At 44.3% G+C, this 55,018-nt stretch carries 46 protein-coding genes, 1 tRNA gene and 1 riboswitch (1 of these 48 running past the window's edge); of the genes, 37 read left to right on the top strand and 10 right to left on the bottom strand.

Annotated elements, in window-relative coordinates:
- Positions 1-74 precede the first annotated feature (74 nt).
- Positions 75-149, top strand: a tRNA-Gly gene (locus AB4Z45_RS22800).
- 81 nt (positions 150-230) lie between these two features.
- Positions 231-827 carry an AAA family ATPase gene (locus AB4Z45_RS22795; protein ID WP_441911770.1) on the top strand — a complete coding sequence of 199 codons (597 nt, stop codon included), beginning with the start codon at positions 231-233 and terminating at the stop codon, positions 825-827.
- A gap of 38 nt (positions 828-865) precedes the next feature.
- Here AB4Z45_RS22795 and AB4Z45_RS22790 read toward each other — a convergent pair whose 3' ends face one another.
- Complete coding sequence (locus AB4Z45_RS22790) at positions 866-2,248, bottom strand: DUF5808 domain-containing protein (protein WP_441911769.1); 1,383 nt, start codon at positions 2,246-2,248, stop codon at positions 866-868.
- Positions 2,249-2,258: 10 nt separating this feature from the next.
- On the bottom strand, positions 2,259-2,654 hold the full coding sequence (locus AB4Z45_RS22785; RefSeq protein WP_441911767.1) for a GntR family transcriptional regulator: 396 nt from the start codon (positions 2,652-2,654) through the stop codon (positions 2,259-2,261).
- 196 nt (positions 2,655-2,850) lie between these two features.
- Between AB4Z45_RS22785 and AB4Z45_RS22780 the strand changes: the two genes are divergently transcribed.
- From AB4Z45_RS22780 to AB4Z45_RS22730, 11 genes are all read left to right on the top strand, one after another.
- Complete coding sequence (locus AB4Z45_RS22780) at positions 2,851-3,846, top strand: Gfo/Idh/MocA family protein (RefSeq protein WP_441911765.1); 996 nt, start codon at positions 2,851-2,853, stop codon at positions 3,844-3,846.
- 153 nt (positions 3,847-3,999) lie between these two features.
- Positions 4,000-4,764 (top strand): NUDIX domain-containing protein, encoded by a 765-nt coding sequence (locus tag AB4Z45_RS22775; RefSeq protein WP_339207124.1) that lies wholly within the window; start codon positions 4,000-4,002, stop codon positions 4,762-4,764.
- Between the two features lie 23 nt (positions 4,765-4,787).
- Positions 4,788-5,597: a ribose-phosphate pyrophosphokinase gene (locus AB4Z45_RS22770; RefSeq protein ID WP_441911763.1), complete on the top strand. Its 810-nt coding sequence runs from the start codon at positions 4,788-4,790 to the stop codon at positions 5,595-5,597.
- 1 nt (position 5,598) lies between these two features.
- Positions 5,599-7,083, top strand: a complete 1,485-nt coding sequence (locus tag AB4Z45_RS22765; RefSeq protein WP_441911761.1) for a nicotinate phosphoribosyltransferase — start codon at positions 5,599-5,601, stop codon at positions 7,081-7,083.
- Positions 7,084-7,416: 333 nt separating this feature from the next.
- A complete protein-coding gene (locus AB4Z45_RS22760; RefSeq protein ID WP_441911759.1) occupies positions 7,417-8,835 on the top strand; it encodes an RtcB family protein in 1,419 nt (472 codons plus the stop codon).
- 263 nt (positions 8,836-9,098) lie between these two features.
- Complete coding sequence (locus AB4Z45_RS22755; RefSeq protein ID WP_441911758.1) at positions 9,099-9,881, top strand: nucleotidyltransferase domain-containing protein; 783 nt, start codon at positions 9,099-9,101, stop codon at positions 9,879-9,881.
- 40 nt (positions 9,882-9,921) lie between these two features.
- Complete coding sequence (locus AB4Z45_RS22750) at positions 9,922-11,187, top strand: methyltransferase domain-containing protein (RefSeq protein ID WP_441911756.1); 1,266 nt, start codon at positions 9,922-9,924, stop codon at positions 11,185-11,187.
- A 5-nt stretch (positions 11,188-11,192) separates the two neighbouring features.
- Positions 11,193-13,778 carry a metallophosphoesterase gene (locus AB4Z45_RS22745; RefSeq protein WP_441911754.1) on the top strand — a complete coding sequence of 862 codons (2,586 nt, stop codon included), beginning with the start codon at positions 11,193-11,195 and terminating at the stop codon, positions 13,776-13,778.
- A 116-nt stretch (positions 13,779-13,894) separates the two neighbouring features.
- Positions 13,895-13,980: riboswitch (cyclic di-GMP riboswitch) on the top strand.
- Between the two features lie 84 nt (positions 13,981-14,064).
- Entirely contained in the window at positions 14,065-16,977 is a 2,913-nt protein-coding gene (locus AB4Z45_RS22740; protein ID WP_441911753.1) for an EAL domain-containing protein, read from the top strand.
- A 134-nt stretch (positions 16,978-17,111) separates the two neighbouring features.
- A complete protein-coding gene (speD, locus tag AB4Z45_RS22735) occupies positions 17,112-17,921 on the top strand; it encodes an adenosylmethionine decarboxylase (protein ID WP_441911751.1) in 810 nt (269 codons plus the stop codon).
- 7 nt (positions 17,922-17,928) lie between these two features.
- A complete protein-coding gene (locus tag AB4Z45_RS22730; RefSeq protein ID WP_441911750.1) occupies positions 17,929-18,798 on the top strand; it encodes an SDR family oxidoreductase in 870 nt (289 codons plus the stop codon).
- Positions 18,799-18,806: 8 nt separating this feature from the next.
- On the opposite strand, the gene AB4Z45_RS22725 is transcribed toward AB4Z45_RS22730, so the two are convergent.
- The gene (locus tag AB4Z45_RS22725; protein WP_441911748.1) at positions 18,807-19,691 is read right to left on the bottom strand and encodes an SDR family oxidoreductase; all 885 of its coding nucleotides are present in this window, start codon (positions 19,689-19,691) and stop codon (positions 18,807-18,809) included.
- A 128-nt stretch (positions 19,692-19,819) separates the two neighbouring features.
- Here AB4Z45_RS22725 and AB4Z45_RS22720 point away from each other — a divergent pair, with 128 nt between their 5' ends.
- On the top strand, positions 19,820-20,776 hold the full coding sequence (locus AB4Z45_RS22720; RefSeq protein WP_441911746.1) for a helix-turn-helix transcriptional regulator: 957 nt from the start codon (positions 19,820-19,822) through the stop codon (positions 20,774-20,776).
- Between the two features lie 63 nt (positions 20,777-20,839).
- On the opposite strand, the gene AB4Z45_RS22715 is transcribed toward AB4Z45_RS22720, so the two are convergent.
- Positions 20,840-21,652 carry an ABC transporter permease subunit gene (locus AB4Z45_RS22715; protein WP_441911744.1) on the bottom strand — a complete coding sequence of 271 codons (813 nt, stop codon included), beginning with the start codon at positions 21,650-21,652 and terminating at the stop codon, positions 20,840-20,842.
- Positions 21,652-22,539 (bottom strand): ABC transporter ATP-binding protein, encoded by an 888-nt coding sequence (locus tag AB4Z45_RS22710; protein ID WP_441911742.1) that lies wholly within the window; start codon positions 22,537-22,539, stop codon positions 21,652-21,654. The genes AB4Z45_RS22715 and AB4Z45_RS22710 overlap by 1 nt, the downstream gene beginning before the upstream one ends.
- A gap of 156 nt (positions 22,540-22,695) precedes the next feature.
- Here AB4Z45_RS22710 and AB4Z45_RS22705 point away from each other — a divergent pair, with 156 nt between their 5' ends.
- The 7 genes from AB4Z45_RS22705 to AB4Z45_RS22675 all read left to right on the top strand — a co-directional run bounded on the left by AB4Z45_RS22705 (position 22,696) and on the right by AB4Z45_RS22675 (position 30,604).
- Complete coding sequence (locus AB4Z45_RS22705) at positions 22,696-23,301, top strand: TetR/AcrR family transcriptional regulator (protein WP_441911741.1); 606 nt, start codon at positions 22,696-22,698, stop codon at positions 23,299-23,301.
- A gap of 96 nt (positions 23,302-23,397) precedes the next feature.
- Positions 23,398-24,630 carry an aminopeptidase gene (locus AB4Z45_RS22700; RefSeq protein ID WP_441911740.1) on the top strand — a complete coding sequence of 411 codons (1,233 nt, stop codon included), beginning with the start codon at positions 23,398-23,400 and terminating at the stop codon, positions 24,628-24,630.
- A 244-nt stretch (positions 24,631-24,874) separates the two neighbouring features.
- Entirely contained in the window at positions 24,875-25,930 is a 1,056-nt protein-coding gene (locus AB4Z45_RS22695; protein WP_441877510.1) for a fatty acid desaturase, read from the top strand.
- A gap of 155 nt (positions 25,931-26,085) precedes the next feature.
- Positions 26,086-27,204, top strand: coding sequence for a sensor histidine kinase (locus tag AB4Z45_RS22690; protein WP_441911738.1), 1,119 nt, complete (start codon positions 26,086-26,088; stop codon positions 27,202-27,204).
- A 31-nt stretch (positions 27,205-27,235) separates the two neighbouring features.
- Positions 27,236-27,835, top strand: coding sequence for a response regulator (locus AB4Z45_RS22685; RefSeq protein WP_441877504.1), 600 nt, complete (start codon positions 27,236-27,238; stop codon positions 27,833-27,835).
- 138 nt (positions 27,836-27,973) lie between these two features.
- Positions 27,974-29,416: a nicotinate phosphoribosyltransferase gene (locus AB4Z45_RS22680; RefSeq protein ID WP_076271691.1), complete on the top strand. Its 1,443-nt coding sequence runs from the start codon at positions 27,974-27,976 to the stop codon at positions 29,414-29,416.
- 165 nt (positions 29,417-29,581) lie between these two features.
- Positions 29,582-30,604, top strand: a complete 1,023-nt coding sequence (locus tag AB4Z45_RS22675) for an S-layer homology domain-containing protein (protein WP_441911736.1) — start codon at positions 29,582-29,584, stop codon at positions 30,602-30,604.
- Between the two features lie 49 nt (positions 30,605-30,653).
- On the opposite strand, the gene AB4Z45_RS22670 is transcribed toward AB4Z45_RS22675, so the two are convergent.
- From AB4Z45_RS22670 to AB4Z45_RS22660, 3 genes are all read right to left on the bottom strand, one after another.
- Positions 30,654-31,532 (bottom strand): tetratricopeptide repeat protein, encoded by an 879-nt coding sequence (locus tag AB4Z45_RS22670; RefSeq protein WP_441911734.1) that lies wholly within the window; start codon positions 31,530-31,532, stop codon positions 30,654-30,656.
- Positions 31,533-31,559: 27 nt separating this feature from the next.
- The gene (locus tag AB4Z45_RS22665; protein ID WP_441911732.1) at positions 31,560-32,525 is read right to left on the bottom strand and encodes an ATP-binding protein; all 966 of its coding nucleotides are present in this window, start codon (positions 32,523-32,525) and stop codon (positions 31,560-31,562) included.
- A 1,068-nt stretch (positions 32,526-33,593) separates the two neighbouring features.
- Positions 33,594-34,334 carry a DNA-binding response regulator gene (locus tag AB4Z45_RS22660; protein WP_441911731.1) on the bottom strand — a complete coding sequence of 247 codons (741 nt, stop codon included), beginning with the start codon at positions 34,332-34,334 and terminating at the stop codon, positions 33,594-33,596.
- A 303-nt stretch (positions 34,335-34,637) separates the two neighbouring features.
- Between AB4Z45_RS22660 and AB4Z45_RS22655 the strand changes: the two genes are divergently transcribed.
- The 6 genes from AB4Z45_RS22655 to AB4Z45_RS22630 all read left to right on the top strand — a co-directional run bounded on the left by AB4Z45_RS22655 (position 34,638) and on the right by AB4Z45_RS22630 (position 40,621).
- Positions 34,638-35,549 (top strand): Gfo/Idh/MocA family protein, encoded by a 912-nt coding sequence (locus AB4Z45_RS22655; RefSeq protein WP_441911729.1) that lies wholly within the window; start codon positions 34,638-34,640, stop codon positions 35,547-35,549.
- Between the two features lie 14 nt (positions 35,550-35,563).
- A complete protein-coding gene (locus AB4Z45_RS22650) occupies positions 35,564-36,358 on the top strand; it encodes an alpha/beta hydrolase (protein WP_076271902.1) in 795 nt (264 codons plus the stop codon).
- A 216-nt stretch (positions 36,359-36,574) separates the two neighbouring features.
- Positions 36,575-36,943, top strand: coding sequence for a GntR family transcriptional regulator (locus AB4Z45_RS22645; protein WP_076271901.1), 369 nt, complete (start codon positions 36,575-36,577; stop codon positions 36,941-36,943).
- Positions 36,940-37,818 (top strand): ATP-binding cassette domain-containing protein, encoded by an 879-nt coding sequence (locus tag AB4Z45_RS22640; protein WP_441911728.1) that lies wholly within the window; start codon positions 36,940-36,942, stop codon positions 37,816-37,818. The genes AB4Z45_RS22645 and AB4Z45_RS22640 overlap by 4 nt, the downstream gene beginning before the upstream one ends.
- Entirely contained in the window at positions 37,818-38,564 is a 747-nt protein-coding gene (locus tag AB4Z45_RS22635) for a hypothetical protein (protein WP_441911726.1), read from the top strand. The genes AB4Z45_RS22640 and AB4Z45_RS22635 overlap by 1 nt, the downstream gene beginning before the upstream one ends.
- Before the next feature lie 152 nt (positions 38,565-38,716).
- Complete coding sequence (locus AB4Z45_RS22630; protein WP_441911724.1) at positions 38,717-40,621, top strand: ATP-binding protein; 1,905 nt, start codon at positions 38,717-38,719, stop codon at positions 40,619-40,621.
- Positions 40,622-40,662: 41 nt separating this feature from the next.
- Here the strand turns inward: AB4Z45_RS22630 and AB4Z45_RS22625 are convergent, their stop codons facing one another.
- Complete coding sequence (locus tag AB4Z45_RS22625; RefSeq protein WP_441911723.1) at positions 40,663-40,905, bottom strand: NHLP leader peptide family RiPP precursor; 243 nt, start codon at positions 40,903-40,905, stop codon at positions 40,663-40,665.
- Positions 40,906-41,020: 115 nt separating this feature from the next.
- Positions 41,021-41,953, bottom strand: coding sequence for a hypothetical protein (locus tag AB4Z45_RS22620; protein ID WP_441911722.1), 933 nt, complete (start codon positions 41,951-41,953; stop codon positions 41,021-41,023).
- 374 nt (positions 41,954-42,327) lie between these two features.
- Here AB4Z45_RS22620 and AB4Z45_RS22615 point away from each other — a divergent pair, with 374 nt between their 5' ends.
- The 10 genes from AB4Z45_RS22615 to AB4Z45_RS22570 form a co-directional block, all read left to right on the top strand.
- Entirely contained in the window at positions 42,328-42,897 is a 570-nt protein-coding gene (locus tag AB4Z45_RS22615; RefSeq protein WP_076269627.1) for a hypothetical protein, read from the top strand.
- An 85-nt stretch (positions 42,898-42,982) separates the two neighbouring features.
- On the top strand, positions 42,983-44,065 hold the full coding sequence (locus AB4Z45_RS22610) for a Gfo/Idh/MocA family protein (RefSeq protein ID WP_441911721.1): 1,083 nt from the start codon (positions 42,983-42,985) through the stop codon (positions 44,063-44,065).
- 239 nt (positions 44,066-44,304) lie between these two features.
- Entirely contained in the window at positions 44,305-45,756 is a 1,452-nt protein-coding gene (locus AB4Z45_RS22605; protein WP_441911719.1) for a polysaccharide deacetylase family protein, read from the top strand.
- A 27-nt stretch (positions 45,757-45,783) separates the two neighbouring features.
- Positions 45,784-47,097: a nucleotide sugar dehydrogenase gene (locus AB4Z45_RS22600; RefSeq protein ID WP_441911717.1), complete on the top strand. Its 1,314-nt coding sequence runs from the start codon at positions 45,784-45,786 to the stop codon at positions 47,095-47,097.
- Between the two features lie 21 nt (positions 47,098-47,118).
- Entirely contained in the window at positions 47,119-48,990 is a 1,872-nt protein-coding gene (locus AB4Z45_RS22595; protein WP_441911715.1) for a glycosyltransferase family 2 protein, read from the top strand.
- A 38-nt stretch (positions 48,991-49,028) separates the two neighbouring features.
- On the top strand, positions 49,029-50,690 hold the full coding sequence (locus AB4Z45_RS22590) for a polysaccharide deacetylase family protein (RefSeq protein WP_441911713.1): 1,662 nt from the start codon (positions 49,029-49,031) through the stop codon (positions 50,688-50,690).
- 37 nt (positions 50,691-50,727) lie between these two features.
- Positions 50,728-51,822, top strand: a complete 1,095-nt coding sequence (locus AB4Z45_RS22585; RefSeq protein ID WP_441911712.1) for a glycosyl hydrolase family 18 protein — start codon at positions 50,728-50,730, stop codon at positions 51,820-51,822.
- A 153-nt stretch (positions 51,823-51,975) separates the two neighbouring features.
- A complete protein-coding gene (gene efeO / locus AB4Z45_RS22580; RefSeq protein ID WP_441911775.1) occupies positions 51,976-52,839 on the top strand; it encodes an iron uptake system protein EfeO in 864 nt (287 codons plus the stop codon).
- Positions 52,840-52,843: 4 nt separating this feature from the next.
- Complete coding sequence (gene efeB, locus AB4Z45_RS22575; protein WP_441911711.1) at positions 52,844-54,151, top strand: iron uptake transporter deferrochelatase/peroxidase subunit; 1,308 nt, start codon at positions 52,844-52,846, stop codon at positions 54,149-54,151.
- A gap of 66 nt (positions 54,152-54,217) precedes the next feature.
- Positions 54,218-55,018: the 5' portion of an FTR1 family iron permease gene (locus AB4Z45_RS22570; protein ID WP_441911710.1), read on the top strand. It continues 1,011 nt past the right edge of the window; the window shows 801 of its 1,812 coding nt (coding positions 1-801); it begins with the start codon at positions 54,218-54,220; its stop codon lies off the right edge, out of view.

Here is a 55,018-nt window from a genome sequence, read left to right as displayed (position 1 = left end):
AGCCAAGCGGTAAGGCAACGGACTTTGACTCCGTCATTCTCAGGTTCGATCCCTGAATCCCCAGCCATTTATATGCGGAAGTGGCTCAGCGGTAGAGCATCGCCTTGCCAAGGCGAGGGTCGCGGGTTCGATTCCCGTCTTCCGCTCCAATTTTACACATCCAAAACACCTTGCAATGCAGGGTGTTTTTTTGTTATGAATAAGACATTAATAATGATGAGGGGTTCGCGATGCGCAAATTAGTATTTTTTGTAGGCGGTGCAGGAGCAGGCAAGACGACATTGGCAAAAGTGCTGGCAAAGAGGCGCAGTGTGGCCATTATTGATATGGATACGGTGCTTAGGCCGGCAGCTGTTGCGCTTATGACGCAGGCAGGACTTGATCCGAATGACCGAGATTCAAGTCTCTATAAGAAACTGTGCCGCGATTTAGGCTATCGCATTACGATGGATGCTGCACTTGAGAATATTGCTAATGACGGCGATATATTTGTAATCGGGCCCTTCACGAAAGAAACAGAGACCCCGGACTGGATTGAGCAGGAGCTCTTCGCAATCGGGGCCTCTTTATCAGACGTTGAGGTAAAGGTCGTATTCGTTTATCTCCGTGACGACAAGGTGCATTATGAACGAATTGTGCAAAGGGGATCTATACTCGATCAGTATAAGCTGGACAACTGGAGCGAGTTTAGTCCGTCTTTAGTGAGGAGAGAGCTGAAATGGAATATTCCAGCATCCTCAGTGCTTTATTTTGACAACTCCACGCCTCTAAACGAGCAGTCTTTAGCATCTCTGGATCAATTCGTGTATGGTGGAGACGCGTTCTAATAGCACGAACATAACAGTAGTTGAGTACCGTATGAGCATTAAAGCTTATTAGCCGTTAGTTGTTCGAAAAGCTCCTTCGTTCTGGCGGCGTCTTTCTCATTAAAAATAACGGTTAAGCCGTCAAGCTGCATGGTAATGTACGGCGGTGAGTTTTTAAATACATATAGCTTGGCAGCACCCAGCTTCTCTAAGGAAAAGTTGCCACGGGCATATTCGGCTGTCGCTGTGCCATTTGTTCTAAATCCGCTTGGGAGCGTTTCTTCAAGCGCAATTCCCTTAACATCGCTTAAATTAAAGCTGTAATCGTATAAAGGATAATCGATGGACACAATACCGTCCTCTTTAATAGTTAGAGTAGGAGCTGTATTGTCAGATTGCACAATAAAAGCAGTCAAAGGAATGACGATTACAAGGACAAGCACGATGCCGCCGTATTGAATCCATTTTCCGGCCCGGGTTGCCATATTGACCGTTGTACCAATTCCAACACGCTTAGGAACCATGATCGTCTGATCATCCGGGTTGTAGTAAGTAGAGCCATTAATCCAGTAGTGGTCGTCATCGGCTACAATACTTTGGCCGTCTGTTTCGGCAAGGCTTTCTTCAACTGCCTGTATCTTGTTATGTACAAAAAAGATGCTGCATAGCGGCAAGAGGGATACCATGACAATACCAATCATCCACTGCGTAAAGCTCAGCGAGCTCCCCTGTGTTAAAATCATATAAGCAACAAAAGCATTAATGCTCTCAAAAACAGCAAGGCTAGGCCAAAGCATGGACCAATAACGACGTGCTGTACGGTTAATAGCGGCGTTGATGTCGTGGTTTTTGCTGTACACCTTCGTCTTCATTTTGCCAAAGGCAATGTAAATGATGTATAAGATCGCAGTCATCGCGAGTGAGGCAATGCCGGTCATTTTTAAGAGAACGTCGCTGTTAAACAAGGAAACGATAATAGGGACGACAGATAAAAGTGTGGGAATTAGGAACCAATAAGGAGAAACAAGCACCGATTTTTTGAGCTGCGTTACTTTGGTATCGATACGGATCACTCGTTTTTCTCCGACAAACCATTGTTTATCCCGTTTGAGAGCAGCGGCTTTATGATGGATTTTGTTGAAAGGAAGTTTGGATGTATACAAAAAAATTGCAAACCAAAGCAGCATGTAAGTAAAGGCTAATGAAAAGTATTTATCGAGCAGGAAAAAAGGGACTAAGGTTATTAACGTAATGCCAGCATACGAAAAATATGATTTTTTATATTTTTCTTGAAGCTGCTTCATTTCTGCATCCTCGAAGGCATGTGCAGGAAACGTAACGCCAAACAATATATGATTGCTTGGTACGGCTTGCTTCAAAAACATAACAAGAATAGTGATGTAGGCAATAGCTGCTGGAACGATTAAAATAATATTGTTCATGAAAGGTCTCCTATTCTGGCAGGGGATGATTTTTGCTCATTGCGGCTTTAAAGATGTTCGAGCAAATGTGCATAAATTGTTCTTGCTCGATACCTTTGAGACTAGCCTCAGAAATAACAAGCTTTAATTCATGCTCCAGCTTTTGGCTAAAATCGGCTTGCTTGCTCCATTCGGTGCGTACCTTGGCCCCATGACGGCGATCAATAGATATGTATCCCTCGTTTTTGAGAAGGGCATAGGCTTTGTTCACGGTCATGGCATTTACCCCTAAATCATCAGCGAGCTGTCTTACCGTTGGCAATTTCTCCCCATAATTGAGTCCGCCTACGCCAATTCCGATGACAATTTGGTTGCGGAGCTGGACGTAGATCGGTATATCACTGTTGTAGTCGAGCGTCATAATCATCGGATCACCCCTAGCAATAAAGTATCATTTGTATTAGAGATGTTAATACAGATTATACAAAATGTCAAAATGCGGCTGAATCATTTGGACAGGCAGTCCCTGGCATGGCTATAATAAACAGAAGAAGACTTTCCTCATTTCATAAAAATATAATAAGCGATTAGCCAATAAATCTATTTTTCAAGGAGAGACGATTATGATCAGATTCGGCGTTATCGGTACAAACTGGATTACGGAGTCATTTATTTCTGCGGCGAGCGAGGTTGAAGATTTCAAACTAGCTGCTGTCTATTCGCGTTCGATAGAAACAGCGAGTACATTTGCGGAGAAACATAGTATTGCTGCTACATTTACGGATATCGAAGAGATGGCGGCAAGTGGACAAATTGATGCGGTATACATTGCTAGTCCAAACTCATTTCATGCCGCTCATGCGATTGCTTGCATGAAGCATGGCATTCATGTGCTCTGCGAGAAGCCGATCGCTTCAAATGCGCATGAACTGCGCCAGATGATTGCGGCTGCGAAGGAAAACGGCGTGCTGCTCATGGAGGCGTTAAAGTCGACGATGCTGCCAGGGTTTAAGGCTGTACAAGACAACATCGACAAGCTTGGAACGATACGGCGTTATTTTGCGAGCTATTGCCAGTATTCGTCTAGGTACGATGCCTATAAGGCGGGTACGGTGCTTAACGCTTTTAATCCTGTATTCTCAAACGGGGCGCTTATGGATCTTGGCATTTATTGCGTCTACCCGCTTGTAGCCTTATTTGGCAAGCCGGATGTGATTAAAGCGACTGGTGTCATGCTGGATTCTGGCGTGGATGGGGAAGGAAGCATCGTTCTTCAGTATGAGAGTATGGATGCGGTCATCATGTATTCCAAAATTACACATTCATCGCTGCCATCGGAGATTCAAGGGGAGAACGGCAGTATCGTAATCGACAAGATTAGTGAAATAGGGAAGGTTGAAATCCAATACCGCAACGGAACAAGCGAAGATATTTCGCAGCCTTCAAATAGCAAGTCGATGTACTATGAAGCGAAGGAATTTATCGAGCTGATTAGAGCTGGACGTACGGAGTCATCCATTAACACGTTTGCAAATTCACTCGTGACGCTGGAGATTATGGATGAGGCAAGAAAGCAGATTGGACTCGTCTACCCTGCCGATGCTATAGAAACGAAATAATATAACAGGAGCGGCGTGCAGCCGCTTCTTTTTTTATATCCTTATTCGTGACTAATTGCCTATTTTTCACAGCAGCCGTTGACAAAGGGATTTAATAATGTCATTATGATAATATCAAATTGAATAAATGACATGGATCGGAGTGCAGCAGCAATGGTCGAAAATGAATCCAATTACGCAGCAGATCATTACCGATCACCTGATGGCGCACCAGCAGATATCGTCATCTTTACGATCGTAACGACAGAAAGGCAAACGCCTAAGAAGGCGCTGCCTACGAGGGAGCTGCAGGTGCTGCTGATCAAGCGGAACATATGGCCCTTCGAAGGGCAATGGGCGCTGCCAGGCGGCTTTACGATGGAAAATGAGACGGTATATGACTGTGCTATACGCGAGCTGCAAGAAGAGACAGCGGTTGAGGACGTGCATATCGAATATTTTAACGTGTATAGCACGCCTGGCCGTGATCCAAGGGGCTGGATTATCTCGCATGCTTTTCTAGCGCTCGTTAACGAATGTACACTTGAACAAAGGGCTGCGGCTGTAGATGCATCGGATGTGCAATTGTTTACAGTCGAAGAAGCGCTTCAAATGGATTTGGCGTTTGACCATAAGCAAATCTTGACCGACGCGCTGCAAGAGATTCGCAAGAAAATGCTGACTACGAAGATAGCGAAGGAGTTTCTGCCAGAGGAGTTTACGCTTAGTGAGCTGTATCAGGTAATAAAAACGGTTGTTCCTGACTTTGAGGAGAAAAATTTTATTCGCAAATTGACGTCAACGAAAAGCCGCAGCACGATTATTGAGGAGGCGACGGATACGAATGGAAATCCGAAGCAATCCAATCAATATTCGCAGCGAGCAGCGCAATTGTACCTTTTTACAAAGGAAGAGCCAAGATTGTCTATTTATAGCTGAACGCTTACGAGGAGAGTGATGTCATGCTGAAGTTTAATGGAGTAGAGCTTGGGTTAAAACAGTTTCCGAATGGGGAGACGCTCATAAATGGCGATGAAATCCTTACGCATATGGCGGAATTCAATACGATCGTATGGAAATATGAGAATGATGGCGATCTGGTTAAGCTGATGTTCATCAAGAGCTATCTCGATGATCGGCGCGTTAAATGTACGTTGACCATTTATTATTTGCCGTACAGCCGAATGGATCGAGTCGAAGGTGCTTCTGCCTTTACGTTAAAATATACAGCTGCCTTTATCAATAACATGAACTTTGAATCGGTTACGATTATCGAGCCGCATTCCGATGTATCGCTTGCGCTGATCGATCGAAGTATCGGCAAATATCCAACGATTCAGCTGCTTGAGCAGGTCGCGAACGAAGTAGGTTTTGATTTGGAGAAGGACTATCTTTTTTTCCCAGATGCAGGGGCGCAGAAACGGTACAGCAAGGTTCAAGGTTACCAGCAGCTGGTAGGCTACAAAGCGAGAGATTTTCAGACCGGCCAAATCAAGAGTCTGGATGTCGTAGGACATATTCCGCGTGAGGGCTTTAAGGCCATCATTGTTGATGATCTTTGTTCGTATGGCGGCACGTTTATGCTTAGCGCAGAGAAGCTGACGGCACTTGGAGCCACGCATATTTATTTGCTGGTAGGACACTGCGAGCATTCGATCTATAAAGGGAAAATATTAGAGACTGATCTTATTGATAAGGTGTATACGACCGATACCATACTTCATCAAGCAGAGCATGACAAAATTCACGTATTCGCAATGGGAGGCCTATAAGATGACGCAAACATTCGTTTATCCAGCTACGCTGCTATGTGACTTTTACAAGGTGAGCCATAAAAATCAGTATCCAAAAGGAACGGAGCTCGTTTATTCGACGTGGACCGCTCGCACAAGCCGACTAGATGATATTAACGAGGTTGTCGCTTTTGGCTTCCAATCGTTTATCAAACAATATCTCATCGATTATTTTAATGAGCACTTCTTTGCAAGAACAAAGGCAGAGGTAGCGCATGAGTACAAGAGGCTCATTCAATATGCGCTTGGAGAAGCGAATCCCGATGCATCGCATATTGAGGAGCTGCACGATCTTGGATATTTGCCGATCAAGATTAAGGCGATTAAAGAAGGTGCATTAGTACCGATAAGAGTACCAATGCTGACTATTGAGAACACGAAGCCTGAATTTTTCTGGCTGACGAACTATTTGGAGACGTTGATGTCGTGCCAGCTGTGGATGCCGGCTACGAGCGCTACGCTAGCTTTCGAATATCGCAAAATTTTAGAAGCCTATGCTCTGCAGACAAACGGCGATACAGCAGGCGTACCGTTCCAAGGCCACGACTTCTCGATGCGCGGCATGGGTGCGCTTGAATCGGCGCTCGGCAGCAGCGCAGGCCATCTCCTATCGTTCACGGGAACAGATACGATACCAGCGATATTGTATTTGGAAAACTATTATAATGCGAATATAGAAAAAGAATTGGTGGGTACGTCGATTCCGGCAACCGAGCACAGCGTTATGTGCGCGCACGGACGTGACGAGATGGCATCGTACCGCTATTTGATCAAAGAGGTATACCCAAATGGCTTTGTCTCGATCGTATCGGATACTTGGGATTTATGGAGTGTGCTGGACGTGGTCATTCGCGGCTTGAAGGATGATATTATGAGCAGGGACGGCAAGGTGGTCATTCGTCCCGACAGCGGAGATCCGGTCAAAATCATTTGCGGCGACCCGGATGGAGAGAGTGAATTCGAGCGTAAAGGCGTTATTGAAATACTCTGGGATATTTTTGGCGGCACGGTTACAGAGAAGGGGTATAAGCAGCTAGATAGCCACATCGGGGCGATCTATGGGGATGCGATTACAATTTCGCGCTGCAAGGAAATTTGCGAGAAGCTGGCAGCCAAAGGTTTTGCATCGACGAATATGGTGTATGGAATCGGATCGTTCACTTACCAGTACAATACGCGGGATACATTCGGCTTCGCATTAAAATCGACGTTTACGATTGTGAATGGCGAGGAGCGCAAAATCTATAAGGATCCCAAAACAGATAATGGCGTGAAGAAGTCGCAGACAGGTCTTGTCCTCGTTACGGAGCAGGACGGGAAACTTGCTTATACTGACAATCTTAGCGCAGCGGAGTACGAAGTTAGTAAAGCAGAGGATCAGCTCGAAGTAGTGTTTGAGGATGGGAAGCTAGTTCGCGATTTGACGCTGACTGAGGTGCGCGCGAACTTATTGGCTCATTTATAAGTTATTTATCCGTAAAAATAAGATGCTCCCTCGAGCATCTTATTTTTGGTTTATTATAAATGTGTTGACAGAAGTTGGGTGATCAGATTATTATGATGTAAATCAAATGAAAGGAGGTCGATGACAATGTTCGGACTAAATTTAGAACGTAATCATGCAACTAAATATAGCAAGTCCATTTCATCGGCCTCTTCGGGGCCTGTGACTATTTTCTAAAATCTTGTATGCTGCAGGCTGCAACGATTGGGAAATAAAGGCGCAAGATTAAGCCATGGACTTTTTGGGGTCCATGGCTTTTTTGTGTTCATTTGAATTTTGAGGAGATTATCGGATATGAAAGAAACGTATTATCAGCAAGTAAAGCTGCCTTCGGGGCAGGTGCATGTTTATGCAGGACCAGAGCTATTCGCGTCCTTGGATTATAAAGTGTTTGAAATGGCGAACAACAACTTACAAATACCGAATCAAGTATATATGAGCTATACGCCTGATGTGCATGTTGGCGTGGGAACCTGTATCGGTACAACAGCGGTATGGAATGCGAGTGATGGGTACGTATCTCCTTCCATCGTAGGCAGCGATATCGGATGCGGGATGCGCGTACAGCTTACAAATCTGCATAAGGATGATTTGAAGGAAGTAAAGCTGCGGCGCAAGCTGGTTAAGGCTATTGAGAAATATATGCCAGTCGAGGAGCATGCAAGAGGTTACTTCTCAGATATTAGACTTGAGAATATCGTGAAGAAGGGCTTGCACGGCTTGCCGAAAAAATATATTCCTGATGCCTACACGCCGCGCAAAGCTACCTCCTTAACCCATGTGGAGAGCAGCCGTTTTGATTTTGACGAAGAGGTGCTGGAGAAGTTTCCGGAAGTTGTTTGGCATCGCGCGCATCGCCAGCTCGGCACACTTGGCGGCGGCAATCATTTTGTAGAAATTCAGGCGATTGAAATTGCCGAGGAAAACAGAGAAATTGCCGAAGCATGGGGGCTGTTCGACGGCCAAGTGGTCATTATGATTCATTCCGGCTCGCGGGCTTGGGGCGGTGCGGTCAGTCAATATTGCAGCACGGACATTGCCAAAATGATGCGTCAGGAAGGCATAGGCACCGCTGATCCTAAGCTGCTATATGCGCCGTTATCCCATCCGCTCGGCCAAACGTATGTCAACCTCATGTACTCGGCCTTAAATTATGCGGTCGTGAATCGCCACTTGATTGCATACGCTGCCTTGGAGGCGGGCAAGGATGTGTTCGGCTCAAAATTCGAGCTGCGCACATTGTATGATCTCATGCATAACTACGCATGGGAGGAAGATCAAGATGAGCAGTCCTATTTCGTTCATCGCAAGGGTGCAACAAGAGCGCTGCCGGCAGGACATCCAGATAACCCTGAGCCGTACCTTTGCACGGGGCATCCGGCGCTTATACCAGGATCGATGGGCACTGCCTCGTATATTATGGTCGGAAGCGCTGAAGGGAAAGCGAATCATTATTCCATCTGTCATGGCGCAGGACGAATCAGGTCACGGAACGCAACGAAGCAGCTTGTATCGGTAGAAGAGGTTGCTATTGCAATGCGTGTAGGTACGGATGATGAAATCGTCGTAAACCAGCGATCTATGGAGTCTCTGGTCGATGAATCACCGCAGGCATACAAGGATGTAGATCAAATCATTGAGAGTGTAGTCGGAGCCGGGCTTGCGCAGGTCGTAGCAAAATGCAAACCGTTAGCTGCCGTCAAAGGAACGTAAATAAAGGAAAAGAAGGGGGACGAGGAGAATGTTTAACCAATATCTAGAAGTACAGTTAGTTAACGTAAATGATGAGCAATCCAATTCTTTTAATTTGAGCAAAGAGAATAGCTCCACTCCTCGGACCCGTTGTTTGGTATTTGAAGGGAAGCGTGTACTGACCTCGTGTTAGCTGCATTGCTGACTATTCTTTTTCCTAGACTATGGACGATTGTCCATGGTCTTTTTTTTTCAAGAAGAAGCTGAGTAAAGGAGTGTCTAGAATGACCAACATACATGAAAATATTTTGCTGGAGCTGGGTAAAATCGAGCGGGAGGAACAGGTTCGCATCGTTTATGCGTGCGAATCGGGAAGCAGGGCGTGGGGGTTTCCTTCTAAGGATAGCGATTACGACGTTCGATTTATTTATGTCAGGCCGGTGGAGTGGTATTTATCGATATTTGACAAAAGAGATGTAATCGAACGGCCTATAAGCGATCTGCTAGATATAAACGGCTGGGATTTGCGCAAAGCGCTTAATCTGTTTCGCAAGTCGAATCCGCCGCTGCTCGAATGGCTGCAATCACCGATTCCATACTTTACGAAATACTCAGTAGCCAAACAAATCCGCAGCGCCTCTCCGTTATCTTTCTCGCCGAAGTCATGCATGTACCATTATCTCCATATGGCAAAAGGGAACTACCGAGAGTATCTGCAAGGCGAGCAAGTGAAAATAAAAAAGTATTTTTATGTGTTAAGGCCGATTCTCGCTTGCGGCTGGATTGCGAAGTACAACTCGATGCCTCCGATCGAATTTGATCGTTTAGTAGAGGCGCTTATTCCTGAGCAGAGTGAGCTGAGGGCTACGGTTGAACAATTGCTGCGACGGAAAAAAGCGGGTGACGAGCTCGATTATGAGCCTAGGCTGCAAGTTATTAATACCTATTTGGAGGAGCGAATGGTTCATTTTGAACAAATCGCATTCGCAATGGGCCAAGGGGGAACTGCGCAGGACAATCAGCTTGATGATTTGTTCCGCAGCGCTTTACAAGAGGTTTGGGATTAAATAGTGTTGCTTTTAATTGACAAGTAAGGGGAAGTTAAGGATGGCTATCGTGCAAGTGAAATCGACGAACCCAAGCTTTTCGTTCGTCATCAGAAAAAATCCGGGCTCAGGCATGCTGCTGCGCGCCGTTCGCAAAGGAATGGCCTACGGCTGGTATACCGATGAAGCAACCTTCAACGTTTATTTTAAGGATGCTGACAATGAGGTTTCATACAAGCAGCATAGGCAGGATCAATTTGAGTACCTCAATGTATCGCGATATAATACGCCGCTCTTTGTACTGGGAGCGATCAATGAATTTTTTGCAGCGCCGCTCAAAGCGCAGCATTCGAGTGACACGGAGCAATACGAGCATACCTTCCATATCAATATGATACATATTGAGCTTTTGCGTTATATTCATTTTTTTGAGAAGCATCTTACCGATTATACATTTGAAGCTGTACACCTGGCGCATAAGAGCTATTCGCTTACCATTAAGACGCATAAATCGTTATATGAGCTTATGCATGTCGTTAGTGTGCTTTGTCTCTTCCTCTCGATGTTCAGCGACGAATACATCGATATTTCTGATGATGTGTTGATTAAATATGTGAAGAGTATCCAAATTATCGACGCACCCTTTTATATACGAAGCTTGTTTGCCCGCAATTTTCTAGCTTCAAGAGACCGGTTCAAGAAATATAAAGAAGAGCTGGAGAAAACAGATCGTTATGCGGTTCAACTCTCCTTCGGCGGGACAGCTCAGCAGCGGAGAAGCTATATCGGAAGCGTGCTTCCGTTCAATAAGGCCATTCTCGACGTTGGCTGTGGAGAAGGTTTCTATGCGATTCCATTTGCGTCCAAAATTGAAGACAGCTACTACGCGGTTGATATCCATGAGCCGCTGCTAGAGGTGGTAGAGCGGAAGGCGAAAGCAAAGGAACTGGACAACATCGCTACCTTTCCTTCCATTGAACACTTTCTAGAGGCTTATAACGGCGAGCAGGTGGATGTCATTTTGACCGAGGTTATTGAGCATATGAGTCTAAATGAGGCAGCTGTTCTGATACGGCAAATATGCGAACATGTTGATTTTGATTATTTTGTGCTGACAACACCTAATGCAGAGTTTAATGCTTATTATGAGCTGGAAGACTTCCGGCATGATGACCATAAATGGGAGCTTGGGCGAGCGGAATTTCAAGAGTGGCTGCTCGAAACGATTAAAGATCAATCCGTGGAAAGCCAGTTTGTCGCAATCGGCGACGGAGTGAACGGTATACAAACGACGCAGGGTGCGATTTTGCGGAAGAGGAGAGAGTAGCGTCAATGGAAATGAGAACGAGAGTCCACACGATTTTTATGTTGATTGGCACGACGGAATGCGGGAAAACAACCTTTGCAAACGAAGTGCTGATGCCGCAGCTGCGATTTAGGGATGACAGCAAGGGCATGAATGCGAATGTGCAATATATTTCATCCGATAGCATTAGACAGGAGCTTCTAGGCTCTGATTATGATAAATATGATCAAATCATGCTTGAAGCGAGCGATCAGGCTTTCCGCCTTTTGTTCGAGAAGCTGCGGCTGGTCACAACTTTCCCCATTAATGCGGAATTTGTTGTCGTGGATACAACAGGGTTGTCAGAGGATTTCCGGGCGAGAGTGAGGGAGGTTGCAAAGGAAAATAACTACAACCTTGAAGTCGTGCTGTTTGATTACAAGAAGCGTGATGATTATTATTCATCGGAGCGTTCGAAGAAACTGATAACGAGCCACATTAATCGTTTGCGCAAGGACGTGCTTGGTTCGCTCTCGAGGGAGAAATATAGCAAAGTTCATAAGGTGCGGGCTAAAGATTTTTATTCCCCCATGGATAAGGTTGCGAATCCGGATTATAAGATTATAATCGAGGATGCTGCTGAGTATTTGGACGTTTTTTTACCGCTGGACCAGAAGACGATTATCGTCGGTGACGTTCACGAATGTGTGGATGAGCTGAAGGCTTTGCTCGTTAGCCATGGGTTTCAACTAGAGGGCAATGTACTGGTTGAGACTGGGAAGGTCAGCGGTACAAAAGTATTGCTCGTTGGAGATTGGATCGATAAGGGAAGCCGCACAAAGGAAATCATTGATTTCCTATATACGAATCAGAATAAGTTTTTGTTTGTGCTTGGCAATCATGAAAACTTCGTCCATAAATATATGCGTGGTGAAATCAAAGGTGTGGAAGAGGAGCTGCTGCATGCCTACTTCGATTCCACTGAGGTGCTGAGAGGCGATGCTGAGCTGCTCCAGAAGTTTAATCATCTCGTATCGCTGTCGAAGCCTCACTACAGAATGGTAGGAAAAGCAGGACCATCCTATTATGTAACTCACGCGCCATGCGAGAACAAATATATTGGCAAGCTGGATGTGAATTCGATCCGTCATCAGCGCAATTTCAGGCTTGACCGATCGGCGCCGATTGAAGCACAGCTTGCGTTTCTGAAGCGGGATGCAGCAGGAAACCAGCCGTATCATGTTTTTGGGCATGTGGCTGCTAAACAAGCATTTCGGATCAGAAATAAAATCCATTTGGATTCAGGCGCAGTTCACGGCAATCTGCTAACCTCGGTTTCTCTGTCGGTGAAGCCGACTTTCAAATCACAGAAATCGTCAATAGCCGGCATGGAAGGGGAGCTTCCTGCACTCTTCAAAGAGGAACGCAAAGTATCGCTGCAAGAGCTGGATGACGATGAAGCCCGCAGATTGCAGTATTGTTCGCGCAATAAAATTAACTTTATCTCAGGAACCATGTCTCCTGCAGATAAGGATGAAGCGGCGGGTGAGCTGGAATCGCTGAGGAAAGGGCTGAACTATTTTGTGGAGCGCGGTGTTAAAGAGGTCGTGCTGCAGCCCAAATACATGGGATCACGCTGCAATGTTTATCTGCATGCAGATATCGAGCAATCTTTTGCAGTGAGCCGCAATGGGTACAAAATAAATAAGGTTGACCTAACCGCTGTTTATGAGCGACTGCTGCAAAGATTCGGAAGCTACATGAAGGAAAACGATATATCGATGCTCCTGCTCGATGGCGAGCTTTTGCCATGGGAGGCGCTGGGGGAAGGTCTCATCGAAAAGCAGTTTAAGCCAATTGAGAAGGGGCTTGAGACAGAGCTTGCTTTCCTGAAGGCGAATGGATTCGAGGAAGCGTTCGGAAAGCTTGCGCATGATTTCAAGGAAAGCGGTTTTGAAAAGGATCAGTTTCACTTTAGCAAAGGGGCTATTAATGAGAAGTACGGTCTAGCCGTCTATCAAAACTTTAAGCATGTTCATTCTGTTCTTGAGAAAATCAGGCCAATTGACGAGCATATCAAAGCATATGAAACGTATAAGAGGCAGCTGGAGCTGTATGCCGAGGCAGGGGAGCTTGAATACAAGCCATTTTCGCTGCTCAAAATCGCATACGTAGACGGAAGCGAGCAGCTGCCAGCGTGGAAAACCTCTGAGATGTATCGATTCCTATCTGACGATCCATTCATCACGCTTGTGCTGTCTGATGCGGAGAGCTATGAGCTTGCAGAAAAATATTTCTACACGCTTACGGTAGACAATCATATGGAAGGTGTCGTGATTAAGCCCGAGCTGCCTCAGCCGTACACGGTTCCCTATATGAAAGTGCGCAATAAGGAATACATGTCTATTATTTACGGTTATGATTATAGATTTCCGCACAAGTACAATAAGCTCATCAAGCAAAAAAATATTACGCAAAAGCTTCGTACATCATTTAACGAGTACCGGCTAGGACAGCATATGCTGGCGATTCCTTTTGCTGAAATTGCCCCAGAAAACGATGGATATCAAGCGGCTGCTGCGAATCTTTTGTTTGAGGTTGCCAAAGAGAAGGAAATCGATCCTAGATTGTAAAACATCAATATACCAAACCTCCCAAAATGGGAGGTTTTTCTACATCATTCGACCTATTATGAAATTGGTTATGGTATATATCGGAATAATATGGAATACTGGTATATGTAAAAAGTCCTAGTAAAAAGCAAAGTTGTCGAAAGACAATGACGCAAAGCCAACAGGCCTAAAGGAAATTTCCAAAGGTGGCTGGGTTGCCAAAAGGATGAGTGATAACATACCTATATCCTCTCCTTAAAAACTTCAGGTTACCGCCTACGTTATGAATAAGAGGGGATATTTAGCAATGAAACAAATGATTAAACGTTTTAATGGAAATGTTAATGTTGGTAGTTTTAATATTGTTCAAAAGTTAGCGAATTTAGGCTACTGGGAGTTTGACCATATTCGCAGAGAAGCATCCTGGTCGAATCAAATGTTCGAAATATATGGTATGAAATCTGATTTCTCGATGACGATTGAACAATTTTTTGAGTTTGTACATCCCGAAGATCGTGAGCGCGTTAATGAGCAGTTCCACCTTGCAATTGAATCAAAAAAGGAAAGCGTTTCCGAGTACAGAATCGTTCGTCAAGGCGGTGAAGTTAGATATGTGGTGGAAAACATTACGTTCATACGGAATGCCGAAAACGAGATATTGTTGACGATAGGCATGATTCAGGATGTAACGGAAAATAAAAAAATACAGCATCGCCTCACACTAGAAGAGCAGCTTTATAAATCGATATTTGAAAACAACCCTGACGCGGTCTTTTCTTTAGACGCACAAGGGCGTTTTTTGTCATGCAATTCTGTGCTTGAGCAAGTTTTTGGATATACGAAAGAGGAAATTATAAATGATAGTTTTCATAAATTTGTAGATGCCGCAGCACGGGATAAAACGATTCAATATTTTGAGCAAACGGTCAAGACGCTGAATCCTCAAAACTATGATACGACAGGCATTACGAGAACAGGGCAAACGGTCGAATTTAATGTGACCAATATTCCAATCATTATTAATAAAAAGCTTATCGGCGTCTACGGCATTGCCAAGGATATTACGCAGCAAAAAATGATTGAGCAATCATTGACTGAGACCGAATTAAAATACCGCAGTATTGTTGAGCAATCCATTGTCGGTATTTTTGTCGCGCAAAAAAACAACTTCGTTTATTCAAACGACCAGCTCAATAAAATGTTTGGTTATGACTCCTTGATCGGTATGGATATTATACAGACGATCCATCCTTTAGACCGTGAAGCCGTCGTTAATCAGCTAACGAAGTTACAGGAGGGGCAGTCTTTATCTAATTTCTGCCACAGAGCCATTAAGCAAGATGGGACGATTATTCATTGCGAAGTGCACTATAATCAAGTGTCAAATATGGGTGAGCAGGCGATCGTTGGCGTAGTCCTTGATGTTACGGATCGGAGCAAGGCTGAGGAATTAAATCAATATTTGGCTTACCACGATTATTTAACGGAGATGCCAAATCGCAGAATGTTTGAAGACCAGCTAGATAAGCAGCTAAGGGTAAGCGAGTATTTTAAGCAGAGGCTGGCGATCATGCTGATTGACGTGGATCGTTTCAAATATGTAAATGATACGCTTGGGCATCCGATTGGGGATGAGCTGCTGAAACAAATCGCCTTTCGATTGATGAGCAATTTACGTGATGGCCAAACCGTATTCCGACTTGGCGGAGACGAATTTGCAATTATTATAGCTGATGTAAAGCAGCAAAACGAAATCAAGGATATGGCAGCTACTATTATTAAGCTTATCAATGAGCAATTTTTGATAGAAGGATATGAGCTGAATGTAACCGCAAGTATTGGAATCAGTCAATCGCCTGGCGATGGGAGCTCGGTGGAGCAGTTGATGAAAAATGCGAATGCGGCTCTTTATCATGCGAAGTCCAGAGGCAGCAACCAATCACAGTGCTATTCCTCTTCTTTAAATGTGCAATCATTCAAATTGTTTTCACTCAGCAATGATTTGCGTAAAGCGCAGGAAAGAGGAGAGCTGTTCCTTCATTATATGCCTCGAGTACATTCACAAACGATGGAAATTGTTGGCGTCGAGGCGCTGCTGCGCTGGAATCATCCAGATTGGGGATTGGTTGCTCCGTCTGAATTCATACCGATCGCAGAGGAAACGGGGCTTATTGTATCGATAGGAGAATGGGTGCTTCGCGAAGCCTGTTTGCAGCATAAACGGTGGCAGAGCTTAGGACTGCCTTCGGTCACGCTGTCGGTTAACTTTTCGGTGCAGCAGCTTCTTCAGCAAAATATATTGCATAGAATCGATCAGATTATCGAGGAGACAGGAATTTCCCAAGATCGATTGGAAATTGAAATAACGGAAAGCTCCTTTATTAGCAATGAGAATGCGGTGACGGAATTGCTGCTGGAGCTGAAGAAAAGAAAAATCAAAGTATCGCTTGATGATTTTGGAACCGGCTATTCCTCTCTTTATTTATTGAAGCGATTGGCACTCGATACGATCAAAATTGATCGGTCATTTATCGAGGAGTTGATGACGGATCGTAGAAATAAGAGCATTATTGAATGCATTATTCAATTGGCTGGCGAACTTGGCATGCAGGTGGTGGCTGAAGGCGTTGAAACGAAGGAGCAATACAACTATTTACGCGAGCAGCGATGCGATGAAATCCAAGGCTATTATTTCAGCCGTCCTGTAGAGCCGGACAGCATCGTGCAGCTTTTGAGCCGAAGATCTTGTAAAGAGCCTGCTTTATTTATGCCTAGTAAAGAGGTGCTCGTTAATCGGAGAAAAAGCTTTCGAATAGATTTGAAGCATTGTCTATTGGCAGAGATGACCATTACGATGTTTAAAGGAAGCAGTGTGAAGCTTGGGAGTACAGAGGTGTTTGTTCGTAACATCGGACCAGGCGGGCTCCGGTTTATAGTCGGTGTGAAGCTGCCCGTTAACAGCGATATTCTCTTGATGTTCAAGACGAAAATTCTTAATCAAATGTATGTGCTATTCGGATTTATCGTCTGGTACAATGAACTGGGCAAAGACATTTATGAATATGGTGTGCAATTTCAATTAAAAGAAAAGCAGCAGGATGAGCTCGTCAATACGCTTAATTTCCTAGCCATTAAGCAGCGTGATGGCATGCTTCCTCAAACACAGGTGTATGTTGGAGATCCGATACTCCGAATTAAGGAATTGAAAAAACACAATTAAATAATGAGATGAAAAAAGCATTTTACATTCGGTAAAACCGAGGCGTGAAATGTTTTTTTGTGCAGCATAAAAGTTTTGCCGCATTGGTCTTTGGGTAAAAGGAAATAGTAGTTATTGAAAAGGAGGATGCGCGCTTGAAACTTACACCGGAACAAAGAATTCAGCTGCATGGCTTTAATAATTTAACGAAGTCACTCAGCTTCAATATGTATGATGTGTGTTATACGAGAACGAAAGAAGAGCGTAAAGCATATATCGCCTATATAGACGAACAATATAATTCGGATAGGTTGACGAATATTTTGGAAACGGTATCGGATATTATTGGAGCGCATGTGCTTAATATTGCAAAGCAGGATTATGAACCGCAGGGCGCCAGCGTTACTTTGCTCGTATCGGAAGGGCCGGTAATTGGCGGACCCAATGATTCGTTTGAAGAATCGCCGGGTCCCTTGCCTGATTCCGTAGTGATGCATTTGGATAAAAGCCATATAACGGTTCATACATATCCGGAGTATCATCCGAACGAAGGGATAAGTACGTTCCGCGCAGACATTGATGTATCGACCTGCGGCGAGATTTCACCGCTAAAAGCGCTGAACTATCTGATCCATTCATTTGATACCGATATTATGACGCTGGATTACCGTGTGAGAGGTTTCACTCGCGACATTAATGGTTATAAACTTTTTATTGATCATGATATTAACTCGATTCAGAACTACATACCGAAGAAGGAATCTCTTTTGTATGACATGATCGACGTTAATATTTATCAAGAAAATGTGTTTCATACCAAATGCAAGCTGAAGCAATTTGATTTGAACAACTATTTGTTCGGCTATACGAAGGATTCGTTGTCAACCATAGAGCAAGAGGAAATTACGAGAAGATTAAAGACCGAGATGGATGAAATCTTTTATGGAAAAAATATAAGGAGCTGATTTTCTCATGTCTAATTCACCATCACAAAAAAATATTAACCCGCCGCAGCACCAAAACCGTCAACCGGGCATTGAATCCGAGATGAAGCCGCTGCCGATTTTTGAATCGGATTCATATAAAGCAGCAGGCAAGCTGAAAGGGAAGACAGCTATTATTACGGGCGGAGATAGCGGCATTGGCCGCGCGGTAGCTGTTGCTTTTGCCAAAGAGGGCGCGGATTTAGCGATCGTATATTTGAATGAGCATGGCGATGCAGAGAAGACGAAGGAAGTTGTAGAGAAAGCTGGCGTGAAATGCTTGCTTATAGCTGGCGACGTCGGCGAAGAGGAGTTTTGCAAAAGTGTCATCGAGCAGACGATTAAGGAGTACGGCAAGCTGGATGTTTTGGTGAATAACGCGGCAGAGCAGCATGTGCAGCAGAAGCTTGAGGATATTACATCGGATCAGCTGGTGGCTACGTTCCGAACGAATGTGTTCAGCATGTTCTATTTGACGATAGTCGCTTTGCCTCACTTGAAGGCATCCAGCTCCATCATCAATACAGCATCTATAACGGCATACAAAGGAAATCCGACGTTAATTGATTACTCCGCTACAAAAGGAGCAATCGTGTCCTTTACGCGCGCATTGTCAGTGAATTTGGCTGAGCAAGGCATTCGCGTTAACGGTGTAGCTCCCGGACCGATCTGGACGCCGCTTATTCCAGCGACATTCGATGAGCAGTCCGTAGCCACTTTTGGCTCAGATACACCGATGAAACGGCCAGGACAGCCGCATGAGTTAGCAGCTGCCTACGTCTACCTAGCTTGTGATGATTCCAGTTATATGTCAGGCCAAATGCTGCATATTAACGGCGGAGAAGTTGTAAACGGGTAAAGAAGATATTACAAGAAACCATGCTGCTTCGCATAATTTCCCCAGTGCGGCTGTCTGCCATCGACGTCGGTTATGCCGAACTCATCAGACAGCTGCCAGCTCGGGAATACTTGTCCGGATCTTTCAAGCAAATCGCTGCTTGCTGCAAGAGCTGCGATTCCGCGTCCGACAAAAAATGGCGTTTCCGATTGGCTGAAATGCTCGGCGTCTGGCTTGCCGCCATGTACAGCATCAAGCCACGTTTCTTCCGTTACTTCAAAATGCTCCAGCATTTCCTCAGAGCGAAGGAAGCCGGGAGTTACAGCAACAGCCGTTACATCATGGGGCTTAAGGTCAGCTGCCATTGCTGCGGCAAGATGAATAGGCGAAATTTTGGCCAAGCTATAAAACAAGCTTCCGCGATAACGGTAATCGATTCCGTCCGTTACTTCAATAATTAGTCCCTTTCTCCGTTTCACCATCAACGGAGCCCCATAATGACTCGTAATGAGATGAGCTTTTACGGCACGCTCTTGCATTAACAGGCCCTTGCTTAACGAATGCTCCCAAAACGGCTTTCCCCATTCTGTTAATTTTTCTCCTCCCCAAATATTATTGACCAGCACATCCAGTTGTCCATTTTGCTCCTTGTTGATTTGCTCAAATAAAGCCTGAACGTCCGCTTCTACTGTATGGTCAACTCTAACCGGGATGCCCACGCCTCCTCGTGCAGTGACCAATTCGGCTGTTTCTTCAATCGTTTCCGCTCTGTTCAAATCGGAGGCTTGGTCGCGAATGCTTCTTCCTGTGCAGTAAACGGTGGCTCCTGCTTCTCCAAGACTTACTGCAATACCGCGTCCAGCTCCCCGTGTAGCTCCAGCAACGACTGCGATTTTTCCCTCTAATGGTTTCATTGTATCTCTCCATTCCGATTTCTATTTTTTACTCTTTGTCAGTTTAGCAAACGATATACGACAACTACTGTCATATATTCATGCTACAATGAAAAAAACGAATGAGAACGGCACAGGAGGCCTAGCATATGAGAGCGGGACGGTTGATTGCTATCCTATTATTGATGCAAAACAGCGGGAAATTGACGTCAAAAGAACTTGCGGAAAAGCTGGAGGTATCCGAGCGTACCATCATTCGTGATATGGAGTCGCTTAGTGAAGCGGGCATTCCGGTTTATGCGGAGAGGGGAGTGCACGGAGGATGGGTTTTATCCGAGGGGTATCGAACCAATCTAACAGGTATGCATGCGGGTGAATTAGTGTCTGTTATCGTTGGCAGTCCATCTTCTTTACTGAGCGATCTAGGAATTGCGAGTCACTATGAAGCGGCCGTTCAAAAAATACTGGCTGCCTCTCCTGCTGAAGTGAGCAAAGGGGCGGCTCTTATGAAGCAAAAGATTCATATTGATGGAGCGGGCTGGCATCAGATGGAAGAGTTAATGCCCTTCTTGTCGATTGTGCAGGAAGCCGTTTGGGAAGAACGATTATTGCAGATTCGCTATCATCGCGAGGACGGTATCGCCGAGCGAATCGTCTCTCCGCTTGGGCTTGTTGCTAAGCGAAACGTTTGGTATTTAATTGGCGAGGTGAACGGGGAGAAACGGACCTACCGAATCTCAAGATTATTGGATGCCCAAATGCTGGAGGAGCGGTTCGCACGCCCAGCAGACTTTGATCTGGCTCAGTACTGGGAACAGTCCATGGGTGAATTTAAGCAGAGGCTGCCGCAATATCCAGCTGTTATTACCATTCATGATGCAGTGCTCTCTCGGCTATCCAAAGAACGATATGTGAAAATCGTAGAATGCAGCTCTTCACTGAAAACGAGTTGGTCATCGGCGCGCGTTGAATTTCAAGGCTTGGAATCGGCGTGCGAAATTATTTTAAGTTATGGTTCACGAATAGAAGCGGTTGAGCCTGCAGAGCTGCGGCAAAAAGTGATGGCTGAGGCAATGGCTATCAACCGTTTATATATCGAATTGTAAAAAAAGAGGATGCCCGACGATGGGCTTCCTCTTTTTTGTCGTGTCACGATACTAAACAAGGCATTACAACGGCAGGTCTCGTTTGCTGAAAGTGAGGATGCCCGCCATAAAGCCAGCAAGACCGATCAAGAAGAGTATGACCAAAGCGAGTACCGGGTCGCTGCTGCCGCTTGCGATTTCGCTTGGCCTATATAATGAGAAGAGGGAGAAATACTTTAACCAGTCTATATTCGCGCTTATTTTGCCGAGCATATCGAGTCCAAACATCCCGAATGTAATAACCCCTGAGATGCCTAGTGCTTTCTTTTCATCGCTGGAGAAAGCAGAGACGAAGAAGGAAATTCCGCCTACTGCAAAAAATAGCATCCATGCAATCACATTCAATAAAATGAAGCGGGAACCGTCAAATTCGTATCGATCACCGATAAACAAGGCATAGCCAATAAAACCTGCAGCTGTCGTAACGATCATAATCAGCAGCAGCCCAGCGATAAGCACGCTCGCTTGCGTTGCGGCGACACGCTGCCTTGACGTCGGAGTAGACAGCAGATAAGCCATGGAGCCTTGATCCACCAGCCTTGCCATTAGGCCCGTCGACAGCATGATGCTGAATATAGAAAGCAGAAGAGGCAAAATGAGTCCGTAATACTCTCCCGAGATGAAGGCCTCCATGCTGCCGAAGCCGGCTTGGACGCCGAAAGCATTCATAAGCCCTTCGGGCAGAGCCGACATAAGCTCGTTAAGTGCTCCTGTGTTTTGCGCGATGCCGGGATACAGCCAGAACATGAGCAAAATGTAGAAAGCCGAGCCGAAGGCATAGTTGCTTATACCTTTAAGATTGATCTTCATCATTTGTTTAAATAGGGGAGCGTTCATCAGACGAGCTCCTTCCGGTCATAATAGTGCATGAATACGTCCTCAAGATTTTGCGCGGTTATATCGAGGCTGCGAATAGGGTATTTGGCCGTCTCTCGAATCAGCTCGTTATAATTGCCCTGCACGGCGACTGTGACCCGTCTGCCATCGTGTGATTCGATAGGCACTGTGCCCGATAACACGAACAGATGAGCATCTGCCGCCTGCTCAAAAACAATCTCAACCAGCTTGCGCTGCATGGACTGAAGCTCATGTATGTTTTTGACGGTCATCACTTTCCCGTCCTTTATTATGGCGGCGCGGTCGCAGGTTCGCTCGATCTCGGTAAAGCTATGGGAAGACATCAGAAAAGTCGTTCCTTTCGCCTTCTCTTCGAGAACAAGCTCAATAAACGTCTGCTGCATGAGAGGATCGAGGCCGGAGGTAGGCTCATCGAGAATGATTAATTCGGGATCATGCATGAATGCGGCGACAATACCGACTTTTTGCTTCATGCCTTTGGACATCTTCCGAATCGGCGTGTTGACGTCGAATTGCAGCCGTTCGATTAGGCTCCGGCGTTTGGCTGAGCTGTCCACTCTCTGCATAGAGGAGAGAAATTCAAGAAAAGCTTTTCCTGTCATTCCTTCGATAAAAGCAATTTCCCCTGGTAAATATCCAACAAACTTTTGCACCGTTCCTTGTTTCGTCCAGGTATCGAGTCCCTTTATGGATACCCGTCCATGATCCGGCTTCATAAAACCCATTATGTGACGAATAGTCGTCGATTTGCCTGCTCCATTAGGCCCCAAAAAACCGAACACTTCACCCTTGTTTACCGTGAATGACACATCTGTAATGCCGCGGCCATTCCGAAAAAGCTTAGTCAGCCCCTCAACGATTAACATATACCGCTGCACCCCGCATTTGTAATTATGAAATTATTTTATTATTTAATTTCATTATTTATGATAATTTCGTTAGGATTAGAAGTCAATGGGTTATGAAATATAGATGTGCTATAATTTCATTAAATTAAAATAGACGTGATTGCAGGAGGCAGTATGAACGGTTTCGAGAGAAGGAAGGAATTAATCAAGGAGAAGATTAAGAAGACGGTTTTAGACATGCTCAAGACGTGGGAGCCAAAAAAAATACGAATCGCGGACATTGCAGCGGAAGCTGAAGTATCTCAAGTGACAATTTACAATTATTTCGGCAGCAAGGAAGCACTGCTTAGCGAGGTATTCAAACAATTTATTGATAAGAGCATTACTGATTTTGAAACATTCATTCAAGGTGATCGCTCCTTAAAGGAGATCATTCAATATATCGTTTTTGTAGACAAGGAAGCTTATCGCGCCTTTACTCCTGAATTTTTCACACAGTTCCTGATTGATGACGAAACGAATCAATATATTGAAGAGCTTTATCGAACAAAGGGGATGCCGCTCGTCGTACAATTTGTAGAAGAAGGGAAAAGGAAGGGCGAGATCTCGAAGAAGGTATCGACTCCGACCATTATCGCTTATATCAATATGCTAAAAGCGCAATCCCACATGTTCCTTGATTTGGCGCAGCAAAGCGAACAAGTAGACGATTTTCTTGATGAGTTCATTCATCTCTTCTTTTATGGTATTTGCAGCTCTGGACCAGAGTCTAATTCGTAGGTCCATGTTATTTGACTATGGGCTTGTATATTCGATACAATTTAGGCTGCAGCATGTTTGTACATAGAGGTATGAATGAAGGGAGAATACGAGATCATGAGTGGATTTGAACATCATTTAGATACGTATGCAGAGTTGATTGTAAAAATTGGAGTGAACGTACAGCAGGGCCAAGAGGTATTCGTTACAGGAGCTGTCGATCAAGCAGCACTCGTTAGACTTGTAGCCGGCAAAGCCTATGAAGCAGGCGCGAGCAACGTCCATGTGGAGTGGACTGACGATTCATTGTCCAGATTAAAATATGAGCAAGCAGCAGACGAAGTATTTGCGCGTTACCCCGAATGGGAAACCGCAAAACGCAACTCGTTTGTGGAACGCGGAGCAGCATTTATCTCCATCGTTTCATCAAGCCCAGATTTGCTGAAAGGCATCGATTCAGGACGTATTTCCAGCTTCCAGAAAGCTTCTGGCCAAGGCTTGCAGGAGTTCCGCAGAGCTATTCAATCGGATAAAGTAAGCTGGACAGTAGTTGCCGCAGCGAGCAAGCAATGGGCAGCGAAAGTATTCCCGGAAGCAGGGGAAGAGGAAGCGGTCCAAAAGCTGTGGACAGCTATTTTTGAATCAGTTCGTTTGCATGCTGAGAACCCTGTTAAGGCATGGGAAGAGCATAATGCGAATCTTCACAGCAAGGGCGAGACGCTTAATCAGAACCGTTTTCACAAATTGCATTATACGGCTCCTGGCACGGATCTTACGATTGAATTGCCGGAGAAGCATATTTGGGTCGCTGCAGGCAGCACGAACATTAACAACATTCCTTTCATGGCGAATATGCCGACCGAGGAAGTGTTTACAGTTCCGCTAAAAACAGGCGCAAACGGTTATGTATCCAGCACGAAGCCGCTAAGCTATGGCGGCAACATTATCGATCGTTTCAAGCTGACGTTTGAAGCCGGACGTATTGTGAAGGTAGAGGCTGAAGAAGGCCAAGACATCCTGCAGAAGCTTGTAGACATTGACGATGGCGCGCATTACCTAGGCGAGGTTGCGCTCGTTCCGCATGAGTCACCGATTTCGCAGTCCAACATCTTGTTCTATAATACGTTGTTTGATGAGAATGCATCTAATCACCTGGCAATCGGCAGCGGTTATGCTTTCAATATCGAGGGCGGCAAGTCGATGTCACCAGAAGAGCTTGCTGAGAATGGCGTAAATGCCAGCATCACGCATAATGATTTTATGATCGGCTCAGCTGAAATGGATATCGATGGCATCACGAAGGATGGAAAGGTAGTCCCTATCTTCCGTAAAGGAAATTGGGCAATTTAATTAGGGTTAGCAAATAAAGAGCTATCTAGAAGAAGCGAATGCTTCTTCCCGGTAGCTTCTTTCTGTTTTATGGGTTCTTTTACATAAATAAGACAACTTCCCAGATGGCTATATGACAAATGTCATGCCATCGTATTGACGTTTATGACTACAATGACCTGACAGTTTTCTTTACAATAAAGTTAGAATACTGCGTTAGACGTCCGGGATACTCTCCAAGCGTCATATTGAGGAGGAAAATGCGATGACAGAGCTTAAACATGCTCACTTGAAAAAAGAAGTTGCCCCATTTGAGAAAACGGATTTAAAGTCGAGTATCAGACAGCTTATTAACACCTTAGTGCCACTCGTTCTGCTCTGGTATGCCTCTTACTATAGTCTTTCCATATCGTACTGGCTTACTGCTCCGTTGGTGGTGCTTACTTCTGGTTTCGTCATTCGTACCTTCATCATCTTTCATGACTGCTGTCACGGATCGTTTTTCAAAAGCAAAAAAGCAAACGATATCATAGGTACAATTACAGGCGTTATTACGCTTGTCCCTTATAGACAGTGGAAAAATTCACATTCCATCCATCATGCAACAAGCAGCAACCTCGATAAACGGGGCGTTGGCGATTTGTGGATTCTAACGGTAGAAGAATACGCAGCAGCGCCGCTTATGCGCCGGTTTGCCTATCGTATGTATCGTCATCCGCTAGTTATGTTTGGACTTGGTCCAATCGGTGTTTTCCTTATTCAATACCGCTTTAATGTTAAAGGCGCTAGACGCAAGGAACGGATGAACACTTATTTGACAAATGCTTTGATCGTAGGCTCTTACGCGCTTCTTATCTGGGCAATCGGCTGGCAAGCATTCCTGCTCGTTCAAGGTCCTGTGTTTTTTGTATCTGGTTTGCTCGGCATATGGTTGTTCTATGTACAGCATCAATTCGAGGATTCTTATTTTGAGAATGAAGATGAGTGGAGTTATGTGAAAGCTGCCGTTGACGGAAGCTCTTACTACAAGCTGCCTAAAGTGCTGCAATGGATTACAGGCAACATCGGCTTCCACCACGTTCATCACTTGAGCCCTAAGGTTCCGAACTATAACTTGGAAAAAGCGCATAATGCAACGCCGCCGCTTCACAAAGCGACGACGATTACGATCAGCGAAAGCTTAGAATCGCTTCAGTTCCGTCTTTGGGATGAATCAGACAAAAAATTTGTCAGCTTCAAAGGGATCAAGCATCGTCTTCGTAAAGCAAAAGCATCATCTGAGAAAATAAAAGCGACACAAGCAAGCTTGAAATTTAAATAACTCCATTTAAACATACACCAGAAGCCACGCCCTTACAGGCTGGCTTCTAGTGCATATTGCATCAAGGAAAATAAATACTTGAAATGTTGTATATGCTAAAATGATTATAAAATAATCATAACCATCGTATGGCATGGGATAAAGGATGGACGACCATGAACAAGTGGTATCAGATTTTTCAGAAAAACACAGGTCTAAGCCCATATGTGTGGGTCGTCTTCTGTATTTTGCCTTTTTATTTTATTTTTCGTTCGTCTTCCCCTTATGAAGCCGTATCCGGTATCATCATGATTATTTTGTTTTTTATTTGTTACCGGCTATCGTTTGTGTCTAAGGGCTGGCTAGTGTATTTCTGGACCAGTGTGCAAATTATTATATCGATTGCGATGACTTTATTGTTCAGTTACGTTTATTTTTCGATATTTCTAGCTTTTTTTATCGGGCATATTCAGAATCGAGCTGGATTTTTTACTTTGTATACGATTCATATTGTCAGTACGTTCGTAACGGTCAATTACGGATTTGCTACACAGAACACGTTGTTTTTTACACAGTTTCCGTTCATACTCATCAGTCTCATCGTCGTTATTCTGCTTCCCTTCAACACGTACAACAAAAACAAGCAGGGGCAGCTCGAAGGGCAGCTTGAGGACGCGAATAAGCGGATATCGGAACTTGTAAAGCTTGAGGAGAGGCAGCGAATCGCACGTGATTTGCATGATACGCTGGGACAGAAGCTGTCGCTAATCGGTTTGAAGAGTGACCTCGCCGGCAAGCTGATGGTCAAGAACCCAGCGCAAGCCCAAGCGGAAATCAATGATGTTCGCCAGACGGCGAGAACCGCGCTTAAAGAAGTGCGGGAAATGGTTACGCAGATGCGCGGGACGAGAATTGAGGATGAAATGTTTCGGGTAAAGCAGATTTTGAAGGCAGCCGAAATTGAATTCGAGCTCGTGGGAGAATTGAAGCTTGGTACTGCGAATTTGCTCACTGAAAATGTTCTCAGCATGTGTTTGAAGGAAGCGGTAACGAATGTCGTCAAGCACAGCGGAGCAACGACGTGCACCGTAACGATTCAATCATCGCGTACAGAGCTGTCACTGAAGGTGCAGGACAATGGTGTAGGAATTCCTGATGAAGCTAGAAACTGCGGAGGCCATGGTCTTCAAGGCATGAAGGAGCGTCTTGAGTTCGTGAATGGAAGCCTAGATATCATTTCGAATGATGGTGCGACGCTCATTATTAAGGTGCCAAACGTTATTAAACAAATGTAATGATAAGCTGAAAAGGGGATTGAGGGATAATATGATCAGAATCGTCATTGCCGAGGATCAGCGCATGCTGCTGGGCGCCCTCGCTTCCTTGCTTGACTTGGAAGAGGATATGAAGGTCGTCGGAAGAGCAAGCAATGGAGAAGATGCCATAAGTCTTGTGCATGAGCATAAGCCTGATATTTGCATTATGGATATTGAAATGCCGGCCAAGACGGGGCTTGATGCTGCTGAGGAGCTGAAGGGCCAGGGCTGCAAGGTCATTATTTTGACGACATTTGCAAGATCCGGTTACTTTGAGCGTGCTCTCAAAGCGGGAGTTAGCGGCTATTTGCTTAAGGACAGCCCAAGCGAGGAGCTTGCCAATTCGATTCGCAGCGTGATGGCTGGACGACGGATATTCGCATCAGAGCTTGTAGATGAGGCATATGGACAAGAAAATCCGTTAACAGAGCGCGAGAAGGAAGTGCTTGTGCTCGTAGCAGATGGGAAAAACACGAAGGAAATTGCAAGCGAGCTGTTTATTACGACGGGTACCGTTCGCAACTATATATCTGTCATTCTTGATAAGCTTGACGTCAGCAACCGCATCGAGGCGATTACTCGGTTTAAAGAAAAGGGCTGGTTCAAATAATGTACCAGTACAAGAGCACCGAAGTGAAAATATGATGCGTTATTGAGCGGAGCCATTCGATCTCAACGGCGCTTTTTTTGTTTTCAAGAGTTAAAGGAACGGGTATTGGAGAGAGTACTAGGGAAGGGAGTTAATGGGATGAGTTATACAAATTTGACACTTCATACAGATAAGTACCAAATAAATATGATGTACGCGCATTGGCTGCAAGGAAGCAAAGATGAGAGGGTTGTATTCGAGGCGTATTTCCGCAAGCTTCCCTTTAATAACGGCTTTGCTGTATTCGCAGGTTTGGAGAGAATTGTGGAATACATTCAATCGCTTCATTTTGGAGAAGAGGAAATTACATATTTGCGTACGCAAGAAGAGAACTACAAAGAGGAGTTTCTTGATGAGCTGCGCAGCTTTCGGTTTACAGGCAATATTTATTCGGTAGAGGAAGGAACGCTCGTTTTTGCGAATGAACCATTGTTCTGCGTTGAGGCACGCGTATTTGAAGCACAGCTAATAGAAACGGCTATCCTCAATATGATGAACTATCAAACGTTGATCGCGACGAAGGCTGCTCGAATTAAGCAGGTTGCTCCAGATGACGTATTGCTTGAGTTCGGAACGAGGCGTGCGCAAGAGGCAGATGCAGCGGTTTGGGGAGCAAGAGCTACTTACATTGCGGGCTTCCATGCGACGTCTAATATGAGGGCTGGCATGCTGTTTGGCATTCCTGCCAAAGGCACGCATGCCCATTCTTGGGTGCAGGGGCATGATACGGAGGAGGAAGCATTTCGAGCTTATGCGGAATCGCTGCCTGACTATGTAACTCTGCTGGTAGATACGTACAACACGCTCAAAAGCGGAGTTCCCAACGCGATTAAGATCGCCCATATGCTAGAGAGCCAGGGTAAACGAATGAATGCGATCCGCCTTGATAGCGGTGATTTAGCATATTTATCACAAATGGCGCGGAAAATGCTCGATGAAGCTGGCCTGCCTTATGTGAATATCGTTGCCTCCAGTGACTTGGACGAAGCTATTATTTCTAACCTAAAGTCACAAGGCGCAAAGATTGACGTATGGGGTATCGGTACAAAGCTGATTACCGCAGCGGATCAGCCTTCACTCGGCGGTGTGTACAAGCTTGTCGCGCGTGAGAAAAACGGGAGCTACGAGCCGGTTATCAAAATTTCAGCAAATCCAGAGAAGATATCGACACCGGGTTTCAAGCAGCTTTACCGAATCATTAACACATCAACTGGAAAAGCAGAAGCAGATTATATTACGCTGAGGGATGAGCAGCATGTAAATAGGGGAGAGCGAATTAAACTGTTTGACCCGGTTCATTCTTATATCCATAAATTTATTACTCATTATGAGGCGATAACATTATTAAAGCCGATTTTTGCAGATGGCGAATTAGTATATGATATGCCGAGCTTAGATCAAATTCGAAGCTATCATAAGGGACAATTCGAACTATTTTGGCCGCAATATTTGCGTAAGCTCAATGCGGAAGCGTACCGCGTTAATTTAAGTGAAGCGACGTGGGAGCTAAAGCGGGAATTGATACAGAAGCATCAGCAATAGCGACAGTATGAATAAAGGACATTTGTCGCACTGAAAGTGCACAAATGTCTTTTGCTATTTATTGCATACGTGTTATAAGCAGCGGTTTTGTCGAAAATGAAGGGAAATCCACTGGTATTGTTGAATGAATAGCAGATACATTTCATTAAACATGGAGGTACTGGTATGAAAAGAAGGGAAAAAGCTGTTTTGATATGGCTGACAATCTGCTTAATGACGTTTTCATTCGTAATGCCAGCTGCTGCAGCTGAGATTTCGAAGGATAAGTATACATATTCGATTTCGAAGAAATCGGGCGAAGTGAAAGAGACGTTAACGTTCAACGATCTAGGAGATGTATATAAGGATGTTACAATTACTTCGATACTCGTTCCTGAAAAAGCAGTTCTGAGCTATACAGCAAAGGTTGATACTAGCGTTGTTGTATTTGGTTATAGCTTGGTAAATGGTGTTTTAGTTTCGAGTCCAGTACCTTGGACGATAAACGGCAAGAAGGAGCTCGTTAATGCTTTGCCCGCTAATACGACGGGAACAGTAACCTTTGATTATGGCGTTCCCTACTATGAATTGTTCATCTTAGATGAGGCAACAGGCGACAGGGCAAGCTACTTCTTTAAGATTGACACGAGTGCAGCAGTAGGCGATCAGCCTGATGCTTGGGCAAAGATAGAGGTAGATGAAGCGATATCAGCCGGGCTTATTCCAGCGGAGCTGCAGAACAACTACAAGAAGCTAATCACACGTGCAGATTTTGCGAAAATTATTATTAGACTGCTTGAAGTGGAGAAAAGCCAGACGATTGATGAGATTTTAGCAGAAAAACAAGTTGTCCTGAGCGATAATCCATTTACGGATACGAAGGTTAAAGAAGTAGTAGCTGCTTATTTGATGGGTATCGTCAAAGGTAAAGGAAATGGGAAGTTTGATCCGAGCGGAAGCATCACGAGGCAAGAAGCAGCGGTCATGCTTACGAACACAGCCAAGGTGCTTGGCTATAAGGTTCCAGCTGACGCTTCGGCATTTGCAGACAACAGCATCATAGCAAGCTGGGCTAAGCCGAGCGTTGATTTTGTGTCGATGCATGATGTCATGAAAGGCATTGGAAACAATAAATTCAGCCCAAAAGGCACGTATACGCGTCAACAAGCTTATATAACGATTATGAGGCTGGATATTGTGCTTAAATAATATAGGCATGGCTTCGATTTGAGTAAAAAAGAAGGTGAGCACAAGCTGCTCACCTTCTTCGTTTCCAGCCAAACACTTTTACATGCACGAGCAGCCTTGTAATCCAGTGCGTCGCGACATAAAGAATAATAAATAATATAACGAGCGGCTTAAACACAATCCAAATCACAATCCAAATGAGAAGAACCTGCCAGGGCTTTAGCTTTTTCAAGAGATTTCCCGGCAAAAGCATGATCCGATAAAATTTATAATTTTTTTGCAGTCCTTCGAGAAACTCCTGACGAATTTGTTTGTCTTCAGGATCTAATCTAATCGCGTTCTTGAGCATGAGCAGATAGTCGTCGTAATCGTTCCGTCTTTCTGCTGACCATGCCAAATATAAGTAAACCATATCAGACTCGACATCAAGCCGCAAAGCTTGATTAGCCAGCATTTTTGATTCGGCAAAACGATTCAACAACGCTTCATTATAGCTTAAATTAGCGAGATACAATGAATTTTCAGGAGAGATTTCAAGTCCTTTCAATAGCAAATCACGGGCTTCTTCATACCGTCTTGTCTTATTATATATATTAGCCAGCAAGAAATAATAATGTGGTTCATAAGGATCAATTCGCTGTCCTTCGGCAATCGATTCCAAGGCTGCTTTCCAATTTTCCATCGAATAAAAAGCATTGCTGCGAACAAACCAGGCTAATTCATTTTCCGGGTCGCGTAGAAGCGATTGTTCTGTCCAGTGAAGGGCTTGATCCAGATTATCCATGTATAGACTAACTTGCCCGAACAGTGCATAGGCATAGGGGTCCTCGGGAGTATCCTGAATTAGCGCAAGCGCCTCAACAGAAGCTTCCTTAAACTTTTTCCAACCCATGAGCTGTTGTATTCGCTCGTATCGTTTACTGGTCATTTCCTCTTCTATTTCCATCATAACTATGTCTACCTCGCTATATCGGATTTATTTCAAACCGCTTTGTTTCATATAATCGAGAACGATTTGATAGTCCTGATTAATATCGCTGAATGTAGCATAGTTTTTGGCTGTGGCAAACCAATCGAGAGTGGTCGCCTTTCGATTTTTCGCAGCTTTTTTCAAATCGTCCTGAGATATGGGCTGAATTTCTCCAATATCAAGTGTACGCTCCAGTGCGCTCTCAACGGCATCCTTCACGATTTGCTCCAGATCCGCTCCTGAGAAATGTTTGGTCTCCTTCGAGATTTTATTTAAATCAAGCGTGGAAAGCGGCTTTCCAGCTAACTTTAGCTGCAGGATGGTTGTACGCTCCGATTCTTCAGGCGGCGGTACAAAAATCATATGGTTAAACCTTCCGGGTCTGCGCAGCGCGGAGTCAAGGTACCAAGGGGTATTCGTCGCTCCGATGACAAATACTTGATCATTGAACGTACGAAGTCCATCAAGCTCCATTAGAAGCTGATTGACAAGTATGCGGTCATGATGCTGACGCATCTGATTGCGGCTGCCGCCCATAGCGTCAAGCTCATCGATAAAGATGACGCACGGTTTATTTTCCCGAGCCTTCTCAAAAATGTCATGCAAATTGTTTTCGCTTTGACCGACATACATGCCGAGTATAGCCTGCAGCTCGATGTGCATGAAATTAGCATCTATTTCTCCAGCAACCGCTCGCGCAAGAAAGGTTTTGCCGCAGCCTGGAGGCCCGTACAGCAGAAGGCTGCCGCCCGCTTCCTTGCCATAGGCTGCAAACAGCTCAGGCTGCTTCAATGGCAATATGAAATTCATGCGTATTTTTTTCTTAACATCCTCAAGCCCGCCTACGTCCGCAAAGGTTTCCTCAGGCTTTTCGGATTCAACTAAATCTTTACCGTTATTATCAAATCGAAGCACCTTCAGCTTACTGCGGCGTCGATCAGCAAGATCATCACGGTCGTTATGATCGGACATGGTCATCATCCTTTTTAAAACAAATTTGCTACTAGTGTACCAAATTTTGAGAGTTTACAGTGTGTTTTTATATAGAAATGTAATAGAGTAGGATTTCTGTAGTGAAGTTTATGGATTCAACTTCCAATACACCTCAAATGGACAATGTTGTTGGGAATAGCTCTAGAAATTAGCTCTATTTCCGCCGAACCGGCCAAATTCGCACAAATAGAACTAAAAACTAGTCTAATTTTCATTACTTATCCTCGAATATGCCTCAAATGCACGAAGACGTTGGGAATAGCACTAGAAATTAGCTCTATTTCCGCCAAACTGACCCAATTCGCAAAAATAGAACTAAAAACTAGTCTAATTTTCAATGCTTGTCCCCAAATATGCTCCAAATGGACAATGTTGTTGGGAATAGCACTAGAAATTAACTCTATTTCCGCCAAACTGACCCAATTCGCAAAAATAGAACTAAAAACTAGTCTAATTTTCAATGCTTGTCACCAAATATGCTCCAAATGGACAATGTTGTTGGGAATAGCACTAGAAATTAGCTCTATTTCCGCCAAACTGACCCAATTCGCAAAAATAGAACTAAAAACTAGTCTAATTTTCAATGCTTGTCCCCAAATATGCACCAAATGGACAATTTTGTTGGGAATAGCACTAGAAATTAGCTCTATTTCCGCCAAATGGACCAAATTTGCAAAAATAGAACTAAAAACTAGTCTAATTTTCAATACTTGTCACCAAATATGCTCCAAATGGACAATATTGTTGGGAATAGCACTAGAAATTAGCTCTATTTCCGTCGAACCGGCCAAATTCGCACAAATAGAACTAAAAACTAGTCTAATTTTCATTACATATCCTCGAATATGCTTCAAATGCACGAATTCGTTGGGAATAGCACTAGAAATTAGCTCTATTTCCGCCAAACTGACCAAATGCGAACAAATAGAACTAAAAACTAGTCTAATTTTCATAACTTGTCCTCAAATATGCCTCAAATGCACGAATTCGTTGGGAATAGCACTAGTAATTAGTTCTATATCCGCTATGTGTTTATAATTTCTAGGTTTATATAAGCAATTGAGCAACTTTCGACGATATGCGATAGGTGCGTATGCGTTTTCGTCCAGAGGCTTGTTCGAGCAGTCCCTGCTGCAGCAGATGCTGCAAGTATTTACGTGCTGTGCAGTGGCTAACACCTAGAAGTTGCTGCACTTCCTTGGGAGTAAAGGTTGATCCCCGCTCTCGTTGCTGTCCCCATCTTAGAAGTTCTCGATAGGATGCAGGTAACGGTAGAGCCAACTTTTCGGAACTTCCGAGACCATACAATTTCCCGAGCAACTGTTGAAGAAACTGCTGGCATTGTCTAGGCCGCTCACCGATGTCGTCATAGGAGAAACGCACTACAATCCAGTTATCCAGCACAAGCTGGTTTTGGCGAAAGCGATCATCTGAAAATTTTCGTCGAGACGCTTGTTTGTGATGCGGCCCATATCCGTCAATTTCGATAGAAATTCGATATGGTGGGCGAACATAAGCAAAGTCGAGAAAGCGGCTGCCATCGCGATAATCATTGATCTCGTATTCAGGATGCAAATAGTCAAAGCTGCCGAGTACAGGCCACCATATATGAATTGCAAATAGCTGCTCGCCATGATCATTGCGCTCTTCTAGTCGGCGTCTGCGTTCACTCGTAGTCTTGCGAAGTTCAGAATGCAGCTCAATCCACCTCGTGTATGCTTGTTTCACTGTATCCAAATGATCTAACCCACCTTCATTCCCACTAGCAGATACAATACGTTTCACCATACACAACATCCCACCCCATCCTCATAAAATAAAAAAACACCGCCCCACCACGAACAAATGTCCGTAGTACGAGCGGTGTGCTTCACCTAAATTAATTGTAGCCGAGCAGCGTTCAACTGTCACTAGACTTAAACAACCTATTCGCATGAGTAGCTGGATTTATTTATCAGGTACTATAATTTTCGTATTCAAATGCCAGCCCACGCAAATAAGTGTATAGTTTAGGGAGCGAGTTAAATGGATTATTGCTAATAGCTTGATGTAATCCTGTTAATAATGAAACTTATGAAGAGGTGGTTGAAAATGACCAAACCGCGTATTGGTATGGTTGGACTTGGAGGAATTGCACAAAAGGCCTATCTTCCTATTTTATCGAAAGCTGTAGACTGGAATTTTGTTGGTGCTTTTTCACCTAATGCAGAGAAGCGTGCAGTAATTTGTGAGCAGTACCGAATTTCATCCTATGGAAGCTTACTCGAGCTGGCTGACCGCTGCGATGCTGTTTTTGTACATAGCGCTACTGACACTCATTATGAGGTAGTGTCAACTCTGCTCAAACAGGGTAAGGATGTATATGTGGATAAACCGCTGGCAGCTACTTTGCATCAGGCAGAACAGCTTGCGGAGCTCGCAGAAAAGTTAGGCAGGAAGCTGATGGTTGGCTTTAACCGTCGTTTTTCTCCTTTATACATAGAAGCAAAGGACCGAATGACGGACACGGCATGGATTCGGATGGAGAAACATCGGACGAATTCAGTTGGTCCGCAAACCGCAGATTTTACGATGCTGGACGATTATTTGCATGTAGTTGATACAGTACGCTGGCTTGCAGATGGGAAGGCGACTGTGATGAACGGCGTCGTTAACGTTAACGAGCATAATCAGCTGCTTTATGCACAGCATCACTACAGTACACTCGGCGGTTACACGTTATCGACTGCGATGCACCGACACGCAGGAACGAACTTGGAGCAGCTCGAAATTGTATCGGCAGGCGAAATTATTCGTGTAAAAAATATGAGTTTGCTCGAAGTAGAGCGTGATGATACAGTAACACAAACGTTGCCGCCATCTTGGCAAACGACTCTGAAACAGCGAGGTTTTGAGGATGCTGTTCTTCACTTCATTCAATGTATCGTACAAGATAAGAGTCCAAGCGTGGATGGTGAAGAAGCGCTGAAATCACAAAAGCTGCTAATGAAGATGCTGGAATAAAGGGAGTGCACGAAATGAGTCACGATTCGAAGGCATTGGCAAAACCGAAGCAAGCGCGGAAAAAGAGGGTGCTTATATGGACGTTAGCCATTGTTTTGGTATTACTATTATCACTGGCTGTCGCGTATCAAATGATGGTTTATTCACCATCTGCTGAGGCTAAAGCTGCCATGAAGAGCGATGAACAAGTTACGGTCAGCATTGGACAAGCAGGCTATCGCTTTGAACCGACCGCTGGAGCAGCCGGAATTGTTCAGCCTAATGTTATTTTTTATCCAGGTGGATTAGTAGATCCAAAAAGCTATGCACCTTTAGCTCACAAGCTCGCTGACGCTGGCCACCGTGTATACATTGCAAGTATGCCGCTTAATCTTGCTTTAATGGGGCAAAACAAAGCGGATGATTTTATTGCGGAGCATCCAGAGGAAAGTTACGTTATAGGCGGCCACTCGCTTGGCGGTGTTTTTGCTTCACGCTATGCAGCGGAGCATTTGGATCAACTTGAGGGCATCTTTTTCCTTGCAGCCTATGCAGAAAAAGCTGGAACTCTTGAAGATGCTAAGCTGCCAGTATTGCAAGTTACTGCGTCTAATGATGGCGTGTTGGATTGGGAGGCATGGGGCAAAGGAAAACGGTATATGCCTAGCTCAACGCAATATGTCACGATTGAAGGAGGGAATCATGGTCAATTTGGTTCCTATGGCACGCAAAAAGGGGATCGACCAGCAAGCATTAAGCCGGAGGAGCAGCTGGAGCAAGTAAGCAATGAGCTGATCGGATGGATGAAGGGAATTCAAGCAACCAAATAACGAATTGTCCAGTTACTCGGACAAACGTACTGCTTTTCATAAGATGACAAGAAACTGTCTCACGGTTAATACCCGGAGGCAGTTTTTTTTGTTCTAAACGTTTAGCCCAAAAAATCTGTATGACATGCTGTAATGAAATAGGCTTGACATTTATTGGTCACGGTTGTATGGTTAGTTACATAACTAATGAACCATGTAACCTAAAGGAGTGATGACGTGTTTGATGATCGAAGCCCCATTTACCAACAAATAGCAGACAAAATTAAAGACGACATCATAAGCGGCATTTTGCAAGAAGATGAGCAGGTCATGTCAACAAACCAGTATGCTGCATTTTATCGTATAAACCCAGCTACAGCAGCGAAAGGCTTTCATTTATTGACGGAGGAAGGCATTTTGTATAAGAAAAGAGGAATCGGCATGTTTGTAAATGGCGAAGCTAGGCAATTGCTGCTGGCACAGCGCAGAGATCGTTTTTTCGAAGAGGTTGTCGATCAAATGCTTGCGGAAGCTGAGAAAATTGGTGTCCCTCTTGCAGATATCATTGGTCGTATCGAACAAGTGAAAGGGAGGACTGACGTATGACGCTAGGTATCGAAGTGAATCAATTGGGGCAGCGTTATGGATCATTTTCAGCGCTGCACAATATTTCGTTCAAGCTTGAGGGTGGCAAAATATACGGTTTGCTCGGTAGAAATGGTTCTGGAAAAACCAGCCTATTATCGATCATAGCCTCCTATCGACAGCAATCAGGTGGCGAAATAACGATAGATGGTGAAGCGCCATTCGAAAATGCACGCATCATGGAGCAAGTATGCTTTATCCAAGAAAGCGGCCATATGCCGGACACTTTATACGTTCGTGACGTATTAAAGCTTTCGGCTAGCTGCTGGCCTAATTGGGATGCAAACTATGCGGATCGACTCATTCGTCACTATGAGCTCCCGATTAAGAAACGTATATCTACCCTTTCGAGAGGAATGAAGTCGGCGCTTGGCGTGACGATTGGCCTTTCTAGCCGCGCACCGGTTACGATTTTTGATGAGGCTTATCTTGGCATGGATGCTCCGTCCCGCTATACCTTTTATGAAGAGCTGCTCAATGATTATATGGAAACGCCTCGTACTTTCATTTTATCTACGCATTTAATTGAGGAAGTAGGCAATTTGTTTGAAGAGGTGCTTATTTTGGATAAAGGTTGCCTAATCATGCATGAGGAAACAGATACGCTGCGGGCGCGCGGCTCATCTATAACTGGGCCGAGTGAAAGCGTGGATCGTTTTGCGGAAGGTATGACGGTGCTTGGGGAGCAGAAGCTTGGTAAAACGAAGTCAGTTACTGTGTTCGGAGAGCTCACTGATGTGAAGCGCAAGCAAGCATTAGCAGCAGGGCTTGAGCTTGGTCCTGTATCACTGCAAGATTTATTCGTTCATTTGACGAAGAAAAGAGGGGATGAATAATGAGCAGCAAGAGAAAACATCCCGTGCTTAATGTGGCACAGCATATGATGCACACCTTTCGTTGGACGATCTTTTTTTATTGGGTCATATTCATTCTGATCTATATTGGTATAGGTATTTTAACGAATGCTGAGGCTATAGTAGGACCTGATTTTGAAGGGCAAGAGGTTTGGGAAAGCACGACCATATCGCCAAGAGTATTTCTGCTTGTCATTGGCATACTGCTGACCCCTGCATCGCTCGCAAGTTTTGTTTCCAGTGGAGTAACGAGAAAGCACTTTGTTGGAGGCGTGAGTTTAGTACTAGTTCTATTCTCAGCCATATTCGCCCTTATATTAACGATAGGGTATCCCGTCGAGCAGTTCATTTATGACAAAAACAATTGGACATTAGAGCTGAACAATCCGCATTTGTTTTCTTCTTCTTTAGAGCTCGGCTGGATCTTTTTTGAATATTTCTGTTTGTTCTTTGCTTACTTTGGCAGCGGCTGGCTCATTGGCTCCGGATTTTATCGTTTTAATTGGAAAATAGGCGTACTAATTTCAGTTGCTGCGCTGCTGCCAATGATGGCGATGGAGGCTGTTCTATCGTCAGACTGGATAGGTAATCTATTGCAAACTGGATTAGAGGTAGAACGAGCATCGCTAGCAGCAGTCATTGTTCTTGCCTTTGCTGTCATGCTGTGTATTGTAGCCTTGAATTTTATAATGCTTCGCCGTGTATCGATAAGAAAAAAGTTATTTTAATCCAAGTATTCAAGCTGTTTCCAAAGATCGTAACGATCTTTGAAAACGGCTTTATTTATTTTGTCAACAACCAAATTTTTGAAGGAGGCTTATCGAACATTGTCGAAATATAGTATGATATGAGCATTAACATTATCGAGTTTTTGAGGTGTATGATGAAAGTACTACGTAAATTTTTGTTGATCTTCGTGTTTTTGCTCTGTATTGTTACTCCTTTTTTTGCTACGGCTTCTTATGCCTTATCGGGTGCACCAAACGTCGAGATTACAGAATGGGAAATGATGTGGGAAGCAGATCCAACTAGCACAGTTCAAAATGCAGCATCGAGCTCGAGAGCAGGTGATTGGCAACCTTTTTCTTATGGTGAAAAATTACCAGTTAAACCAGAAAATATTCAATCCGCATGGCTCAGGTTTCAGCTGCCTGATTATAATTTGGCAAGACCAGCGTTACTAATAAGCAAGCTTACTGCTAAGGATGTTTCAATATTCATTGATAATAAGCTCGTTTACGAGTCAAAACGGAATTATCCTTTTAATAAAAACGAGATCATCTTATCAGTATCTGAAGCCGAATCTAATCACATGGTTTATATACTTTTGCATACGGCTTCAGATTGGTTAGGCCTTCAGAAACCAATTGTTGTTGGTGAAGAACAGTCTTTGAGTATGCTTTTTATGAAGAAAGAGATGTTTGATGTTTTTATTGGAGCATCCTTATTAATTATTTCTCTAGCGATGTTGTTATGTTTTATATTCCTAAATAAATCTTATTTAGAGGGGTTAAACTCACTCTGTATTATTATTTTTTCAATAGGGTTAATGATTCTCTCTCTATCACCTTATTTGCATATGGTGTATAAGGAATACGGATTTCCTATCTATTTTATGTTTGACATGGGTTCAAATTTATTAATGCCTTCAGTTTTTTTCTTCTTTGAGAAAATTTTCGGTAAAGGCCCTTATGGGCTAATTGCTCATTTTAGAAGATTTCTTGTCGTTGCCTCATCGGTCTTGATAGCATGGTCCCTTACTTTATTGTTTTTAGGGAGAATTTCGAAATATTATATTTCATTCACAACAATGTCATTTAGTGGAATAATCATTGTCGGAAATTTAATACTGCTCATTTATCTGACTAGACTATGTTTGCAAAAAAATAAAGAAGCTATCATTATTACAATCGGATTTTGCGTATTTGCTGGTATTGGGGTTTTAGAAGTAATATGGTATTTTATAAATGATATGAATTACGATTTATTTCTATGGAAGTGGGGTATTTTTAGTTTTATAGCCTCCCTAATTATTATTTTAGCCAGAAGAATATTACACAATTACGAGCAAGTTGTAAGTTATTCAAAACAGCTTGAGGTTTTTAATAATGAACTGCAACGATCCGAAAAAATGGAGATCATTAGCCAATTGGCTGCTTCGGTTGCGCATGAGGTCCGTAATCCGCTGCAGGTGACAAGAGGGTTTCTTCAGTTGCTCGGAGAAAAATCGACGAACGATAAAGAAAAAGGTTATATGGTGCTAGCCATTGATGAGTTAGACCGAGCTTCAGACATTATAACGGACTTTTTAACGTTTGCTAAACCTCAGCTTGAAAATACGACACTTCTGAATATTGCTGAAGAGATCAAGAAAATAGAAGCGATACTAGTGCCACTAGCAACGATGCAGGGCGGAGTCATTAAGGTTGATTTAGGTTCTGATTTATATGTTCGTGGTAATTCATCTAAATTCAAACAAGCGCTTATCAACATTATTAAAAATAGCATTGAGGCTTTACATACAGAAGGCTTCATTATCATTCGAGCTTATCAGGATGAATCCCAAAACGTTGTCATATGTATTAAAGACAATGGAGAGGGGATGAATGAAGCTGATTTAAAAAAGCTGGGTGAGCCTTACTATTCAAAGAAAACAAAAGGAACAGGTTTGGGCTTGATGGTGACCTTTCGTATTATTGAGATTATGCAAGGGAAGGTTGAGTTTATTAGTACGAAGGGAGTAGGTACTGAAGCTATTATTCAAATCCCATTAGCAAAAAAATAGCGTTAACTGCTCCTATGAGAGCAGTTAGCGCTATTTTCACTTTATTGCCACGCTGCTGCGTTTAATGGATCTGCGTTTTTAAGAGTTTTAGGGTTTTCAGGAAGCACCAAGTAGTATTTATTAGCCGATTCTTCAACAACCTCTACATCGATTGTATCCGGAACATCGATTCCGAAAGCTTCTTTTATTGCATCTTTCGGATTGGCGATAAGTTGTTTCTTGAATTCGGCATCTTCCCAAGCTTTTTGAATGATTTGTTCTTTTAACGATTGTACATTGGACACAATAATCACCCTTCCGAATATGTATAAGTTTACCATACTCAGTCTATCATGCCCGTTCGACAAATTCTATATGAATTTTCAATTATTCGACAATTAATAGATTATATTGTACCTGTTAAACTGAAATTTTAGACAAAAAGTAGTTAAATCCGCCCTCTAGCAGCAACTTTTTGTTTGATTCTATCGTCTCATGGGTATGGTTCAAATGTTTTAGTATAAAACTATGGAATGCGACTAGCTCACTAGATCCCGCTTCCAATTCAATTAGTCGTTTTTCATTATCAATTGCAAGCTGAACATAAGGCCCGAGGCATCCTCGAATAAAGATTTCATTTTCAACCTTTTGTTCAGTTAATGATTCTTCCGCAGTTCTATTTGCGGCGATCATTGCAAGCAGGCCATTATAGCTGCCTTCAGCCAGATCTTCTTTCCAATCCTGATAGTCGTCAGACATCTGAAGCGACATCAGCACAATATCGATGGCGAGCTCCATCTTCTCTATGAGTTCTTGCCGACCTGCTAACAGCAGTGCGCCAGTGCTGGTGATTTTGACGGGACCTGCTTTGCCAGCTGTGCGGATGGGGTCGTTTATAAAGTAATCATCGCGATCCTCGTTGGTTACACTTTCGGCCCAGTTCGTTACATAATGGTCGTAATACGCCCAAAATGGTGAAGCTGAAGGGAACAGCTCACGGAATACACGGAACATTTCGAGCATGAGCAGGTTGCCTAGAGCAAGCTGTTCCTTCCAATTGGATGCCGGTTTGCTGTCCATCACGTCATCCTGAATAAAGAAATAGAGCATTCCATATACATTAGCTAATGCAAGCGCTTCGCATTGCGAATCATTAATTCCACTCGGCTCTTTCATCCAGAAGGGGAGAAGGCTGCATATGTAATCCTTATTGCTGTCATGCTTTACAGGATTGAACTTATGCGCATAGGCCAGACCAAGGCTGCCGAGCGGTGCAGGGAAAGCTGCAATACGTTCTTCGGCTTTGGCATAAACAAGTTCCAGCTGTGTGGTATAGCGAGTAAACCATTCCATTTAAATGTCCTCCGCTGCAATAGAATGTAAGCCAAACGACCATACTAAATTAAGATTTGGTGCATATAAATAGTATATGAACGGTGTCAATCTTTTCCTACTATATCATTTTTGGAAAAAGAAAATCTTAACATATTTTTAAGCATGAGGAAGAAAAAAACGAAGTCTGTATTGAGTAAAAGCAGAAAATCCAGTAAAATGGATTAAGGTTATAAAAATAGGTGAAGTTAGTAGATGATCCTCTGTCACGCTATGCTTACAGAACTGGACTTAGGTCGGGGATGAATCTATTACCTGAGCAGGTTTAGAATTTAGTTCTCCTGCATTAAAGTTAATACCTAGATGAGAGTTCTTTAATGTGGAGGTAGTATGGCATGAATAGAGATGTTGAAATTTATGTTCTCTTAACGAATACGGGAACCTTATTTTCCAAGACAATTAGATGGTACACTAAAAATATGCTGAATCACGCTTCAATCGCATTTGACAGAGACTTGAATGAGGTTTATAGCTTTGGCAGAAAAAATCCGAACAACCCATTTTTTGCGGGATTTGTGAAAGAGGATGTACGAGGCGAGTTTTTTGAGAACTCAACCTGCGCTTTGTATAGATGCACGATTAGTCATTGCGCCTATATAAACATACGAAATCAAATTCATTACATGGAGAAAAATCGCGATCAGTATAAATACAATTTGCTAGGCATGTTAGGTATCATGCTTAATATTGAGATGAAACGAGAGTACGCATACTTTTGCTCGCAGTTTGTAGCCTCTGTTTTTGAGGAAAGCGGCGTAAATCTTGTTAATAAACCTTCCTTGTTCGTAACACCTGCTGATTTGGAGAATACAACGCTGCTGGAGCTCGTTTACCATGGTAAGCTGCAAGCTTATACAGGGGTTCAAGAGGAAATAAAGGCAACTGGAACCTTCCGCACTGCGTAAAGAAGATCTCACGTGTTGAGATCTTTTTCTTTTTTATAATGATCATTATGACGAAAACGGATTACATCCAGGAGGCTGGTTCACGATGTCTATTATTAGCTTTGGAATAGTTGGCGGAGGCTGGCGCGCAGAGTTTTACATACGTATCGCCAAAGCATTGCCGGAGAAATTCAACATTCATACGATACTTGTTCGTGACGAGGAGAAGGGGCGGCTGCTGGAGGCAAAATGGGGCATTCGTACGGTTCGCAATATGGATCAGTTTACGGCTGAGTCCAAGCAGTTCAGCTTCGCTGTTGTATCTGTCCCGCGAACAGCGGCTCCGGCTATTATCCAAGAGCTAGCTGAACGGCAAATTCCAGTACTGGCAGAGACGCCTCCGGCTGCTGATTTGGAAGCACTAACCGACCTGTATCAATCGCTGCCTAAGGATGCAATGGTACAAGTAGCCGAACAGTATTTATTTCAGCCGATGCATGCGGCTCGGATTCAGATTGCCCGCTCCGGGAAGCTGGGTGAAGTATCGCAAGCACAGGTATCTGCTGCCCATGACTATCACGGGATTAGCTTAATTAGACAGCTTCTTGGCGTCGGGTTCGAGCATGCCAGCATCATCGGACAGACCTTTGAATCTCAGATCATGCAAGGGCCGAGCAGACAAGGTGATCCGCTTGAAGAACGAATGGTACAATCTGTGCAGCGAATTGCAACGCTCCGATTTGGCGACAAGCTGGCTGTATATGATTTTACAGGAGATCAATACTTCTCTTGGATACGGCGCAGCCGCATGCTCGTAAGAGGCAGTAAAGGTGAGCTAGTAGACTCAGAAGTCAGTTATTTAAAAGATTACGCCACACCCATTCATACGGAGCTTCGCAGAGTCGATACCGGTCAGCACGGGAATTTGGAAGGTTATTATCATCGCGGGGTTATTGCGGATGGCGAATGGCTTTACCAGAATCCAGTTGCTCCCGCAAGGCTTAGTGATGACGAGATCGCAATCGCGACTTGTTTACTCCGAATGGGGCTGCTCACTTCCGGTAAAGGAGCTTCCTTCTATAGCCTGGCAGAAGCAGCACAGGATCACTATTTGGCGCTCCTTATGGGGGAAGCAATGGCTTCGGGACAGACGGTGCATACGGAGAAACAAGTTTGGATGCCAGAATAGTCATAATCACCAATTAGGACAATTAGCACTAAACAAAATTGGTACCAATTACATGCAGGTGTAAGTCTTCGGCTGTGCTAAAATTGTATGATAAGTTGAAGACTCGTAGTCACTATTTTTGTGATAGAGTCTTTTTTTGTATTGAATATTCGGAATTTTCTGGAAATTACTATTTTTATTTTGGAAAAACATATTCGAAATCTTAATTAATGGGTAATCAAGCTATAAAGGAGAAACAGATGCCATTTTTAACGAATAAAAAAAAGAATCCTGTCATTTTATTGCTGATGTTCGTGTTGCTGGCTCTTTCGCTTACAGGGTGTGCTTTGTTTACAAGCAGCGGCAATTCGGGCGAAGAGAATGAACCAATAGAGACGGACAAGCCTGTCGTGCCTGCAAACGGTGAAAAGAGTAAAGTGATTCCATTTGTCTATACGACAAAAAAGGAATTGTCCCTTACTTTCAATGGTATGGGTGATGAGAGTCTGATGACAAAGCTGCTCGATGAACTTGATCGCTACGATATTAAGGCGACCTTCTTTTTGCCGGGCATGAGGGTGGCTGAAGAGCCGGAAATCGCCAAGGAGATTTTGGCCAGAGGTCATGGCATTGAGAACAACACGCTTAGTCGGCTCGATCTAACTCATTTAAGCTATGAGCAAGTGTTTAAAGAGATCAATGTCAGCAATGAAGTGATCGAGAAGGAGCTGGGAGTAAAGCCTCAATATATGCGGACGAGATCCGGCGATTACAATGATACCGTTCAGCTGGCGGCAGCGCAGAGCGGGCTTTCGGCTGTTGTATCTTACAGTCTTAATTTGCATGAATGGCAGCAGGAATCGGAGCAAGAGAAAGCGGACTATATTCGAAAATATGTGACTCGGGGCGGCATTATTGCCTTGGATACGGAGCTGGATGGACAGGTTCTTGAATCGATACCACTTGTTGCGAAGGCAGCGGCCGAGGTTGGCTACAAGCTCGTTCCGCTTAAAGAGCTGGTAAGCAGTGGACAAGAGAGAAAACCGCTTGAGCAAATACCAGGATTTGATGCTGCTCGAAAAAATTTAAACGACAATCAATCGAGCTACAAGCTTATTTATAACTGGGAAAATAAAAAGAAGGTTGTGTCACTTACCTTTGATGATTGGGGTACCGACTACACAATTACAAAGCTGCTTGATATTTTGGAAAAGCATGACGTGAAGGCTACATTCTTCTTGCGTGCCAACGGGGTAGAGAAAAATCCGAATTTAGCTAAGGCGATAGCGGAAGCTGGACATGATGTTGCTAATCACACATACAGTCATCCTGTCATTACCAAGTTAACGCCTGAGCAATTGCAGGAGGAAGTCGTCAAGGCTCATCAAGTAATAACCGAAGCCATACAGCAGCAGCCTACCATGTTATTTAGACCCCCGACGGGTGAAATTGATGATGAACGGGCGAGAATTGTAGCTGCAACAGGCTACACATCCATTGCGATGTATGACGTAACGGTGTTCGACTGGGACTCTGCCAATGACGCCGACCATATCGTGAAGGGTGTTCTGGATCAAACGGTTGATGGAAGTGTTATTCTTCTTCACATGCTGGATAACATTCATACGATTGAGGCGCTGCCAGATGTTATTGAGAAGCTGAAAAGCAAGGGCTATACATTCGTTCCCATGTCGCAAATGTCTCTAAAATAACTTTTTCATACTAGATGGAGATGACATATGACGTTATACGAGGAAATCGTTACAAGGCAGAAGAAAATAGCGGTCATTGGATTAGGTTATGTCGGATTGCCGATTGCAGTAGCTTTTGCGAAAAAAGTGGACGTAATCGGTTTTGATGTGAATAAAGATAAGATTGCACAATATTGCAGCGGGATCGATACAACCGGCGATATAGGCAGTGATGTGCTCAAAAATACCGAAGCGCAGTTTACTTCAGATCTGAATGAGCTTAAAGATGTTTTTTTCTTCATTGTGGCAGTGCCTACACCGATTCAAAGCGGTAATATACCGGATTTGAATTATGTGAAGAGTGCGTGTCAAATGGTGGGTAGGAAGCTCAAGCAAGGCGCAATGGTTGTGTTTGAATCGACCGTCTATCCGGGGGTGACGGAGGAAATATGTATTCCGATTTTGGAGGCAGAGTCGGGTCTTGTTTGCGGCGTCGATTTTAAGGTAGGTTATTCGCCTGAACGAATCAATCCCGGTGACAAGGTTCATCGACTAGAGAACATTACGAAGATCGTGTCCGGTATGGACGAGGAGACGCTGGAAACTGTCGCGAGCATGTATGAGCTGATTATTGATGCAGGCGTATTTCGTGCGGAGAGCATCAAAGTAGCTGAGGCTGCAAAAGTCATTGAAAATGCACAGCGAGATGTAAATATTGCTTTTATGAATGAGTTGTCCATGCTGTTTAACGGTATGGGGATAGATACAAAAGCCGTGCTGCAAGCAGCAGGCACCAAATGGAATTTTCTTAACTTTAGCCCTGGGCTGGTTGGAGGTCATTGCATCGGAATTGATCCTTATTATTTGACCTATAAGGCTGAGGATACCGGCTATCATTCCAAAATTATTTTAGCGGGACGCCAAATTAACGATGGGATGGGCAAGTATGTCGCTCAGCAAATCATTAAGAGGCTTGTTAAGCAGAAGGTAAATATAAATACAGCCAAAATAGGCTTTCTTGGCTTTTCTTATAAAGAGGACAGCTCCGATATTCGCAATACGAAGGTGACAGACATTATCGAAGAGCTTCAAGAGTACGGGATAACAACACTTGTGGCAGATTCAAATGTGGACAAGCAGCAGGTTTATGATGAGTATGGCATCGAGCTATGCGACATGGAGGAATTAAGCGGGTTGAATGTTGTTATTGTAGCGGTTCCCCACAGTCAAATTACGAAGATGAATGTAGAGGATTTTGACAAGCTGTATGACGACAACAAAACGAAGTTTTTGGTTGATATAAAAGGCGTATTTGATAAGCGGTTATTCGAGCAAAACGGATACGACTATTGGAGCCTATAGTGCCGGATTGGAGACAGCAGCGTGTTTAGACGACAGAAAAAAAAGCCGATAGAAGTGCTGACTGTTCCAAGAGCGGACAGACGCACCCTTTGGAGCGTTCCCGATCCGGAGCATTTGCGGCAAAAGGTTGATCGAAGAGGTTATGCCGAAGGTCAAAGCAAGGACGGCCGTGATGATGCGGCGGCGATGCATAAGCTGCGTGAGCTTAGCCTGAGATATGAGGCTAGCTTTGACGTGCGGCTGCTTCGCATTGGCCGGAGGAAGAAGCAGGCAATAAAGGGAAAAGCGGTAGACATTTCTTCTACAGGCATTTTGATTGAACTGGATGCATCCGTTATTGGCGATACGTTCATGGAGGGGGCAAAGTACAAGCTGAGCTTCGAGATCCCGCCTGGTACGATGCCTGAAGGTTATGAGTCTGCCGTGAAAATAGAAGCTGTTATTAAAAGAACATTTACGCGAGATAGCGAAGAGGGAGCGAAGCAGCTTATCGCTTTCCAATTTGAGAGGCCATTATCCACGTATCTTCAGAAGAAGCGTTGGGGTTATTCTGTCTATGCGGCGAGCACCTTGCTGTTTGTAGCAGTTGCTATTATTATGCTTATGCGTGTGGAGAGCATCATTTATTTTAAATATAATTTCATCTTGTATTTATACAGTATTACGGCAGCAGCTTTCTTGCTCACTCGTTACTTCTTCGGCGCGCTGCACCGCGATGTGCCGGTTAATCCGCATTATACGCCAGGCGTATCGATTATTATTCCTTGCTTTAATGAAGAGGAATGGATTCATCGAACGATTTTGAGCTGCATGAATCAAGATTATCCGATCGACAAGCTGGAAGTGATTGTCGTAGATGATCGCTCTAAGGATCGTTCTGTTGAGCAAATTCAGAAGGTTATCGACCTTGTTCACAAAGAGGCGCAGAGGTACGAAACGAAGGATCGTCTGAAATTGCATGTATTGTCCGAAAATGGGGGCAAACGCGTAGCGCTTGTAAAGGGCGTGGAGATGGCAAAGCATCGTTTGGTCGTATTTGTGGACTCTGACAGCTTTCTAGAGCCAACGGCGATTAGAAATCTCGTACAGCCCTTTCAGGACCCGCGAATGGGCGGCGTCGCTGGACGCACGGATGTGGAAAATAAATATACGAACACAGTTACGAAGCTGCAGACGGTTCGTTACTATATTGCATTCCGAATTATGAAGGCAGCTGAATCTTGGTTTGACAGCGTAACCTGCTTGTCTGGGCCACTCTCTTGCTACCGCAAGGATTTAATTTTGAAGCATAAGGATGCTTGGCTGACTCAGAAGTTTTTGGGGCAGCCAGCGACCTTTGGCGATGACCGCAGCATGACTAATTTTATTTTGAAAACACATCGTACCGGCTATCAGGATACAGCGATTTGCTCCACAATCGTCCCCTCAGAGATGAACGTGTTTTTAAAGCAGCAAATGCGCTGGAAACGTTCATGGCTGCGTGAATCGCTGCGAGCAGGGGGCTTTATTTGGCGGAAGGAGCCGTTTATGGCTTTGTTCTTCTACATTGGGCTTATTGTTCCGATTGCAGCACCGGTTGTGGTTTTGTACAACTTGGTTTATGTACCGATCATGTATCGTATATTCCCGAGCACCTTCCTGATGGGACTGCTGCTGATGGCGCTGTTGATGAGCTTTGCCCACCTGTTGTTTCGAAAGAGCAAGCTGTGGGTATTTGGATTCGTATTTTGTATCTTCTACGAGTTTGTGCTGCTCTGGCAAATGCCTGTTGCTTGGGTTACCTTCTGGAAATCAACGTGGGGAACGAGAGAAACGCCGCAGGACATTGAAGCTCGAAATAAGAAAGCAGCGAGAAAGAACAAAAACAACAAGAATATGGACATGCCGCTTTAAAGCGGCCATGGTCTATTTCCTAGATAAGGATGACCGCTATGAATAAGTGGTATACGAATGGAGTTTTCGATTATAAGCGGAAAAACAAAAGAAAGGTGATCAGAACGACCGTACAGATGATCATCTTGCTTGTTTTGGGCTTCATTCTTTTCCATGCTGTATTTGATATCAAGCAATATGCGGAGCCGGATAAGGCGCAGTGGACCAATCAAGACGGGTTTATTGCGCTGTCTTATTTTGGCGTAGCAAGAAACGGCACATCGGAGCTGATTTCCAAAAAACGGCTGGATCAGCAGTTGAAAGCACTGCACGATCAAGGTTATGTAACCATTTCGCAGCAGGATGTTATGGACTATTACAAGCTTGGAAAACCTTTGCCGTCTAAAGCGCTGTTTCTATCCTTCGAGGATGGACGAAACGATTCCAGTTTATTTGCTCAGCCTTTGCTGGAGAAATACAATTATAAAGCGACCATATTGTCTTATGCGAATAAGGTTGGGAGCAATGAATCCAAATTCCTTCAGCCTAAGGACATGCTCAGTATGATGAAAAATGGCTATTGGGAGCTGGGAAGCAACGGCTACCGCTTGTCTTATATTAATATTTTCGACAAGGAAGGCAAGCTCATTGGTGTGAAAGAAGAGAATGAGTTCAAAGATCGGGCTGACACGAGCTACTACACTCACTACCTGATGGACTTTATCCGGGATGAGAACCTAGTGCCTGCGGAGCATCGAGATGAAATGGAAGCACGCATCAATGCAGACTACAAGTTGATGAAAGTAATTTACAACAAGACGCTTGGCTTTGTTCCTAACGTGTATATGATTATGCACGCGAACATTATGTACAACGGCATGAACCGGCTTGTTGAGAGTGTGAACGACCAAAATATTAAAGCGATGTTCGGCATGCATTTTAACCGTGAAGGACTTTCCTTGAATAAAAGCAGTGACAGCCTTTATAATTTAACAAGGGTGCAGCCTGCTTCCTATTGGTATACGAATCATTTGCTTATGAAAATTAGTAAGGATACCGGTCAAAAAGTCAGCTTTATTGCAGGGGATGAGCGGAGATCGGCAAAGTGGCAGCTTATCAGCGGTGCGGCTGAGTTTACGGATAACCGGATTGCTTTAACCTCTGTTCCAGCAGGAAGCGGCATGCTTTTGTTGAAAGATATTCATGCTGCCAACGTAAAACTTACTGCGGAGCTTGGCGGTCATGTAGTCGGCAGCCAATCGATTTATGTTCGCTACGATCAGAATAAGGATTCATTTGTTCGAGTATCGATCGAGGATAATTCGGTTATTGTTGAGCAAAAGGCACCCGGAGGCAAGGTTGAACGGCTGCTAGCAAGCAAGCTTGGGGACAAGGCTGCTGAACGTGCGAAGCAGCTTGAAGTTAGCGTATCGGGCGATCAATTAACGGTGATTGTAGATGATGTACAGCTCTCTTTGCAGCAAATTAGCAGCTCGATCGTCGGCGGAAATATTGCGCTTGCTTCCAAAGCAAGCCTTAACAACGAAAAAGATGATATTTACGACGCTGTTTTTGATAATATAAAAGTAACGACCGTCAAAGAGGACGGTACAGAGCATGAGTCATTATACAAGAACGGTTATGTTGGGATTGAGGGGTTGATCAGTAGAGTGAAGAACGCGATAAATGCATCATTCGACTGGGCGATCGATACGTTTTAGCTTAATCAGAACCTAATAATTCGAGGAGTTTGAATCAATGCGGAAACGAAAAGGTCTTATTGCAGCATGTTTGCTTGTGGTGCTTGTAGGCGCAGCAATGTATTTTTCCAATCTTACAAATCGCGCAAAGAAAGCGGAGAAGTCGTCTATTGAAGACGTACAGCAGGCTGCAGCCAACGTACTGCCTGAATTGTCAGCTTGGATTGTGGACTGGCAGTGGAAGCAAGGAATTGAGGACCTGAGTATTATTAAAGGTGAATTAACGAGCTTGCAGTTGTTTGCGGCCTATTTTGATTATAAGGATAGTCTTTATTTTACGGATAAGTTCCAGCAGGCATTGCCTGAAATCATGAAGATTTATAAGAAGAACGAACAGATGCAGCTCTATCTGACGGTAGTAAATGACCAGTTTAAAGAAAATGGCGAGTCTGTTCAAAAGGATTCGAGTTTAATTAAGCGGCTAGTAGAGACGGAGAAAAGTCGCAAAAAACATGTTGATGAATTGATTGCAGCCGTTGATCAATTTGGCTTGAACGGAATTGAGATCGATTATGAGCGAGTCGAGGAAGAGGATTGGGAACGGATGCTGCTTTTCTACTCGGAGCTTCATACTCGTTTGCAAAAAAGCGGGAAGTCGCTTCGAATCATTTTGGAACCAAGAGCTCCTATTGAACAATTAAAGCTTCCGGAAGGCCCGGAATATGTCATGATGGCATATAACCTATATGGCTCCCACAGCGAACCAGGACCAAAAGCGGATGAAGCTTTTATTGAACAATTGGCAACCAGAATGGAAGTACTGCCTGGCAGTCCGTATATGGCTTTCTCGGTTGGCGGGTTCGATTGGCATGAGGATGGCAAGGTTGAAGCTTTGACTGAGGAGCGAGCGGGGCTGCTGTTAAAGCAAACAGGCAGTAAAGCGCAGCGCGATCAAGCGAGCGGCAGCATGTTTTTTGAATATACAGATGCTGAGGCCAACAATATGAAGCATACCGTGTGGTATGCAGATGAAGTGACATTAACTCATTGGATAAATAATGCAAAAGCGAACGGAATTAGCAAGGCGGCGATTTGGAGATTAGGCGAAATAGAGATGGAATCTCTGACAAATTTGAAGCTGTATATGCAATAAAATAGGGAATAACGAAGGGCTTCCGAAGCTTATGAGAATAGCTGCGGAAGCACTTTTCTTTAGTACTGAAATATTCCATTGACAATGATTATCAATAGCGAATATACTTCATTTTAGGACAAAAACAGATCCAGTTTATTGGAGTGGGGAGCAATTTTAATGAAGTATAAATTAATGACTTTTTTACTGGCTTGTACGGTAGTATTTACAGGCTGCGGCTCAAATGATGCAGATAAGAATGAGCCTAAACAAGCAGAAGGCAATTCCGCAAGCGGTGCTGTCGTCTCGGACGAGGTTTGGGCACCTATTCTGGAGAGCTATCGTCAGTTTACTATTGAGCAAGCCGATACTTTCATATTGGAAACAGAGAAGTTTGTAACAGCTGTGAAGAGCGGGGATGTTGAGGCGGCGAAAAAGCTGTATGCGCCGACACGCATGTACTTTGAACGTATTGAGCCGATAGCTGAAGCGATTGGCGACCTCGATCCAAATATTGATGCGCGTGAGAATGACGTAGAAGACAAGGACTGGCGCGGATTCCACCGCATTGAGCAGTCGCTGTGGGAGAAGAACTCAACCGAAGGTATGGGTGAATATGCAGACCGCTTGCTGGAGGATGTAAAGCTGCTTCGCGCTTTGATGGAAACCGTTGAAGTTGAGCCAAGTTTGCTTGTAACGGGAGCGGTAGAGCTGCTTAATGAGGTATCCGCTTCGAAGGTGACGGGCGAGGAAGAACGTTATTCACACACGGATCTGTACGACTTTGCAGCTAACGTGGAAGGTGCAGACAAAATCTATCAGCTGGTTAAAGCTGAATTGAACAAAAAGGATGCTGCGCTGGATGAGCAAATCGGCAAAGGCTTTGCTGATCTTGAGCAAGCCTTGTCAGCTTACAAATCAGGTGATGGCTATGTGTCCTATCTAGATTTGAAAGAGGAAGATACAAAGAAGCTAAGCCAGCTTATTGATGCGCTTGCCGAGCCGCTTTCTCAAATGGGTACAATATTGGAGGCTTAACAACATGACGGAACCTATTAATTCCAATCAAAATGAGGGCAAGCCCAACATAGATGCTAAAAAAATCAGCCGTAGAGATCTACTAAGGCTGGCAGGTGTTGGCGGAGCTGGACTGCTGCTCGGAGCAGCTGGTGTTGGAGGCTTGTTCCAAACGCAGGAACGCAGCGCGGCTAAGCCTGCTTCCAAGGCAGTTAAAGCAGATAAAGACCAAATTGTCAGCTTTTATGGCAAGCATCAGGCCGGAATCACGACGCCGGCACAAGACTTTATTTTATTTGCTGCCTTTGATTTAACGGCGAGTACACTGGATGAGGTGCGCAAGTTATTTCAAGCATGGACGAGTGCGGCAGCATCCATGACAAATGGTGAAATGCTCGGCAAGACTAACGATAATTTAAATCTTCCTCCGTCAGATACGGGTGAAGCAGAAGGTTTGCTGCCATCTCGTACTACGATTACTTTCGGTGTGGGTTCGTCATTCTTTGATGCAAGATACGGATTAGCGGGCAAAAGGCCAGCTGCGCTTGCTGATATGCCTGCTTTTGGCGGTGACGAGCTGCGAGATGAATGGTCAGGCGGTGATATTGGCGTTCAAGTGAATGCTAATGATATGCAAATTGCATTCCATGCGATCCGCAATCTAGCTCGTATAGCTAGAGGGAAAGCGGTGCTCCGCTGGACGCAGGAAGGTTTCCAGCGTACGAGCGGTGCTGATCCAGCGAATGCAACGCCTCGCAACCTGATGGGCTTTAGGGATGGAACAGGCAATCCAGACGTTAACGATGATGGGGAAATGAACAAGGTCGTGTGGGCAGCCGCAGCGGATGGTACGCCGTGGATGGATAAGGGCAGTTATATGGTCGTAAGGCGTATTCGCATGCGCATTGAGGTGTGGGATCGTTCGACGCTCGGGGATCAGGAGTCAACCTTTGGCCGCCACCGAGACAGCGGTGCCCCGCTTGGCGGAGCGCATGAGTTCGACAAGCTTGATTTGGAGAAGAAGGACGAGAAGGGCAAACCGTTGCTTCCGATGAATTCGCATGTGCGTCTAGCTCATGGCGATGGCACGGTAAAAATATTGCGCCGCTCCTACTCGTATTCAAGTGGAATGGATCACAAAACCGGGCAGCTGGATGCAGGCTTGTTGTTTATTTGTTTTAACCGCGACTCACGGAAACAATTTATTCCGATGCAGACTAAGCTTGGGCAAAGCGACCTAATGAATGAGTATGTCGTTCATACGGGGAGTGCGATGTTTGCTTGTTTTCCAGGTGTTCGTGAAGGCGGATATATCGGAGAAACGTTATTTTAAATCATGATGTTGCTCGATTAGTGCTTTGTAGAAAATAGCTCTTGATGATGAAAGGGGCGGACGTCTATGTTCGCACAAAATGGCGGAATGAAACAGTGGAGTATGCGTTTCATTTCTTTTTTTGTACTGATGATATTGATGTTAGGGAGCAGCGGATTATATACGTTTGCTGAAGATGCACAATCTGCCGAGCTTGATCGTTTGCTTCCGCTCGTTGGAGGTGCTCTTGTTGAAGCAGGTCAAGGAAAGTGGAAGGAAGCGGCAGCTCATATAGAAGATGCTTCGGCTAAGTGGAAGCAGCTTGAGCCTGCGGCAACGAAGGAATCGGCAGCGGTGGATTCTGCGCTTGCGGGAGCTATAAAAGCTTTAGCAGCGCCGGAAAGCGATGCTGACGCTGCCAAAGCTACGTTATCCTTACTCGCGAAGGCACTTAATAAATACGTGAAGAGCGTTCAAGACGCACCGGCGACTCAGCTAACTGGTCAAGATGCGGCTGTCAGCATACTTCCTTTGGCAGAGAAGCTGCTTGCAAGCATTCAAGCAGGCGACTTGGACAAGGCAAATGCTGAATATAGGGAAATGAACAACAGCTGGCTGAAAGTGGAGCCTGCCATTCGAGCGGATCACTTCAACGTTTACAGCGGCTTGGAAACGAAGATGAGCATGCTTCGCATTGCTGTTCAAGCTGATCCTCCGCGAGTCGAGCAAGCAGAAACCGAAGCGCTAGCACTCATTCAGCTTATTCAAGATTATCGCGATGGGAAAATAGCGACTGTGGCTAAGGAGTCGGGCATAACGGTAGCCGATGCTGTGGACATCCTAAATCAGGCGTTAAATGATGTCCAGCAAGGGCATTATCCAGAAGCG

The sequence above is a fragment of the Paenibacillus sp. MCAF9 genome, from assembly GCF_052114265.1.
Classification (GTDB): Bacteria; Bacillota; Bacilli; order Paenibacillales; family Paenibacillaceae; genus Pristimantibacillus.
Note: the sequence above shows the minus strand (reverse complement) of the source record. Positions and strands in the feature narration are given on the sequence as shown.

Coding starts and splice junctions, on each gene's coding strand:
- AB4Z45_RS22670 (WP_441911734.1), bottom strand. CDS start 31,532: ATGATGGAAATAGAAGAGGAAATGACCAGTAAACGATACGAGCGAATA.
- AB4Z45_RS22785 (WP_441911767.1), bottom strand. CDS start 2,654: ATGATTATGACGCTCGACTACAACAGTGATATACCGATCTACGTCCAG.
- AB4Z45_RS22790 (WP_441911769.1), bottom strand. CDS start 2,248: ATGAACAATATTATTTTAATCGTTCCAGCAGCTATTGCCTACATCACT.
- AB4Z45_RS22630 (WP_441911724.1), top strand. CDS start 38,717: ATGATGAAAGTACTACGTAAATTTTTGTTGATCTTCGTGTTTTTGCTC.
- AB4Z45_RS22640 (WP_441911728.1), top strand. CDS start 36,940: ATGACGCTAGGTATCGAAGTGAATCAATTGGGGCAGCGTTATGGATCA.
- AB4Z45_RS22615 (WP_076269627.1), top strand. CDS start 42,328: ATGAATAGAGATGTTGAAATTTATGTTCTCTTAACGAATACGGGAACC.
- AB4Z45_RS22720 (WP_441911746.1), top strand. CDS start 19,820: ATGAGAGCGGGACGGTTGATTGCTATCCTATTATTGATGCAAAACAGC.
- AB4Z45_RS22745 (WP_441911754.1), top strand. CDS start 11,193: ATGGAAATGAGAACGAGAGTCCACACGATTTTTATGTTGATTGGCACG.
- AB4Z45_RS22635 (WP_441911726.1), top strand. CDS start 37,818: ATGAGCAGCAAGAGAAAACATCCCGTGCTTAATGTGGCACAGCATATG.
- AB4Z45_RS22770 (WP_441911763.1), top strand. CDS start 4,788: ATGCTGAAGTTTAATGGAGTAGAGCTTGGGTTAAAACAGTTTCCGAAT.
- AB4Z45_RS22750 (WP_441911756.1), top strand. CDS start 9,922: ATGGCTATCGTGCAAGTGAAATCGACGAACCCAAGCTTTTCGTTCGTC.
- AB4Z45_RS22755 (WP_441911758.1), top strand. CDS start 9,099: ATGACCAACATACATGAAAATATTTTGCTGGAGCTGGGTAAAATCGAG.
- AB4Z45_RS22660 (WP_441911731.1), bottom strand. CDS start 34,334: ATGGTGAAACGTATTGTATCTGCTAGTGGGAATGAAGGTGGGTTAGAT.
- AB4Z45_RS22605 (WP_441911719.1), top strand. CDS start 44,305: ATGCCATTTTTAACGAATAAAAAAAAGAATCCTGTCATTTTATTGCTG.
- AB4Z45_RS22700 (WP_441911740.1), top strand. CDS start 23,398: ATGAGTGGATTTGAACATCATTTAGATACGTATGCAGAGTTGATTGTA.
- AB4Z45_RS22650 (WP_076271902.1), top strand. CDS start 35,564: ATGAGTCACGATTCGAAGGCATTGGCAAAACCGAAGCAAGCGCGGAAA.
- AB4Z45_RS22695 (WP_441877510.1), top strand. CDS start 24,875: ATGACAGAGCTTAAACATGCTCACTTGAAAAAAGAAGTTGCCCCATTT.
- efeB (WP_441911711.1), top strand. CDS start 52,844: ATGACGGAACCTATTAATTCCAATCAAAATGAGGGCAAGCCCAACATA.
- AB4Z45_RS22775 (WP_339207124.1), top strand. CDS start 4,000: ATGGTCGAAAATGAATCCAATTACGCAGCAGATCATTACCGATCACCT.
- AB4Z45_RS22740 (WP_441911753.1), top strand. CDS start 14,065: ATGAAACAAATGATTAAACGTTTTAATGGAAATGTTAATGTTGGTAGT.
- AB4Z45_RS22685 (WP_441877504.1), top strand. CDS start 27,236: ATGATCAGAATCGTCATTGCCGAGGATCAGCGCATGCTGCTGGGCGCC.
- AB4Z45_RS22620 (WP_441911722.1), bottom strand. CDS start 41,953: ATGGAATGGTTTACTCGCTATACCACACAGCTGGAACTTGTTTATGCC.
- AB4Z45_RS22780 (WP_441911765.1), top strand. CDS start 2,851: ATGATCAGATTCGGCGTTATCGGTACAAACTGGATTACGGAGTCATTT.
- AB4Z45_RS22600 (WP_441911717.1), top strand. CDS start 45,784: ATGACGTTATACGAGGAAATCGTTACAAGGCAGAAGAAAATAGCGGTC.
- AB4Z45_RS22765 (WP_441911761.1), top strand. CDS start 5,599: ATGACGCAAACATTCGTTTATCCAGCTACGCTGCTATGTGACTTTTAC.
- AB4Z45_RS22715 (WP_441911744.1), bottom strand. CDS start 21,652: ATGAACGCTCCCCTATTTAAACAAATGATGAAGATCAATCTTAAAGGT.
- AB4Z45_RS22705 (WP_441911741.1), top strand. CDS start 22,696: ATGAACGGTTTCGAGAGAAGGAAGGAATTAATCAAGGAGAAGATTAAG.
- AB4Z45_RS22665 (WP_441911732.1), bottom strand. CDS start 32,525: ATGTCCGATCATAACGACCGTGATGATCTTGCTGATCGACGCCGCAGT.
- AB4Z45_RS22680 (WP_076271691.1), top strand. CDS start 27,974: ATGAGTTATACAAATTTGACACTTCATACAGATAAGTACCAAATAAAT.
- AB4Z45_RS22760 (WP_441911759.1), top strand. CDS start 7,417: ATGAAAGAAACGTATTATCAGCAAGTAAAGCTGCCTTCGGGGCAGGTG.
- AB4Z45_RS22690 (WP_441911738.1), top strand. CDS start 26,086: ATGAACAAGTGGTATCAGATTTTTCAGAAAAACACAGGTCTAAGCCCA.
- AB4Z45_RS22585 (WP_441911712.1), top strand. CDS start 50,728: ATGCGGAAACGAAAAGGTCTTATTGCAGCATGTTTGCTTGTGGTGCTT.
- AB4Z45_RS22795 (WP_441911770.1), top strand. CDS start 231: ATGCGCAAATTAGTATTTTTTGTAGGCGGTGCAGGAGCAGGCAAGACG.
- AB4Z45_RS22730 (WP_441911750.1), top strand. CDS start 17,929: ATGTCTAATTCACCATCACAAAAAAATATTAACCCGCCGCAGCACCAA.
- AB4Z45_RS22610 (WP_441911721.1), top strand. CDS start 42,983: ATGTCTATTATTAGCTTTGGAATAGTTGGCGGAGGCTGGCGCGCAGAG.
- AB4Z45_RS22590 (WP_441911713.1), top strand. CDS start 49,029: ATGAATAAGTGGTATACGAATGGAGTTTTCGATTATAAGCGGAAAAAC.
- AB4Z45_RS22725 (WP_441911748.1), bottom strand. CDS start 19,691: ATGAAACCATTAGAGGGAAAAATCGCAGTCGTTGCTGGAGCTACACGG.
- AB4Z45_RS22655 (WP_441911729.1), top strand. CDS start 34,638: ATGACCAAACCGCGTATTGGTATGGTTGGACTTGGAGGAATTGCACAA.
- AB4Z45_RS22710 (WP_441911742.1), bottom strand. CDS start 22,539: ATGTTAATCGTTGAGGGGCTGACTAAGCTTTTTCGGAATGGCCGCGGC.
- AB4Z45_RS22675 (WP_441911736.1), top strand. CDS start 29,582: ATGAAAAGAAGGGAAAAAGCTGTTTTGATATGGCTGACAATCTGCTTA.